This is a genomic window from Sphingopyxis lindanitolerans, assembly GCF_002993885.1.
GTDB classification, from domain to species: Bacteria; Pseudomonadota; Alphaproteobacteria; order Sphingomonadales; family Sphingomonadaceae; genus Sphingopyxis; species Sphingopyxis lindanitolerans.
The window spans coordinates 1776263-1830750 of sequence record NZ_CM009578.1 but is presented as its reverse complement, the minus strand read 5'-3'; the positions used below and the strand labels follow the sequence as shown (position 1 = coordinate 1830750).

Below are 54488 nucleotides of genomic sequence, written 5' to 3'. Positions count from 1 at the left end.
GTGCGGTAACACGCACTGGAGGACCGAACCGTTCAATGTTGAAAAATTGTCGGATGAGTTGTGTTTAGGGGTGAAAGGCCAATCAAACCGGGAAATAGCTGGTTCTCCGCGAAATCTATTGAGGTAGAGCGTCGGATGAATACCATGGGGGGTAGAGCACTGGATGGATGCGGGGGTCGCGAGATCTACCAATTCTAACCAAACTCCGAATACCCATGAGTAATATCCGGCAGACAGACGGCGGGTGCTAAGGTCCGTCGTCAAAAGGGAAACAGCCCTGACCTACAGCTAAGGTCCCCAAGTCACGTCTAAGTGGTAAAGCATGTGGGAATCCCAAAACAACCAGGAGGTTGGCTTAGAAGCAGCCATCCTTTAAAGAAAGCGTAACAGCTCACTGGTCTAAATAAGGGTTCCTGCGGCGAAAATGTAACGGGGCTCAAGACGTGCACCGAAGCTTAGGGTGTGTCGCAAGACACGCGGTAGCGGAGCGTTCCGTAGGCTGATGAAGCGATCTGGTAATGGGTCGTGGAGGTATCGGAAGTGCGAATGCTGACATGAGTAGCGATAAAGAGGGTGAGATGCCCTCTCGCCGAAATCCCAAGGGTTCCTGCTTAAAGCTAATCTGAGCAGGGTAAGCCGGCCCCTAAGACGAGCCCGAAGGGGGTAGTCGATGGGAACCACGTTAATATTCGTGGGCCTGGAGGTGTGTGACGGATCTCGTAAATTGTCTGACCTTATTGGATTGGTCAGGCTTTGAAGAGGTTCCAGGAAATAGCCCCTCCATTATAGACCGTACCCTAAACCGACACAGGTGGGATGGTAGAGTATACCAAGGCGCTTGAGAGAAGTCTCCTGAAGGAACTCGGCAAATTGCCTCCGTACCTTCGGAAGAAGGAGGCCCCACAATTGGGCAACCAGTTGTGGGGGGCACAGGCCAGGGGGTAGCGACTGTTTAGCAAAAACACAGGGCTCTGCTAAGTCGGCTTCAAGACGACGTATAGGGCCTGACGCCTGCCCGGTGCCTGAAGGTTAAGTGGAGGGGTGCAAGCTCCGAAATGAAGCCCAGGTAAACGGCGGCCGTAACTATAACGGTCCTAAGGTAGCGAAATTCCTTGTCGGGTAAGTTCCGACCTGCACGAATGGCGTAACGACTTCCCCACTGTCTCCAGGAGATGCTCAGCGAAATTGAATTCTCCGTGAAGATGCGGAGTACCCGCGGTTAGACGGAAAGACCCCGTGCACCTTTACTGCAGCTTCAGAGTGGCATTAGGAAAGAACTGTGTAGAATAGGTGGGAGGCTTTGAAGCACTGGCGCCAGCCGGTGTGGAGCCATAATGTGAAATACCACCCTGTTGTTTTCTGATGTCTAACCTCGATCCATGAAACTGGATCAGGGACCCTCTGTGGCGGGTAGTTTGACTGGGGCGGTCGCCTCCTAAAGAGTAACGGAGGCGCGCGATGGTAGGCTCAGGACGGTTGGAAACCGTCTGTTAGAGTGCAATGGCATAAGCCTGCCTGACTGCGAGACTGACGAGTCGAGCAGAGACGAAAGTCGGTCATAGTGATCCGGTGGTCCCGAGTGGAAGGGCCATCGCTCAACGGATAAAAGGTACGCCGGGGATAACAGGCTGATGATTCCCAAGAGCTCATATCGACGGAATCGTTTGGCACCTCGATGTCGGCTCATCACATCCTGGGGCTGGAGCAGGTCCCAAGGGTTTGGCTGTTCGCCAATTAAAGTGGTACGTGAGCTGGGTTCAGAACGTCGTGAGACAGTTTGGTCCCTATCTGCCGTGGGCGTCGAAATTTGAGAGGAGTTGACCCTAGTACGAGAGGACCGGGTTGAACATACCTCTGGTGTACCTGTCGTGGCGCCAGCCGCGCAGCAGGGTAGCTATGTATGGACGGGATAACCGCTGAAAGCATCTAAGCGGGAAGCCTCCCTCAAGATAAGATTTCTTAGAGCCGTGGAAGACCACCACGTTGATAGATCGGATGTAGAAGCGTGGTAACGCGTGGAGCTAACCGATACTAATTGCTCTATTCGCACTTAAGAGTCCCACCATCAACGACAAGCCTGATCGGTTTGTCCGCATGTGTGGATGATTGTAAAGCAGTCCATATTGCACGGGCATCGATTGAACCCCCTTTTGACCTACGCCGGCTTCATTGCTTGGTGACCATGGCGTCAGTGACCCACCCGATCCCATCTCGAACTCGGACGTGAAACCTGACAGCGCCGATGGTACTATGGCTCAAGCCCTGGAAGAGTAGGACGTCGCCAGGCATTGCAGCCGACGTAAGGTCGAAACGGAAACCCATTCACAAAGTTAAAGGCCGGCAGAAATGCCGGCCTTTTGCTGTTCCGGCGCTCCCGAAAGGAGTGCTGCATATCGGTTGACGCGGGATGGAGCAGCCCGGTAGCTCGTCAGGCTCATAACCTGAAGGTCGTAGGTTCAAATCCTACTCCCGCAACCAATAAAAGGCCCGCCTTTCCACTGGATCGGCGGGCTTTTTTGCGTCCGGCGCAGGTGTCGGGTTTAAGGATCGCCGCCAGCGCCCCTGCGCGCGCCGCCGCGATCAGGCGCGTTCGCCCCGCAATCCCGACCCGCTTTCCTGCCGCGCGATGGCGATCAGCTCGTCGATCGCGACATGGCGTTCGAGTTCGGCGGCGACCGCGTCGAGCGCGCTGTCCACCGCGGCGTCATGATCCTGCCCGCCGCCGACGGCGCCCAGTCGCGTAAGCAAGGCGCGGCGGAGGTCGGCGCTCGCCAGCAGACCATGGACATAGCTGCCCATCACGCGGCCGTCGGCGCTGATCGCGCCCTCCGGCTGCCCCGCGATCGCCGCGAAGGCGCGCGCGGTTCCGGCCCCCGTCGTTTCCCCCATATGTATTTCATAGCCGGTGATCGGGGCGCCGAGCGCGCTGCCCGTCACGGCGCGAAGGGTTTTCGTGGGTGCCAGGCGCGTTTCGACGTCGAGCAGGCCGAGACCGTCGGCGCACCCCGGCGCGCCCTCGATCCCTTCGGCGTCGGCAATCCGGCGGCCGAGCATCTGATAGCCGCCGCACAGCCCCAGCACATGTCCGCCGCGGCGGACATGGGCGCTTATGTCGACGTCCCATCCTTCGGCGCGCAGCGCGGCGAGGTCGGCGCGGGTCGCCTTCGACCCCGGCAGGACGATCAGCGCCGCTTCGGCGGGAATCGGCTGGCCCGGCGGCACCATCACCAGCCGCACGCCGGGTTCGAGCTTCAGCGGATCGAGATCGTCGAAATTGGCGATGCGCGGCAGGATCGGGCAAGCGACGATCATCGCGCCGTCGGGTGCCGCCGCCCTGCGATCGAGGACCACCGCATCCTCGCTCGGCAGATATTTGACCGCGTCGATCCAGGGAACCACCCCGAAACCGCGCCATCCGCTGCGCCGCTCGATTTCGCGATAGCCGTCGTCGAACAGCGCGGGATCGCCGCGAAACTTGTTGATCAGAAAGCCCCGGATCATCGCGGCATCGCCCGGATCGATGACCGCCTTCGTCCCGACGATCGACGCGATGACGCCGCCGCGGTCGATGTCGCCGACGAGCAGGACCGGGACGTTCGCCGCGCGCGCGAAGCCCATGTTGGCGATGTCGCCGCGGCGCAGGTTGATCTCGGCGGGCGATCCCGCGCCCTCGACGATCACCAGGTCGCATGCGGCGCGGAGCCGGGCATAGCTTTCCAGGACCTCGGCGAGCAGCGGCCCGCGCGCTTCGCGGAAATTCGCGGCGCCGAGCGTGCCGCGCACGCGGCCGTGGACGATGAGCTGCGAGGTGCGGTCGGCCTGCGGTTTCAGCAGCACCGGGTTCATGTCGCTGTGCGGTGCGACCCGGCAGGCGAGCGCCTGCAACGCCTGCGCGCGCCCGATTTCGCCGCCGTCGACGGTGACTGCGGCATTGTTCGACATATTCTGCGGCTTGAACGGGCGGACCGACAGGCCGCGATTGGTCAGCGCGCGGCAGAGGCCCGCGACAAGCACCGACTTGCCGACATCGGACCCGGTGCCTTGCAGCATCAACGCGCCCATGGCGGACTCAATCGCTTCCACGCACGCGGCCGAGCGTCGTCACCGTCGGCCAGTCGCCGCCGCTCTCGACGCGGGCATCGATGCCATAAACCGCGCGCAGCAAGCCGGGGGTCAGCACCTCGCCCGGACGTCCGTCGGCGACGATGCGGCCGCCATCGACGATCATCAGCCGGTCGCAATAGCGCGCCGCCATGGTCAGGTCGTGGAGCACCGCGATGACGAGCCCGCCGGCATCGGCTTCGCCGCGTAGCAGGGTCATCACGTCGATCTGGTGGCCGGGGTCGAGGCTGGCGAGCGGCTCGTCAGCGATCAGCGCCGGCGCCTCGACCGCGAGCGCGCGGGCGAAAAGGACGCGCGCGCGCTCGCCGCCCGACAATTCGGTCGCGATCCGGTCGCGCAGCGTCCGCACCGCGGCGCGGTCCATCGCGCGTTCGATCGCGGCGGCATCGGCATCGGTGAGGCGCGACATCGGGGCAAGGTGCGGCAGGCGGCCGAGCCCGACGAGCCGCTCGACGGTCAGCGGCCAGTGCAGCACCTGCCCTTGCGGCAGATAGGCGATGCGGCGGGCGAGGTCGGGACGCGGCATCGTCGCGGCGTCGGCGCCGTCGATCCGCACCGTCCCGGTCGCGGGGACAAGCGCGAGCATCGCGCGCGCGAGCGTCGACTTGCCCGCGCCATTGGGGCCGACGATGGCGGTCAGCGTCCCCGGCGCGAACGTCGCGTCGACATCGCGGACGACGGCGCGGCGGCCGAGCGCGACGCCGACCCGTTCGAGCGCGATCGTCACCACAGGCGTTTCTCCCGCATCAGGTGGATGAGGAAGACCGGCACGCCGAGGAAGGCGGTGACGACGCCGAGCTTCAGCTCATTGGTCGTCGGGATGATCCGCACGCCAAGGTCGGCAAGCGTCAGCAGCGCCGCGCCGCCGATGGCGGAGGGAAGGAGGATCGCCGACGGGCTGCGGTCGGTGAGCGGACGGATGAGGTGCGGGACGATGAGGCCGACGAAGCCGATCGCTCCCGACACCGCGACTGCGCCGCCGACCCCGATCGCGGTGCCGGCAAGCAGCCGCAGCCGCGTCCGCCCGATATCGACGCCGAGCGCCTGCGCCGCCTCCTCGCCGAGCGTCAGCGCGTCGAGCGCGCGGCCGTTCCACAGCAGCATCGCGGTGCCGAGGGCAACGCAGGGCAGCGCGATCCAGACATGCTGGAACGATCGGTTTTCGAGACTGCCGAGCAGCCAGCTCATGATCTCCATCGCCGCGAAGGGGTTGGGCGACAGGTTGAGCGCGAGGCTGGTCCCCGCGACCGCGAGCGTGCCCACCGCGATACCCGCGAGAATCAGCGTCAGCGGGCTTTCCGAACGCCCCGCCAGCGCGAAGAGCAGCACGAGCGACAGCAGCGCCGCGCCGATCGACAGCAAGGGCAGCGCGGCGGGGTGCGCCTGCGCAAAGCCGAAATAGAGCGCGGCGACTCCGCCGAGCGCGGCGGCGTTCGAGGTGCCGAGCACCGACGGCTCGGCGAGCGGGTTGCGCAGAAAGCCCTGCAGCGCCGCCCCCGCAAGGCCGAGGATCGCGCCGACCGCGAGCGCGAGCAACGTGCGCGGCAGGCGGAGGTCGAACAGGATGATCGCCGCGACGCGGTCGCCATGCCCGGTCGCGGCGGCGGCGAGCCGGGCGATCGAAAGGTCGACGGGGCCGAAGCGCAGCGAGGCGACCGCCGCGACGAGCGTCAGCGCCGCGAGCGCGGCGATCAGCATCCCGCGCCGCATCATCGACCGCCTCCGTCGATCCGTTCGATCTGGCGCGCGATGCTGCGCGCCGCGTCGGCATAAGCGGGGCTGCCGCAGACGGTCCACGCCTCCGGCACGCTGATGCGCGGAATATCGGCGAGAGCCGGGTGGTGGAGCATTTCGCTGCCCTGGTCGGTCACTGTGTTGGTCGCGCTTTCGACGATCAGGAAATCGGGCTTCGCGGCGACCATTTCCTCAAGACTGAGCTGCGCGAGGGGCGGCTTGCCGAGCGTCCTGGCGAGATTGACCAGCCCGACGCGCCCCATCATCTCGTCGATCAGCGTGCCGGTGCCGGTCATATAGCCGCGCCGCTGGTAATAGGCCGCGATGCGTCCGCGACCGGGCTTGCCAAGCCCGGCAAGCTGCTGCCGCATGCGCGCGATCAGCGCCGCGCCGCGGCGCGGATGGCCGACCGCCGCCGCGGTCTGGTGGATCGAGGCATAAATCTGGTCGAGGCTGTTCGCCGGGTCGAGGTCGAGCAGCGGATAATGCGGATCGGGCAGCGCGGCGAGCGCGCCGCTGCCGCTCGCCGGCATGCCGACGATCAGGTCGGGGTCGATCGCCAATATCTGCTCGGCCGAATGGCTGAGCCGCGGCAGGCCGCGCGCCCGCTCCGCTTCGGCCGACATTTGCGGATCGGCCGCGTTGATCGTCAGCCCGGCGATCTGGCCGCGATCGGCGAGCGCGAGGATGAGCTGGTCGGTGCACAGATTGGTCGAGACGATGCGCGCGGGCGTCGCGGGCGGCGCCCCCGGCGCGCGTGCGGGCGCAGCCGCCCACAGCGCGCCGGTGCCGACCAGCACCAGCGTCGCCGCGAGGGCCGCGCGCGCGCGCATCAACCGGGTGCCTTCATGGTCAGAAGCTCAACCGGACGCCGCCATAGGCGGCGCGGCCCGAGCCGACGAAGCTGAAGATCTCCTCATAATCCTCCCCCAGCAGATTCTCGACGCGACCAAAGACCGCGATGGTGTCGCTGACCTTGTAGTCGAGCGCCAGGTTCACCAGCACATAATCCTTCAACGATACGCTCACCGGCACATAATCGGTGCGGATATAGGCATTGTCGGTGGCCCGGCCGTTGTAGCGAAGCGTCAGCGTCGCGGCGAGGCGCTGGTCGGCGCTCGTCACCACGGTGTTGAAGCTCGCGATATGCTTCGGGCGCCGGACTTCGGCGACGCCGTTTTCGCGCGATTTGAGCCAGGTATAGGCGAGGTCGAAGCGAAGCTGCGCGATCGGCTGCGCGCTGGCGAAAGCCTCGATGCCGTGCTGCTTGCTGTCGGTGGAGCGGTTCGCGGGCGTGGCGGCGAAGGTCGGCGGCGGATAGTCGATGAAAATCTCGTCCGTCAGCTTCGAATCGAACCAGGTCGCGCCGACCGTCGCCCAATTATCCGCGCCGAAGCTCTGCTCGATCCCGGCCTCCCAGCCCTTCGACTTTTCGGGCTTCAGCCCCGGATTGCCGATATATTGGCCGTCGATATAGCCATAGAGGTCGAAATAGCCGGGGTTCTTGACCCCGGTGCCATAGGCGGCGCGGAACCGGGTGCCGGTCGGCAGGCGATAGCTGCCCTGCACGCGCCACGTCGTCGTGTCGTCGAAACGGTCATTGTCGTCGTGGCGCACCGACGCGCCGAACGAAAAGGCGTCGCCGATCAGCTCATATTGGCCGACAAGGCCGATATTGTCGGTGTGGCGCTTGCCCTGAAACGCGAAATTGGTGAGGTTCTGGAAGGTCTCGCGTTCAAGGTCGACCGCGGCGGTGAGCCGGTGGGTCAATGCTTCGGTGCCGAGCGACAGGCTGGAGGTGAAGCTGCCCTTATACCGGCGGCCCTTGTCGCCATAGTCGAAGCCATAGCTTGCATAGCCCTTGCGGACGGTGTCGGCGAACTGGCCCGAAAGCGTGTTGACCCAGCGCCCGTCGAGCGCCGTTACCTGCGCCGAGAGCAGGCCATAAAGCGCCTTGTTGGTATAGCGCACGCCGGGGCTGTCGACGATATAGCCGAACAGCGGGCTCGTCATGTCAAAGTCGCTGTTGTTGGTATCGGCGTCGATATGGCTGTAGCGCAGCACGCCGGTCAGCTTGACGGCGTCGCCGGGCGTCCAGTTGATCTTCGCGCTCGCGCCCGTGCTGTCCGATCCGACATCGCGGGTGCCGCCGCGCGCGGTCGGATAGCCGCTGGTGCCATAATAGGACCCCGACAGCGCATAATCGAAATCGCCCGATGCGCCCGCGGCGCGCGCGGCGCCGCCGATCGTGCCGAAGCTGCCGCCCTCGATCCGCGCGCGATAACCGGGCGCCTCGCGGCCCGACAGGGTGATATAGTTGATGACGCCGCCGATCGCGTCGGAGCCATAGAGCGACGATTGCTGGCCGCGCAGCACCTCGATCCGCGCGGCGGGGTCGGCGGTCAGCGCGGCGAAATCATATTCGCCCTGGAACGGGTCGGCGACCTCGATGCCGTCGATCAGGACGAGGACATGGTTCGATTCGCTGCCGCGGATGCGAATGTCGGTCTTGCCGCCGATCGCCCCGGCGCGGCTGACCGCGACCCCCGGAATATCGCGCAGCACGTCGGAGATGATGCGCGTCTGGCGGTCCTCGAGCGTCTGCGCGTCGATCACGGTGACCGACGCGCCGAGCTTGTCGGCCGCGATACCCTCGCCCGAGCGCGAGGCCGAGACGATGATCGCGTCCCCCGGCCGCTCGGCGACGGCGTTGGCGTCGACGGCCGTTTCGGCAAAGGCCGGTGTTGCCGCCGCCAGGGCGAGCATGGAAATGGAAATGGTCTTCAACATGGGAATCCCCCGCACGCCGTGAGCGAGGCTGGGGCCTGTCGAGCGCGGACGCGACCGACCGGTGCACGGGCCGCGGCGGGCGTAAGCGCCCGACCCCCGCACCAAGGCGGCCCCGGCCACCTGGTCGTCGCTCGACGGAATTCTCCGTGCCCTGGCCTTTCCCTGGACCGAGGCATAAGCGACCCACGCCGGCAGGTCTCCTGGCTCGCGGGTCATCGCTTGATGCACGCCTTCCCGGGATAGGCCCCAGTGGCTGCCCCGGACGGGTCCGGGGCGGTGCGTCGCGCTCGCCGCTTACAGTTGCAGGGACAGCCGCGGATTCGAAGGCTCGGCCTTCTCACCGCGTTCCCTTTTAAGCCCCTTGCGGGGCACCGGTGCGATCATGCGGGACATCGCCCCGCGCCGCCGCCCATAGCGCAGCGCGCGCATTTGGCAACCGGCTTTCGCGCGAAAGCGGATCAGGCGTCGGGCTTCCACGCGCGGTAAAAGATGTCGACCGCATCGTCGATCTCGGCGGCGAGCCGACTCAAGTCGCGGCCTTCGGACAGGCCCAGCACCGCGAACTGGTAGAGGCCCGATTGGCAGAGGCCGGTGAAATGCTGCACCGCGCGAAGCGGATTTCCCATGCGCAGCTCGCCGCGCGCCATCTTCTCGGCCGCCCATTCGGCGGCGCGCGCCTTGCCGCGGCGCGGGCCGCGGTCATAGAACGTCTTGGCGAGGTGCGGAAAACGCTCGGCCTCGCCGACGACGAGGCGGAAAAGCGACAGGATCGGCGTCGCGGTGAGCTTGGTCATCAGTAGGTTGCCGAAGCGGCGCAGCACCTCGGGAACCGGCTCGTCGAGCGGCAGGTCGACCGCGAGCGCGTCGCCATATTGTTCGACGATGTCGTCGACCACCGCTTCGAACAAATCCTCCTTCGACGGGAAATAGCTCCACAGCGTGGTTTTCGACCCGCCGACCTTGCTGGCGATCGACGACATCGTCGTCCCGGCATAGCCGTTCGTGAAAAACCCCTCGCGCGCCGCGTCGACGAACGCCTTGCGGCGCGCGGCGGCGGCGGCGTCGAGAGCAACCGTACTGTCTGGTATCATTTCGATTGACAACGCATCCTCCGAGGGCCAAGGACGCATGATACCAGCTAGTATCGTTGGAAGCCATGCCCCGCTCAATTTTTCTCTCCTCCCTGGCGTCCGGCGCGGCCCTCGGCTTGCTCGCGGGCTGCGCGAGCGTTCCCGACCTGGGCCCGAAGCCGATTCCAGCGCCCGCCGAATCGTTCGAATCGTCGGCGAGCTTCGCCGATTCCGCCGTCCTCGCTTCTACCGCCGCCTGGCCCGTCGAGGGCTGGTGGCAGGGCTTTGGCGACGTGCAGCTTGGCGCGCTGATCGCCGAGGGACTGAAGGGTTCGCCCGATATCCGCGTCGCCGCCGCGCGCGTCCGCGCCGCCGAGGGGATGGCGCAGCAGGCGGGCGCGGCGCTGTTGCCGCGCGTCGGTGCCGAGGGCAGCGCCGGCGGCGTCCAGCAAAGCCAGAATATGGGCATCCCGCCGACCTTCGTGCCCGACGGTATTCAGGACACCGGCCATGTCGCCACGACCTTCGGCTTCGATCTCGACCTGTGGGGCCGGAACCGCGCCGCGCTCGCCGCCGCGACCTCGGAGGCCGAGGCGGCGCGCGTCGATGCGGCGCAGGCGCGGCTGATGCTGACCACCGGAATCGCCTCGGCCTATGCCGACCTTGCGGGCTATTACCGGGCGCTCGCCGTCGCGCAGGATGCGGTTCGGGTGCGCGGCGCGAGCGCCGATATCTCGGGCAAGCGCGCTGCGGCAGGAATCGAGAATCAGTCGGCCGAGCGCCAGGCGGCAAGCCGCGCCGCCTCGGCGCGCGCCGACGTGACCGCGCTCGAAGAAGCGATCGCGACGACGCGCAACCGGCTCGCCGCGCTCGTCGGCGCCGGCCCCGATCGCGGCCTGTCGATCGTACCCCCGACGCTCGCGTCGCCCGGCATCGGCCTGCCGCCGCAGGCGGGGATCGACCTGATCGGCCGCCGCCCCGACATCGTCGCGGCGCGGCTGCGCGCCGATGCGGCGGCAAAGCGCATCGACGTCGCGCGCGCCGATTTCTATCCGAACATCAACCTGTCGGCGCTCGTCGGCCTCCAGTCGCTCGGGCTGTCGAACCTGTTCAAGGCGGGGTCCGACTATGGCAATGGCGGCGTTGCGATCAGCCTGCCGATCTTCGACGGTGGGCGATTGCAGGGCCGTTATCGCGGCGCTCGCGCCGATTTCGACACCGCCGTCGCCTATTACGACCGCACGCTGATCGCGGCGCTGCGCGACGTCGCCGACATCGTCGCCAGCCGCGCCGCGACGGCGCGCCAGCTTGCCGACCGGCAGGATGCGCTGAAGGCCGCGACCGACGCGGCGCAGCTTGCCGGCCTCCGCTATCGCGCCGGCCTCTCGAACCAGCTCGCGCAGCTCGTCGCCGAGGACAGCATGACCCAGCTCGCGCGTCAGGTCGCCGACCTCGAAGCGCGCAGGCTCTCGCTCGATATCGCGCTGATCCGCGCGCTCGGCGGCGGCTACCAGACCAAGACAGGAGAATGACGATGGCCGAAGATACGGCTGCGGCAAACATCGAGGCTCCCCCTGAAAATGGCGCCGCGATGGCGAAGCGCAGGAAGCTGCTGCGCCTTCTCGCCATCGCCGTCGTGTCGATCGCGGTGATCTGGGGCCTCTGGTATGTCCTGACCCAGGCGGGCCGCGTGTCGACCGACAACGCCTATGTCGGCGCCGATTCGGCGACGGTGACCGCGCTCGTCTCGGGCCCGGTCAAGGCGGTGCGGGTCAGCGGCACCCAAATGGTCAAAAAGGGCGACGTCCTCGTCATCCTCGACGAGACCGACCAGCGCATCGCGGTCGCCGATGCCGAAGCGGCGCTGCGCCAGGCGCGCCAGCATTATGGGCAATCGAGCGCGAACGCCGACGCGGCGCGGGCGCGTGTCAGCGCGCGCGGTGCCGAGATCGCGCAGGCGCGGGCGCGGCTGCGCGATGCCGATGCGCTGGTCGCCAAGGCGCGCGCCGAGCTGGCGCGGCGGGAAAGCATCGCGGGCACCGGCGCGGTGTCGGCCGAAGAGCTGACCGCGGCGCGCACGACGCTCGCCTCGGCAAGCGCGGCGCGCGATCTCGCGGCGGCGGGCATCGCTTCGGCCGAGGCGACGCGCGGATCGGCGAGCGGTGATCTTGGCGCCGCCGAAGCCGTCGTGCGCGGCACGACGATCGATACCGCCCCCGATGTCGCGGCGGCGCAGGCGCGGCTCGACAAGGCGCGGCTCGACCTCGAACGCACGGTCATCCGCGCGCCGGTCGATGGCGTGGTGACCAACCGGCAGGTGCAGGTCGGCCAGCGCATCGCCGCGGGGGCGCCGATCATGATCATCGTTCCCGTCGACACCGCCTATGTCGACGCCAATTTCAAGGAAAGCCAGTTCAAGCGCATCCGCATCGGCCAGCCGGTCGAACTGACCTCCGACTATTATGGCGGCGACGTCGTCTATCGCGGCAAGGTGATCGGCATCGCCGGGGGCACCGGCGCGGCCTTTTCGCTGATCCCCGCGCAGAATGCGACGGGCAATTGGGTCAAGGTCGTCCAGCGCCTGCCGGTGCGCATCGCGCTCGATCCCAAGGATCTGCGCGCGCACCCGCTGCGCGTCGGCCTGTCGATGGAAGCGACGATCGACACGCGCGGAAACGACTGATGTCCGGTTCCCCACGTTCGGCATTGCGAGAAGTCCCGGACTTGATCCGGGGCGCCGCGGCAATCCAGGGGCGGCGCGACACCGCTCTGGATGGCTTCGCTCCGCTCGCAATGACGAGGTTAGTTGGCGAAACGGAGGCCTGACATGGCCAGCATCGCCGCCACCATCAGCCCGGCCGAACCGCAACCGCTGACCGGCGCAAAGCTGATCGTCGCCGCCTTTGCGCTCGCGCTCGCGAACTTCGTCGTCGTGCTCGACTCGACGATCGCCAATGTCTCGGTTCCGCACATCGCGGGCGGGCTCGCGGTGTCGCCGACGCAGGGGACGTGGGTGATCACCAGCTATGCGGTCGCCGATGCGATCAGCGTGCCGCTCACCGGCTGGCTCGCGGCGCGGTTCGGGACGGTGCGCTGGTTCATCATCTCGATCATCGGTTTCGGCTTTTTTTCCTTCCTGTGCGGCATTTCGCGCACGCTCGACGCGCTGATCCTGTTTCGCGTCCTGCAGGGGCTGTCGGGCGGCCCGCTGATGCCGCTGTCGCAGATTTTGCTGCTGCGCATCTTTCCCAAGGAACGGGCGGGCATGGGGCTGGCGATCTGGGCGATGACGACCACGACCGCGCCGATTCTCGGCCCGATCCTCGGCGGACTGATCAGCGACAATTGGAGCTGGCCGTGGATCTTCTTCATCAACCTGCCCGTCGTCGCGCTCTGCGCGTTCGGCGTCGCGAGCATGCTCGGCACGTTCGAGACAAAGCGCGCCAAAGTGCGGATCGACGTCGTCGGCCTGGTCCTGCTCGTCGTGTCGGTCGGCGCTTTCCAGATCATGCTCGACACCGGCCGCGAACATGACTGGTTCGGATCGGCGTGGATCGTGATGCTCGCGATCGTCGCGGCGATCAGCTTCATCGCCTTCGTCATCTGGGAGCTGACCGACGCCAATCCGGTCGTCGACCTTCGCATCTTCCGTTTCCGGGGGTTCAGTTTCGCGACTCTCGCCATATCGATGGGCTTTGGCGCCTTTTTTGCGCAGGTCGTGCTGACGCCGCTCTGGCTGCAACAGGTCGTCGGCTATACCGCGACCGAGACGGGGTTCGTCGTCGCCTGGATCGGGGTGTTCGCGGTGCTGCTGTCGCCGGTCGCGGCGGGACTGATCGGCAAGGCGGACATCCGCATCTCGATCTGCGCGGGCATCATGTGGATGGCGTTCGTGTCGGTCCTGCGCGCCGGATGGAGCACCGAGGTCGATTATTGGTCGCTCGCGCTGCCGCACCTGCTGCAAGGCATGGGAATGCCCTTCTTCTTCGTCGGGCTGACCGCGCTGGCGCTGAGTTCGGTCCCGATGAAGGATCAGACCTCGGCCGCCGGACTGATGAGCTTCCTGCGGACGCTGAGCGGCGCGGTCGGCACCGCGATCGCGACGACCGCGTGGGACGACGCGAGCCGCGTTTCGCGATCCGAACTGGTATCGGCGCTCAACAATCCCGCGGCAGCCTTGTCCTCGATGGAAAGCGCGGGACTGACCGCCGACCAGGCGCGCGGCGTGCTCGACCGGCTGGTCGAGGCGCAGGCGGCGACCCTGGGGGTGTCCCACCTCTTCCTCGCCTCGGGGGTGATCTTCGTGATCGCCGCGATCGCGGTCTGGATCGCGCCGCGGCCGAAGCAGATTTCGATGGGCGGGTCGCACTAGCGTCCTGACCCTAACAGCGCGTTCGCTTATGCTCGCCCGGCTGGCCGGCAAAGCGCGTGTGCGGTTCGACGCCGAAGGCGATACCGGACATCGGCCGGTCTTGCCGATCTTGCCACCCGAATGCCAGCCTGGGCTTGGGCTGGCGCGCCGAACATGCTAGGCGCGCGCGCATGCTGACAATCAACGCTATCACTGTACGCCTTGGCGGGCGCGCCATCCTCGAACGCGCCACCGCAAGCTTGCCGGCGAAAAGCCGCGTCGGGCTGATCGGACGCAATGGCGCGGGCAAATCGACGCTGATGAAAGTGATGATCGGCCAGCTTGAGGCCGACGAGGGCAGCATCGACATGCCGCGCAAGACGCGGGTCGGCTATATCGCGCAGGAAGCGCCGAGCGGGACGGCAACGCCGTTCGACACCGTGCTCGCTGCCGACACCGAGCGTGCCGAATTGCTGATGGCATCGGAAGTCGAGCAGGACCCGGACAGGCTCGGCGACATCCACGAACGGCTGATCGCGATCGACGCCTATACCGCGCCCGCGCGCGCCGCGCGCATCCTCATCGGGCTCGGTTTCGACGAAGAGATGCAGGGCCAGCCGCTCGACAGTTTTTCGGGCGGGTGGAAGATGCGCGTCGCGCTGGCGGCCTTGCTGTTTTCGGAGCCCGATCTGCTGCTGCTCGACGAACCGTCGAACCACCTCGATCTCGAAGCCACGCTGTGGCTCGAAAATTTCCTGCGCGCCTATCCGGGGCAGCTTGTCGTCATCAGCCATGAACGCGACCTGCTCAACAATGTCGTCGACAATATTCTCCACCTCGAAGGCGGCAAGGTGACGCTCTACGCCGGCGGCTATGATGCGTTCGAGCGCCAGCGCGCCGAACGCGCGGCGCAGCTTGCCGCGGCGAAGGCCGCGCAGGATGCCCAGCGCGCGAAGCTGCAGGACTTTGTCGCGCGCAACAGCGCCCGCGCGTCGACCGCGAAGCAGGCGCAATCGCGCGCAAAACTGCTCGCCAAGATGCAGCCGATCGCCGCCCTTGCCGAGGACCAGACGCTCAGCTTCGATTTCCCGAGCCCCGACGAATTGAAGCCGCCGCTGATCACGCTCGACCTTGCGAGCGTCGGCTATGCCGACCGGCCGGTGCTCTCGCGCCTGAACCTGCGGATCGACCCCGACGACCGGATCGCGCTGCTCGGCCGCAACGGCAATGGCAAGACGACGCTCGCGCGGCTGCTCGCGGCGCAGCTCGCGCCGATGGCGGGCGCGATGGCGGCGTCGGGCAAGATGCGGGTCGGCTATTTCACCCAATATCAGGTCGAGGAACTCGACGGCAGCGACACCCCCCTCGCGCATATGACGCGCGTGATGGAGGGCAAGACGCAGGGCGCGGTCCGCGCGCAGCTCGGCCGGTTCGGCTTTTCGGGCAACAAGGCGACGACCCAGGTCGCCAAGCTGTCGGGCGGCGAGCGCGCGCGGCTGGCGCTGGCATTGATCACCCGCGACGCGCCGCACCTGCTGATCCTCGACGAGCCGACCAACCACCTCGACGTCGACGCGCGCGAGGCGCTGGTGCAGGCGCTGAACAGCTTCGACGGCGCGGTCGTGCTCGTCAGCCATGACCGCCACATGCTCGAACTTACCGCCGACCGGCTGGTTCTGGTCGATGACGGGACCGCGCGCGAATATGACGGCAGCATGGACGATTATGTCGATATGATCCTCGGCAAGGGGCCGACGAAGGAGCGGGTGTCGAAGGCCGACAAGAAGGAAGACCGCAAGGCCGCCGCTGCGGCGCGCGAGGCGGCGGCAAGGATTCGCAAGGACGTGTCGGACGCCGAAGCCGATCTCGCGAAATATGAGGTCATCTTGTCGGCGATCGACCGCGCGATGTTCGACCCGCAGGGCGCCGCGAACGAATATAAGGGCCTGACCATGAGCGAATTGTCGCAGCGCCGCGGCAAGATCGTCGCCGCGCAGGAAGCCGCCGAAGCGCGCTGGATCGCGGCGAGCGAAGCGCTGGAGGCGTTTGGAGCGGTGGCGGCCTGATAAACCCCTTCCCTGAAGGGAACTATATACATACGTGACCCATTGACATTGGGTCACAGTATCACCTATAAGAGTGGCACGGAAACGGAGCGTGTCACGTGATTAAGCAATTCGATAATCTCATGCAAATGATGGCGGCATTCCCTGACGAGCAGTCGGCGATTGACCATCTGACCGCTATTCGCTGGAAGGACGGCGCGTTCTGCCCTCACTGTGGCTCCGTGAAGGTCTATCACTTTTCCGACCAGCGCACTCACAAATGCGGCGATTGCCGCAAGCGGTTCAGCATCAAGGTCGGCACCATTTTTGAGGACAGCAAGATCGAGCTGCGCAAGTGGTTCATGGCAATTTGGCTGCTGACTTCATATAAGAAAGGCATTGCCAGCACCCAGCTCGCTAAAGATATTGGCGTTACCCAGAAAACCGCTTGGTTTATGACGCAGCGCCTTCGTCATGCTGCCGACACCCAGTCATTCCATCGCCCGTTGGACGGCGAAGTCGAGATTGACGAAACCTATGTGGGCGGAAAGGCGGCTAACCGTCATAAGGGCGACCCCAAAAACGGCCCCGGCACGTCAGGGAAAACGGCGGTCATTGGAGCGTTTGAGCGCGGCGGGGATACCATTGCAACAGTGATCGCTCGCACGGACACAGAGACTTTGGACGGATTTGCACACGCCGTTCTATCTCCGTCGGTTGCCCTCGTCTCAACCGACGAACACGCTGGATACCGCCACCTTGGCCGCAGCTTCCCGCACGGGGTGGTGCGCCATAGCGCGGGCGAATATGTAAACGGCGTGCATCACACCAACGGAATTGAAGGTTTTTGGGCGCTGCTAAAGCGTCAGATCACTGGCACTCACCACTATTTGTCGCCCAAGCATCTTAACCGCTATGTCAGCGAAATGACGTGGCGTTTCAATCGCAGAGGTTTCGGCGAAGGCGAGCGCGTCAACGCTTTGCTTAATCAGGTTTCTGGTCGTCTCACATATAAGGAATTAATTGCATGACCGGCGAGAAGCGCAATCCGCCATTTGGACTCGACATTCCATTTGACGAGGCGTTACTGCGATTTGCTCGCGTTGACCCAAAGGATCTGAATCCTGCGGCACCAGCACGATTCCAACAAATCGAAAGGATGCCCCCGTCAGTGCATACTTGGCAAAAGAACCTCTCCGCAACGGATGCGCAGCAGGAAACGTCGGGCGGCCTCGTGCCCTATCTGCGCCTCACCAGCGGTTCGCTAGCGGTCGGAGATTTCCAAACATGGTTCCGCAACGAGATGTTCGGGGCAGTGGCGTGGCAAGCGGGCCAGTTTGGCAAGAAGCCCGTCGAGGAGGCTTATGTCCCGTTCACCGTGATCGTGCAGGGACTCAACATCGGCACAATCGCCTTCCGCGTCACGCACGATGACACCCGCCAGAATAGCAACAACGCCCCCAACACGTGGCTGCATTGGCCCAGCCAGATGGAGAGCATTCTCCATAACAACGATTTCTCTGGGCGTCCGGTTGTCCTGACCCGCGACGACACAGGGTTGTTCACTCTCGAAATTCAGTGAACCAATTGCCCCGCCAGCGCCCACTCGACAGCCTTGCGGTATTCGAGCGCGGGGCTGGTAGGGCAAGTCTTAATTTTGCAGTCTGACACCACTTGCAAGCGGCTTTCTGCAACATCGATTAGGTCAAGCGTGCCGTTGCGGAATAGCTCGACATCCTCATTCAGTTCGATGCCGATCGCGTTGCGCCCTTCAAGGGCGGCTGCAACCAAGAAGCTCCCCGAGCCAAATGCGTTGTCGAGAATGACATCGCCCGGCTCGGTGTAGGTGCGGATCAAATAGCGGCCCAAGCCTACGGGCTTTTGGGTGGCGTGATAGACTGGCCCCTCGCTCTCGGCTGTCTTGTGATAGATCACGTCCGTTGGATAGCGCCCGCCTTCGCTCTTGATATGGGCGGGCCGGAACTCGCCATAGGAGCCGGTCAGTTGGTTCTTGCGGACACCCTTGTCGTAGGCAGCGCCGTCGCCCATCTGCGGCTGATATTTGGGTTGGCGCGGATAGAAAACGCACACATCCTCATGCTTGCGAAGCGGCTGCCTTTTAGCGTTCAGGAAGTTAGTCGGCTTGGATTTTTCCCAGACCAGCTTGTATTTGAACCACGCCTCATTTGAGAGCATCAGGCGTGCTGTAAACGGTCCTTGCGCGGTGAGCACCACCGCACCCTGCGGTGCCAGGATGCGCTCATACTGTTTCCAGAGGGCGTCCAGAGGAATGACGCTGTCCCAGCTATTCTGCGTGGTGCCGTATGGCAGATCGCAGAGTATCATATTGACGCTGGCGTTCGGAATCGCCTTCATGGCGGTGAGGCAATCAGCCTGAATGAGTGAAACTCTTGGCATAGCGTGTCTCCTTGACCCGCCTCTCAGCCTGTATGAATATGATTGTCAAATCGCTAACCCACTCTGAGGAATGGCGTTTTCCTCAAGCGGTTGGAAACTCAGACAAACATGGTGTGAGAATTATTTTCGTGGGTCACGTATGTATATAGTTCCCTTCCCTGAAGGGGGGGGGCGGTTGGCGTGCATTGACTCCTCCGCCCTAATTCCTCATATTAGTTTCAATTGAAACCATATGAGGGACTGACCATGGCCGACCTGTTCGACAATCCGCTGGGTCTCGACGGCTTCGAGTTCGTCGAATTTTCGGCGCCCGAAAAGGGCATGCTCGAACCGGTGTTTCAGGCGATGGGCTTTACCCGGATCGCGCATCACCGCTCGAAGGATGTCGCGCTGTGGCGCCAGGGCGGGATCAACCTGATCGCCAATTACGAGGCCAGATCGCCCGCGGCCTATTTCGCCGCCGAACATGGCCCATCGGCATGCGGCATGGGCTGGCGCGTCCGCGACGCGGCGAAGGCCTATGCCGAGGCGATCGCGCGCGGCGCCGAACCGGTCGACGTCAAGACCGGCCCGATGGAGCTGCGGCTTCCCGCGATCCGCGGCATCGGCGGCTCGATCATCTATCTGATCGACCGCTATGAAGGGAAAAATGGGGGCGGCGATCTGTCGATCTATGACATCGACTTCGTTTATGAGGATGGCGTCGACCGCAATCCGGTCGGCGCGGGACTCAAGATCATCGATCACCTGACCCACAATGTCTACGGCGGCCGGATGGCGCATTGGGCGGCTTTTTACGAGCGTATCGCGGGCTTCCGCGAGATCCGCTATTTCGACATCAAGGGCGAATATACCGGGCTGACGTCGAAGGCGATGACCGCCCCCGACGGCAAGATCCGCATCCCGCTCAACGAAGAAGGCGCGGGCGGCGGCGGCCAGATCGAGGAATATCTGCGCGCCTATAATGGCGAGGGTATCCAGCACATCGCCTTTGCCTGCGACGATCTTTACGATTCGTGGGATCGGCTGAAAGCGCTCGGCAATCCCTTCGCGCCGTCGCCGCCCGAAACCTATTACGAACTGCTCGCCGAACGCCTGCCCGGCCATGGCGAGCCGGTCGACGCCTTGAAGTCGCGCGGCATATTGCTCGACGGCTCGACCACCGAAGGCGACCCGCGGCTGCTGCTCCAGATCTTTGGGCAGACGGTGATCGGTCCTGTTTTCTTTGAATTCATCCAGCGCAAGAAGGACGAAGGCTTCGGCGAGGGCAATTTCACCGCGCTGTTCAAGTCGATGGAACTCGACCAGATTCGCCGCGGCGCGCTCGAGGTCGAAAAGGAGCCCGCCGAATGACGAGCCCGATCAAAAGCCCGGTCAAATTGGGCGGCGTCCACCACGCCGCCTATCGCTGCAAGGATGCGAAGGAAACGGTCGATTGGTACGAGGCCATGCTCGGCATGACCTACACCACCGCTTTTGCCGAGGATCATGTGCCGTCGACCGGCGAGTATGACCCCTATATGCACGTCTTTCTCGACGTGGGGAACGGCAACATATTGGCGTTTTTCGAACTGCCCAACCAGCCCGACATGGGGCGCGACACCAACACCCCGGCGTGGGTGCAGCATCTGGCGTTCAAGGTCGGCAGCTTTGACGAACTGGTCCAGGCGAAAGCGCATCTGGAGGCGAACGGCGTCGATGTCCTCGGCCCGACGCACCACGGCATTTTCAAGTCGATCTATTTCTTCGACCCCAATGGGCATCGCATCGAACTGGCCTGCGATATCGGGACGGCGGAGCAATATGCCGAACTCGCCCGCGTCGCGCCGTTGATGCTCGACGAATGGAGCCAGACCAAGAAAGCGCCGCGCCATGCGGACTGGCTGCACCAGGCAGCGAACGAGTAAAACGTCGCGGCATATAAGGGGTGTGCCCCCGCGAAGGCGGGGGTCCATCACCGGATGGTGCCATTTCGAATCGGCGGGAGATGGATCCCCGCCTTCGCGGGGACACGCTGGGTTTTCACGCCCAGTTACTTACCTCCGCTCCAGCCCCATGCTCGCCAGCGTCGCGCCGCTGCATTTGTCGGCTTCCTTCGCCTTGCCGTCGCCCGACAGCGCGCCGATGACGAGGAAACCCGCGACCACCGCGACGAGGAAGCCGCCCGCGACCCAGACCAGATATTTGTCGATGAACGCCTTGATCGGCGCCCCGAACAGCCGGAACAGGATGCCGACGAGCATGAAGGAAAAGGCCCGGCTCGCGACGCTCGCCCACAGAAAGGTCCAGAAATTCATGTGGATGAAGCCGGCGGTGATCGTCAGCAGCTTGAACGGGATCGGCGTCGCGCCCTTGATCAATATGATCTCGGCGCCATAATCGCGCAGGTAACAGGCGGCGGGCGGAAAGGCGTCGGTCAGCCCGAGCACCCCGAGCAGCCACAGCCCGACGCTTTCATAAAGAAAATAGCCGATCGAATAGCCGAGCATCCCGCCCGCGACCGACGCGAGCGTGCAGATCAGCGCATAACGCACCGCCTTCTTCGGATTGGCGAGGCACATCAGCCCGAGCAGCGGATGCGGCGGAATCGGGAAAAAGCTCGCCTCGACGAACGCCACCAGCGCCAGCCACAGCTCGGCGTGCGGATGCGCCGATTTCTCCATCGTCCAATTGTACATGCGCTGGATGAAGGACGGGCGGGCGGTGGTGGCGGTCATGCTGGTCCTTGGTTGGCGAGAGACGCAGCCACCCTATGCCGTTCGTGTCGAGCGAAGTCGAGACGGCTTAAAGCCCCTCTCCTTCAGGGGAGGGCGCAATCTCATCAATGCCGGAAATGCCGCATCCCGGTGAACAGCATCGCCAGTCCGGCTTCGTTCGCCGCCGCGATCACCTCGTCGTCGCGGATCGATCCGCCCGGCTGGATCACGCACGTCGCGCCCGCCTCGACCGCCGCGAGCAGCCCGTCGGCGAAGGGGAAGAAGGCGTCGCTCGCGACCGCGCTGCCGACGGTGCGCGGCTGCGCCCAGCCGTGCGTCTCGGCCGCCTCGCGCGCCTTCACCGCCGCGATGCGCGCGCTGTCGCGGCGGTTCATCTGCCCGGCGCCGATGCCCGCGGTCGATCCGCCCTTGGCATAGACGATGGCGTTCGATTTCACATGCTTGGCGATCGTCCAGGCGAACAGCGCGTCGGCGAGTTCCTCCTCGGTCGGCGCGCGCTCGGTGACGACTTTCAGGTCGGCGCGGGTGATGCGGCCATTGTCGCGGGCCTGCGCGAGCCAGCCACCCGCGATCGTCTTCATCACCAGTCCGCCGCGCGCCGGGTCGGGCAGTTCGCCGGTGAGCAGCAGGCGCAGATTCTTCTTCTTCGCGAACACCGCGCGCGCGTCGGCGTCGGCATCGGGGGCGCAGACGACTTCGGTGAAAATGCCGCTGATCGCTTCGGCGGTCGCGCCGTCGAGCGGCCGGTTGACCGCGATGATCCCGCCGAACGCCGAGACATCGTCGCATGCCAGCGCCGCGTCATAGGCCTCGGCGATCGTCGCCGCGCTCGCGACGCCGCACGGGTTGGCGTGCTTGACGATGACGCAGGTCGGGCCGGCTTCGCGAAATTCGGCGACCAGTTCGAGCGCAGCGTCGGCGTCGTTGATATTATTATAGCTGAGTTCCTTGCCCTGGACCTGCTGCGCCTGCGCGATGCCGCGCGATGCAGGACCGGCGGGCAGGTAGAGCGCGGCCTGCTGGTGCGGATTCTCGCCATAGCGCAGCTCGGTGGACAGCTTGGCGGTCAGCGGCAGTGTGTCGGGGAACAGCTTGCCCTGGTCGGCAAAGGCGAACCAGCTCGCGATCATCCCGTCATAGGTCGCGGTGTGGGCAAAGGCCGTCGCGGCGAGGCGCCTCCGCAAGGCGAGCGTCGTCGCGCCGCCGTTGGCGTCCATCTCCGCCATCACCGCGGCATAATCCTCGGGCTCGGTGACGATGTTTACGAAGGCGTGGTTCTTGGCCGCCGAGCGCACCATCGCGGGGCCGCCGATGTCGATATTCTCGATGATCTCGTCGCGCGCCGCGCCCTTCGCGACCGTGGCGGCGAAGGGGTAGAGGTTGACGACGACCAGGTCGATCGCGCCGATGCCGTGCGCCTCCATCGCGGCGACATGCGCGGCATCGTCGCGCACCGCGAGGATGCCGCCATGGACGGTCGGGTGCAGCGTCTTGACGCGGCCGTCCATCATCTCGGGAAAGCCGGTGAGGTCGGCGACGTCGAGAACGTCGTGCCCCGCCTCGCGCAGCGCCTTCGCGGTGCCGCCGGTCGACACCAGCTCGACGCCGTGGCGCGTGAGCGCGGCGGCAAGCTCGGCGAGGCCAGCCTTGTCGCTGACGGACAGAAGGGCGCGGCGGACGGGGACGAGATCGGTCATGGGGAGGGGGCCTCGGCTGGCGATGGAAGGAGTCGCCGCCGCCCTAGGCCGCTGATCGCCGTTGGGCAAGGTTTTGGAAGGGTCAGCCGAGGCGCGGAGAAGGAAATTCATGTGGAGGCGGCAGGGATCGCAGAGAGGGAGGCCAAGGTTCACGCGATGGCGTTTCACGTCTCATTCCATCGTCACCCTGAACTTGTTTCAGGGTCCATGGCCTGTCCTCGAATAGGGCGCCGCGCTTTACGAGAGCGCGGGCCATGGATGCTGAAACGAGTTCAGCATGACGGGGGAGGGGAAAGGGCGGCGATTTGCTTGATGCTGTCAGCCGATATGCTTGAAAATCCAGCCGATGCTGGCGCCGCCGGCCGGCGCGGTGCCGGTAACGACGAGCTGTTCGGTCGGGTGCGGGCGGCCGTCGCCGTCGACCCACAGGCTTTCCTCGATGTCGAGCGCGCCTTCGGAGGTGCGGAACTGCCACAGCGGTCCGCCCGCGATACGCAGCAACGCGCCCAGTCTGTCGGCGGTCAGGCTCGCCGACAGGTTGCGGCCCAGGTGAAAGCGCAGCGTGAAACGCTTGTCGCCCTTGCGGCGGCTGCGCGGGGCGGGGAGCAGCATGTCCTCGCCGCGCAGCTCGCGGCCGTTGGGGGCCAGGATCAGCAGGCGGCGGTGGATGAAGCCGTGGCGGCGGGCATAGCCGTCGTGGCTCATCTCGACGCGGCTGCCCTGCGGCGTCTCGCGCCGGTCGAGCTCGACCTCGGTGACCCCGCGGCCGAGCGCGCCGCTCGGCAGGATCGCGGTCGAGTTGCTGTCGGCAATGGTCAGCGTCGAATGGGCGGCGGTGGTGCGGAGACCGCGCGCCAGATCGGCGGGGATCGTCGCGCCGGTCAGCGCCGCGCCGCCGCAATTGACGACGATGCGCTCGTCGCCGTCCGACAGTTCGAACGCGAGGGTCGAGGCGCAGCCCGCTTCGGTCACTCGCGCGATCGGCGGCGGCGCGGCGTCGGCGAGCAGCACGACCTTGTTCGCGACGACCCGCTGATAGCCCCAGTCGCGGGCCTGTTTGAGCGGGCGGGTCCGCACGCCGCTCGCGGCGACGACATATTGGATATGCAGCGCGGACGTCGCGCCGCTGCCCTGCCAATTGCCCATGCCGCCGTCGCTGTGGGCGAGGCCGAGCAGCGCGGGAACGGCGCGCGCCAGCACCTCCTGCACGAAGGGCGGCACCTCGATGCGGCGCATGTCATAGACGCGCGCGAGCATCGCCAGCGCCATCACGGCGTCGAGCTGCGCCTGCGGCGAGCGCGCGATATTGCCGCCGTCGGCATAGAAGCTCGTCTCGATGACCTTGCGGAGGCCGGCTTCGCCGAAAATCTGGCGCGGCTCGCCGCCGGGCATCAACAGCGACGCGGCGACGATGCCGATCCACGCGACGAGCTGGCCGGTGCCGGGGCGCGTCTTGTCGGCGACGCGGTCGAGATGCCGCGCGGCGCGGGCGAGATGGTTGAGCACCGCCGAGCGATAGATAAGGTCGCTCGACGACAGGATCAGCGGCGCATGCGCGGCCCAGAACAGGATGCGCCAGCCGGTGTTGTCGGCTTTCCATGCGGGTTCGCCGACCATCTCGCCATGCGCGGCGAGCCACTGGCGGACGACCGCCTCGGCGATCGGGGCGCCGTCGGCGCGGGTGCCGGTCGCGGCAAGGTCGCGCAGCCAGGCGAAGCTGTGGAGATAGTCGGCAAAGGCCGGCGCGACGGTGAGCGCGGCGAAATCGAGCTTGCCGAGCGGCAGCTTCAGCCCGCGATGCAGGAAATGACCGGCGCGGATCGCGGTGCCCGCGCGCATGTCGCCGGGCACGGGATCGGCCGGCACGCCGAGCAGCTTCAGCGGAAAGCGCCCTTTCAGGCGAAAGGCGTGGAGCGGCGTGCGCCAGGTCAGGCGGGTGATCTGGTTGGCGAGGCGATCGCCGAGCGACAGCCCCTTGTCGGCGGGCAGGCGGATCAGCCGCTTGCCCGGCTCGATGCTGTCGTCGATCGGCGCGGCGTCGTCGCCCGGATCGGGAATCGGGCTGGATGGGGCAGAGATGGGCGGTCTCCCCTCCACCGATCAGGCGCCGCGCAGGCGCCGGATATTGTTGGCGTAAGCGTCGGGCCCGCCCTTGAAGGTCGCGGTCCCGGCGACGAGGACGTCGGCGCCCGCCGCGATGGCGAGCGGCGCGGTGCCTGCGTCGATGCCGCCATCGACTTCCAGCCGGATGTCGCGGCCCGATTTCTCGATCATCTTCCGCACTGCTTCGATCTTGCGAAGCTGGCTGGAGATGAAGCTCTGGCCGCCGAAACCCGGATTGACGCTCATGATCAGGACAAGGTCGATGTCGTCGATCAGATAGTCGAGCATCTTCGCCGGAGTCGCGGGGTTGAGCGAGACGCCCGCCTGCTTGCCGAGCGACTTGATGTGCTGGATGCTGCGGTGGATATGCGGCCCCGCCTCGGGATGGACGGTGATGATGTCGGCGCCCGCGGCGGCGAAAGCGTCGAGGAAGCCGTCCACCGGCGAAATCATCAGATGGACGTCAAAGGGCAGCGCCGAATGCGGGCGCAGCGCCTTCACGACCATCGGGCCGATCGTCAGATTCGGCACGAAATGGCCGTCCATCACGTCGATATGCACCCAGTCGGCCCCCGCCGCCTCGATCGCGCGCACTTCCTCGCCCAGCCGCGCGAAATCGGCGCTGAGGATCGAGGGGGCGATGCGGACGGAGGACGGGGCGGCGGTCATGGGGACCGGCCTTAACCATCTGTCGCGTGGGGGGCAAGCGGGGGCGGGGCGCTATCCACACCCATCTTGCATTAAAACCGCCGAGCCCCCGCGAAGGCGGGTGCCCCTCTCCACAAGGGTGCTATGGCTGAGCCTGCACACAGGCCGTGTTCCCCCGCCTTCGCGGGGGAACGCAGCCAGAGCAGGATGCCAGGGGACAAACGCCATCATCGCCGAATCATCACCGCCAGCGCCAGCCGCCCTCGGTCTTGGCGCGATAGAGCGGCAGCGGCGCGACGGCCGCCAGGATGACGAAGATGCTCATCACCGCCGGCCGACCCTGCAACAGCATCGAGACTCCGGCGATCAGCGCGACATGCGCCGCCAACAGGGCCCAGCCCTGCCATGCGACTGGCAGGCCCGAGCCATAGCCGCGATTCTTCGGGCGGAACCAGGGGCGGCCGTCGAATATCAGGTGCAGCATCTCAGCTTTCCTTTCCGGGCGGGCGGCCGCGTTTCGGCGCGTCCGACTGTTTCACGCTCACGCCGCGGCGGGCCAGCGCTTCGCGCAGCAGGATTTCGATCTCGGCATTGGCGCTGCGCAGTTCGACCGAGGCCAGCCGCTCGATCGCGGCGAAGAGTGCCGGATCGAGGCGGAGGGCAAAGGCTTTCTTGGCTGGCGCGGGCATCGGGCTAAACCTCACTTCCCGTTCGCATCGAGCGACGTCGAGATGTCGGGCGGCCGTGTGCCCCCATGGGACGTCTCGACGTCGCTCGACACGAACGGAATATCTGGATCAATAGAGCGAGCCGGCGTTGACGACGGGCTGGGTGTCGCGCTCGCCGCACAGGACGACCATCAGGTTCGACACCATCGCCGCCTTGCGCTCGTCGTCGAGTTCGACGACATTCTTCTCACTGAGTTGGGTCAGCGCCATCTCGACCATCGTCACCGCGCCTTCGACCAGCTTCTTGCGCGCCGCGATCACCGCTTCGGCCTGCTGGCGGCGGAGCATCGCGCCCGCGATTTCCTGCGCATAGGCCAAATGCGTCAGACCGCATTCGTCGACGGTGATGCCCGCGACGCTCAGCCGTTCGATCAGCGCCTTGCGCAGTTCGACTCCGACCTCGTCATGGTTGCCGCGCAGCGTGATTTCCTGATGCTCGATATCGTCATAGGGATAGCGCGATCCGATCGAGCGCACCGCGGCCTCCATCTGCGCCATCACGAATTCCTTGTAATCGTCGACGTCGAACAGCGCCTGCGCGGTGTCGGTGACGCGCCATACGACCTGCGCCGCCATTTCGATCGGATTGCCGCGCAGGTCGTTGACCTTGATCTTGTCCGAAATGACATTGTTCGCGCGCACCGCGATCTTCTTGCGCGACAGCCAGGGCAGAACCCAGCGCAGCCCGCTTTCGCGGTCGGTGCCCTTATAGGCGCCGAACAACTGGATCGCCGCCGCCTCGTTGGGATTGATCAGGTAGAAACCGCACAGGATGATCGTCCCGGCGACCGCGCTCACGACGACCAGCGCCCATGTCCAATTCCAATCGGCCCCGTCGCTCCCGATATTGGAGGCCCCCGCCCAGATGGCGACGCCAAGCAGCACCAGCCAGATGAGCAGCATCAGATAACCGCTCTGCGTGTTTGCGCGCGTCTCGCGACTGCGGTTCAGCGCGGGTGTTCCCGTATCGACCATCTTTCCCTCCGAATCATTCGATATAATGATGATATCATATTTATATCGTTTTGGAGGGACGTCAACCCACGCTGCGCGACACTTTCACCAACTTCCGCCCAAAACAAAGGGAGCCGAAGCTCCCTTTGTCCCATCGCCTCTATTCGGTCGGAAAACCGCGCTTTCTGAGCAAGGCCTTGACGTCGGGATCGCGCCCGCGGAAGGCGCGATAGGCTTCGGCGCGGTCGGTCTCGTTGCCCGTCATCAGCAATATGGTGCGGAACCTGTCGGCGACCTTGCGGTCCCATGGCCCGCCGGCCTCCTGGAACGCCGCCCAGGTGTCGGCGTCCATCGTTTCGGACCAGAGATAGCTATAATAGCCCGCCGAATAGGCGTCGCTGCTGAACAGGTGGCCGAATTGCGGCAGGCGGTGCCGCATGACGATTTCCTTCGGCATGCCGATTTCGGCAAGCGTCTCGCGCTCGAACTTGTCGATATCGGTCACCGGCACCTTGCGGTCGTGGAGCTTCATGTCGAGGATCGCGCTCGCCAGATATTCGACCGTCTCGAACCCCTGGTTGAACTTGTTCGAGGCGAGAATCTTGTCGACCAGCGCTTGCGGCATCGGCTCGCCGGTCTGATAGTGTGTCGCGAATTTCGACAGCACCTCGGGCGTCATCAGCCAATTCTCGTTCACCTGGCTCGGATATTCGACGAAGTCGCGCGGCACCCCGGCGAGCGCGGGGTAATAGACGTGCTGCAGCAGATAATGGATGCCGTGCCCGAATTCGTGAAACAGGGTGGTCGCATCGTCGAGGCTGACCAGCGTCGGCTCGCCCTTCGAGCCCTCGGTGAAATTATTGTTGTTCGACGCCAGAACATTGCGTTCGCCGCCGAGCCCCTGTTCGCTGCGATAGGTCGTCATCCACGCGCCCGAGCGCTTCCCGTCGCGCGCGAAATTGTCGAGATAGAGGACGCCGACATTGGCGTTCGTCTTGAGGTTGTAGACCTCGAACGTCTTCACCTTGGGATCGAAGACGGGGATCGTGCCGGTGTTTTCGCGGAAGCCGAGGTCATAGAGTTGCCCCGCCTCCCAGAACATCGCGTCGCGCAGCTTGTCGAGCTGGAGATAGGGTTTCACCTCGCTTTCATCGAGGTCGTATTTCGCCTTGCGGACCTTCTCCGCATAATAGCGATAGTCCCACGGCTCGATCGTGACCTTCGGTCCCTTGCCGGCCTTCGCCTCGGCGTCGGCGATCGCCTGCATGTCGGCGACCTCCTCATGGACGCGCGCGACCGCGGCGGGCCACACCTTCATCATCAGGCCCATGGCGTTTTCGGGGGTCTTCGCCATCGTGTCGGCCATGCGGTAGTTCGCGTGGGTCGCGAAACCGAGCAGCACCGCGCGCTCCTGGCGCAGTTTCAATATGTCGGCGATCGTCGCGTTGGTGTCGTTCGCGTCGCCATTGTCGCCGCGATTGACGAACGCGCGCCACACCTTCTCGCGCAGCGCGCGGTTCGCCGCGCTTTGCAGCACCGGCTGCGCCGACGAACGGGTGTTCTTGATCGCCCACTGGCCGGGCTTGCCCTGCGCTTCGGCGGCGTCGGCGAGCGAAGCGATGAAACCCGGCGCTAGCCCGTCGAGCTCGGTCTTGTCGGTCACATAGGTATAGAGCTTTTCGTCGCCGAGCAGCTTCGACGAAAAGGTCGAGAACAGGCCTTCGAGCTTCGCGTTCAAATCGACGAGCTTCGCCTTGTTCGCGGGCGACAGGTTCGCGCCGTCGCGCACCATCTCGTCATAGCTGCGCTCGACGATGCGGATCTGCTGGGCGTTGAGGCCGCTGGTCAGGCGCTTGTCATAGACCGCCTTGTGGCGGGCGAAAAGCTTGGGTTCGAGGAACAGCTCGGTATAGAATGTGGTGAGCTTGGGGCTCCATTCGGCGTCGATGTCCTCGACACGGTCGTTCGACTTGTTCGAGGTCTGGACGCCCCACAGCGCGAAGACCCGGTCCATCGTCTCGCCCGCGAGTTGCATCGGGACGTGGGTATTTTCGAATGTCGGTTCGGCGGGATTGTCGATCACCGCCTGCACCTCGGCCTTCACTTCGGCCATGCCCTTCTGGAAGGCGTCGGGGAAGAGTTCGGGGTCGAGCTTGTCCCACGGCGGCACCCCCTCATAGGGGCCGGTCCACGGCTGGAGCATCGGGTTCGCATCCGCGGTCGCGGCGGGCGTTGGGGCGGTTTCGGCGGCAATGGTCATCGGACTATAACCCATCAACATGGCGGTCGATGCAAGCAGGACCGACAAACGGACAAAAGGCTGCGCGCGGCGCGGCATCATCGTATCTCCCCGGAAGACTGGTTTCGAGCGAAACCATATGGAGCGGCCATAACCCGAGGTGGGCGCAAGGTGCAAGAGTGGGGCTTGTCAGCCCCCGAACCCCGGCTGCACGAGCCCCGGCACATCGACGCGGAAGGTGAAGAGTCCGCCCGCGTGCGGCTGGCGCGCGCGTTCTTCGTCGGTCAGAGTCTTGCCCGCGCTGGTGACGAAAGCGGTCCGCATGTCCGCCCCGCCGATCGCGATCATCGAGGGGCGCTGGACCGGCAGTTCGACGGTCTGGAGCAGCTCGCCCGCGGGCGACAGGCGCACGACGCGCCAGCCGTCCCACAGCGCCGACCAATAACATCCCTCGGCATCGACGGTGCCGCCGTCGGGGCGGCCCTTGCCCTGCTCGAACCGGTGGAACAGCCGCCCTTCGCCGAGCAGGCCGGTCGCAGGATCGACGGCATAGGCGTTGATCGCGTGGGTCGGCGTGTCGGCGTGATAGAAGGTGTCGCCATCGGGGCTGAAGGCGGCGCCGTTGCTGGTGAGCAGCCCGCCGATCATCGGTGTCAGCGATCCGTCGGGGTCGAGGCGGAAAAGCATGGCGCCCGGGTTGGATTTGTCGCTCGTCACGCTGCCGACCCAGAAACGGCCCGCGGCATCGACGCATCCGTCGTTGAAGCGCTGTTCGGGGATGCCCGCCAGCATCTGCGGACCAAAGGCACGCGGTTCCTCGCCCCAGGCGTCGGTCAGCGCGCAACCGTCCTTGAGCCCCATGACCAGCCCGCCGCCGGCGCGCGGCGCGACGCAGCCGACCGGGCAGCCGAGTTGCATCGTCTCGGTATCCCCCGTCGCCGGGTCGGTGCGGTGGATGCGCTGCGCGTCGATGTCGACCCAATAGAGGCGCGCTTCGGCGGCGTGCCAGCGCGGCGATTCGCCGAGCATCGCGCCGGCGTCGAGGAAAAGTTGGGCCATGGGTGAGGGCTTAGCGCGCGGCGCAGTCGCTGCCCAGCGGCCGCAAACCTATTCGTCTTCGTCGGCGCGTGATGGAGCTCGACTCGCCCGCCGCCACCCCGTTTTCCCTTCGTCACCCCGGACTTGATCCGGCGTCCATTCCCGCTGTGCCGAATTCATGGATCCCGGATCAAGTCCGGGATGACGAGGAAAGGTGGACAGCGATGAAGGAACTTCCTGCCGTAACGGCATTTCTGCTTGACGTGGACGTAAACGTAAGGTCCAGTGGCGGCGAAGGCCGTGCCGCGAGGCGCGACCGCTCGCGCGTCCGGCTCCCCGATTGCGTCCGGCCGCCGTCACGAAAGGAAGATGATGTCGCTCGATAATCTCTCGCGCTCGGCCTACACCGACGATCATGAGGCGTTTCGCGCCACGGTGCGCCAGTTCCTCGAAAAGGAAGTCGCGCCCCACCAGGCGCAATGGGCCGAGGACGGGATCGTTCCCAAGTCGATCTGGCCCAAGGCGGGCGAACTCGGCATGCTCTGCCCGACGGTTCCCGAAGCCTATGGCGGCCTCGGCCTCGATTTCGGCTATAATGCGATCGTCGATGAGGAAAGCGCCTATTACGGCCGCGTGACGACGGGCTTTTCGCTCCAGTCCGACATCGTCACCAGCTATATCGTCAAATATGGCAGCGAAGAGCAGAAGAAGCACTGGCTGCCCAAGATGGTCGCGGGCGAGGTGATCACCGCGATCGCGATGACCGAACCGGGCACTGGCAGCGATCTTCAGGGGATGCGCACGACCGCGAAGAAGGATGGCAATCACTATGTCATCAACGGGTCGAAAACCTATATCACCAACGGCCAGAACGCCGACCTGATCCTAGTGTGCGTCAAGACCGATACCGAGGTCCAGCCGGCGTGGAAGGGCGTGTCGATCGTGCTCGTCGAGGCCGATCGCGAAGGTTACAAGCGCGGCCGCAACCTCGACAAGATCGGGCAGGATGAGGCCGATACGTCGGAGATGTTCTTCGAGGACGTCCGTGTGCCGATCACCAACTGTCTTGGCGAAGAGGGGCAGGGCTTCATCTATCTGATGAGCGAGCTGCCGCAGGAACGGCTGTCGATCGCGGTGTCGGCGCAGGCGTCGGCGCAGCGCGCGTTCGACGACACGGTCGAATTCACCCGCGACCGCAAGGCGTTCGGCAAGCCGATCCTCGATTTCCAGAACACGCGCTTCGTCCTCGCCGACCTCAAGACCAAGCTGCAGGTCGGCTGGGCGCATCTCGACTGGGCGCTCGCCCGCCACCTGAAAAAGGAGCTGACCCCCGAAGAGGGCGCCGCGGCGAAGCTGTGGCACACCGAGCTTCAGTGGGAAATGATGGACAAATGCCTCCAGCTTCACGGCGGCGCAGGCTATATGAACGAATATCCGATCGCCCGTGCCTGGCGCGCGGCGCGCGTGACGCGCATCTTCGGCGGCACGAACGAGATCATGAAGGAACTGATCGGGCGGAAACTTTAAGCCCGTCGCCCCCGCGAAGGCGGGGGCCGCTGGCGTCCTAATTCGGCGTTGCCTGGCGCCTCCAACGGCCCCCGCCTTCGCGGGGGCGACGATTACTCGGAAAGGAACTCCCCATGGCTACTGCTTATATCGTCGATGCCGTCCGCACCGCTGGCGGCAAGCGCGGCGGCCGGCTCGCCGGCGTCCACCCCGTCGACCTCGGCGCCGCGGTGTTCGACGCGATTGCGGAGCGCAATGATTTCGACACCTCGAAGATCGACGACGTGATCACTGGCTGCGTGTCGCAGGGCGGCCAGCAGACGGGGGATCTGGGGCGCTATGCCGTCCTCGCCTCGAAACTGCCCGACAGCATCCCCGCGGTTACGATCGACCGCCAATGCGGTTCGTCGCAGCAGGCGATGCAATTCGCGGCGCAGGGCATTTTGTCGGGAACGCAGGACATCGTCCTCGCCAGCGGCATCGAAAGCATGTCGCGCGTGCCCATGGGCTCGACCGCGATGCTCTATATGAAGGAAGGCATGGGCAATTATAAGTCGCCGCGGCTCGAGGAAAAATATCCCGGCCTCATGTTCAGCCAGTTCGCGGGCGCCGAGATGATCGTCCAGAAGCACGGCTTCACCAAGGCCGACCTCGACGCCTTCGCGCTCGAAAGCCATCGCCGCGCCAAGGTGGCGACCGAGGCGGGCCGCTTCCAGAAGGAAATCGTCGGCATCGAGATCGAAACCCCCGAGGGCAAGGATATCCACCTTGTCGACGAGGGCATCCGCTTCGACGCGACGCTCGAAGGCATTGCGGGCGTCAAGCTGCTCCAGGAAGGCGGTTCGATCACCGCCGCTTCGGCGAGCCAGATTTGCGACGGCGCCTCGGCGGTGCTGATCTGCTCGGAACAGGCGCTGAAAGACCATGGCCTGACCCCGCGCGCGCGCATCCACCATGTGTCGGTGACCGCGGGCGATCCGGTCATCATGCTTGAGGAGCCGCTGTTCGCGACCGAACGCGCGCTGAAGAAGGCGGGGATGACGATCGGCGATATCGACGCCTATGAAGTCAACGAGGCGTTCGCGCCGGTGCCGCTCGCCTGGCTCAAATATCTCGGCGCCGACCCGGCGCGGATCAACGTCCATGGCGGCGCGATCGCGCTCGGCCACCCGCTCGGCGCTAGCGGCGCCAAGCTGATGGCGACCCTGCTCGGCGTGCTCGACGCGACCGGCGGCAAATATGGTCTCCAGACGATGTGCGAAGGCGGCGGCCAGGCCAACGTCACCATCGTCGAGCGGCTTTAAACTCTTCATGTGCTCCTGCGAAAGCAGGAGCCTAGGGCGGCCTTGCGCAGACGCTGCATATTGACGCCCTGGGTCCCGGCTTTCGCCGGAATACTCGCTTATATTTTGGAAAGGATGTCCGTATGAAACTCGATTCCACCGTATCCGCCGTCGTCACCGGCGGCGCTTCGGGCCTCGGCGCCGCGACCGCGCGCGCACTCGCTGCCAAGGGCGTCAAGGTCGCGATCTTCGACTTGCAGGAAGAAAAAGGCAAAGCCATTGCCGCCGAACTCGGCGGCGTCTTTTGCGAATGCAATGTCACCGACGACGCATCGGTCGACGCCGCTTTCGCCAAGGCGCGCGAAGCGATCGGGCAAGAGCGCATCCTCGTCAACTGCGCGGGCACCGGCAATGCGATCAAGACCGCGAGCCGCAGCAAGGAAGACGGCAGCATCAAGCATTTCCCGCTCGATGCCTTCAACTGGATCATCCAGATCAACCTCGTCGGCACTTTCCGCTGCATCGCCAAGTCGGCGGCGGGGATGATGACGCTCGATCCGATGGCCGACGGCGAGCGCGGCGCGATCGTCAACACCGCGTCGGTCGCGGCCGAGGACGGCCAGATCGGCCAAGCCGCCTATTCGGCGTCGAAGGGCGGCGTCGTCGGCATGACGCTCCCCATCGCGCGCGACCTGGGTAACGAGAATATCCGCGTCAACACCATCCTGCCCGGCATCTTCGACACCCCGCTGCTCGCCGGCGCGCCGCAGAATGTCCGCGACGCGCTCGGCGCCTCGGTGCTCAACCCGAAGCGCCTCGGCAACCCGGTCGAATATGCCAATCTGGCGATGTGCATGATCGAGAATGGCTATTTCAACGGCGAAGACGTCCGCCTCGACGGCGGCATCCGCATGGCGCCGCGCTGATATGGCGAAACCGGAAAGCTGGCGGCTCGATGCCGCCAGCTACCCCGTCCGCATCGAGTTGCAGACGCGCTTTCAGGACATGGACATCAACGGCCACCTCAACAATGTGGCCTTTGCCGCGCTGTTCGAGAGCGGCCGGGTGCTGCTGAACCGCGACGTCCGTCCGTTGAGCGAACGCCCGGCGAACGAGCGCACGATGGTCGCGGCGGTCGAAATCAACTATCTCGCCGAGGGTAATTTCCCCGATCCGGTCCAGATCGCGACCGGCATCGGCCGGCTCGGCACCTCGAGCTGGACGATCGTCCAGGCGATGTTCCAGAACGGCCACGCGATCGCGACCTGCGATACGGTCGTCGTCTGCCGAACCGACGGGCAGGCCAAGCCGCTGCGCGCGGAGATGGTCGCGGAGTTGGAAGCGAAACTGGCGCAGGCGGTATAGAGAAAAGCCGCGTGTCCCCGCGAAGGCGGGTGTCCATCACCCGCCTTCGCGGGGACACGCGGCTCATTCATATCAGCGTTACAGCTTCGTATCGGCTTCGGGCACCGAGCGGATCAGGTCGCGCGCGAAGCCGATCAGACCGATCTGGCGGCGGCGCTTCAGCCGCTCGGCGCGCAGGATCGCCATCACCTCGCCATAGCATTCCTCGACCGCGTCGTTGATCAGCACATAATCATAGCCGTCCCAGTGGCTGATCTCGTTCGCGGCGCGTTCCATGCGCGCGGCGATCACCTCGTCGCTGTCGGTGCCCCGCGACCGCAGGCGGCGCTCGAGTTCTTCCATCGTCGGCGGCAGCACGAAGACCCGCACGACGTCGGGCCCCGCTTCCTGATAGAGTTGCTGCGCGCCCTGCCAGTCGATGTCGAACAGCACGTCCTTGCCCGTGTCGAGCAATTCGTCGACCCGCGCGCGGGGCGTGCCGTAGCGGTGGCCAAAGACATGCGCCCATTCGAGAAACTCGCCGTCGGCCGCCATCTGCTTGAAGGTATCGACATCGACGAAATGATAATCGATGCCGTCGCGCTCGCCCGGGCGCGGCGGACGGGTCGTCGCCGAGATCGACAGCGCGATCTCGCCGTCGGCGGCGAGCATCTTTTTCGAGATGGTGGTTTTGCCTGCTCCCGAGGGCGAGGAGAGCACGAACAACACGCCGCGGCGGTTCAGGTGGACGCTTTCAGCCATGCGCGCTATTCGCGCGGGTAGGGGCAGCGGTCAAGCGGGAAGGGCGTATGGCGGGAATGTCACGAACGGGCTGGCTGGTCGCCATCGCGCTTCTCGCGCTGCTTGCCGCGATCCTGATCGCGATGGGGCGGCCGCCGATCTGTCCGTGCGGCACGGTGAGCCTGTGGCACGGCACCGTCCAGTCGAACCAGAACAGCCAGCAGATCTCGGACTGGTACAGCTTCAGCCACATCATCCACGGCTTCATCTTCTTGTGGCTGTCGCGGCTGCTGATACCGCGCGCGCCCTTATGGCCGGCGCTGGCGGTCGCGATCGGGATCGAGGGCGCGTGGGAGATATTGGAAAATTCGAGCATCATCATCGACCGCTATCGCGAAGTGACGATGGCCTATGGCTATTCGGGCGATTCGGTCCTGAACTCGGTCTCCGACGCGGCGTTCATGATGCTCGGCTTCCTCGCCGCGAGCCGGATGCGCTGGTGGACGACCGTCCTGATCGCGATCGCTTTCGAACTGTTCACCCTGTGGGCGATCCGCGACAATCTGACGCTCAACATTCTCATGCTGGTCTCGCCCATCGAGGCGGTGAAGCAATGGCAGGCGGATGGCTGATCGATTGAAACATTATCGCGGGGGAACACGGGTTTTCAATCGGGAATGATGACTCAGTGAATTGCTGCCCGTCCGTTGCTCGCAACCGGAATCGCTGGCGGCAGCGCTTCGCCCAGGCTTTCGCCGTCGGTCGCGGCGCCGTTCGCCTGTTCGGGATCGGACGCCTGCGCCGCTTCGGTCGCCTTGCGCGCCTCGGCGCGGTCGGCCCATCGCTTGGTGAGATAGGCGGCCGCGGCGGTCGCGGCGAGTACGGCATAGCGCTGCGGGAACAGGCGCCGCGCCGCGAACAGCGTGCCCGCGCCGATCATCGCGCCCGCGACGGGGTGGTTATTCTTCTGCCGCCCGATGGCGCTGCCGAGGACACCGCCGATGATCCGTCCCACCATCTTCATCTTCCTTCCTCCCCCATCAATCCCCGGACGGTGCCCGAGGTTCCGGTCAGCGACCCGCGCCGAGCATCGTGCGCGGATCGACCACCCGGTCGAAGGTCGCGCCATCGACATAGCCCAGCTCGAGCGCGGCGTCGCGCAGCGTCGACCCGGTCTCATGCGCGTGTTTCGCGATCTTCGCCGCCTTGTCATAGCCGATTTCGGGCGCGAGCGCGGTGACGAGCATCAGCGAGCGGTTCATCAATTCGTCGATCCGCGCGCGGTTCGGTTCGATCCCGACGACGCAATGCTCGGTAAAACCCGCCATGCCGATGGCGAGCAAATCGATCGAGCGCAGCACGTTCGATCCGATCAGCGGCTTGAAGACATTGAGTTCGAGGTGTCCCTGCAGGCCGCCGACGGTCACCGCCTGATGATTGCCGATCACCTGGGCTGCGACCATCGTCAGCATCTCGCACTGGGTCGGATTGACCTTGCCCGGCATGATCGAGCTGCCCGGCTCGTTCGCGGGCAGGTCGAGTTCGCCGAGCCCGGCGCGCGGGCCCGAGCCGAGCAGGCGGATGTCGTTGGCAATCTTGGTCAAGGCGACGGCGAGGCTGTTCAGCGCCCCCGAGAAGAAGACGAGACCATCGTTCGATCCGAGCGCCTCGAACTTGTTCGGCGCGGGTTCGAAGGCGATGCCGGTGCTTTTCGACAGCTCGGCCGCCATCGCGACGTCGAAGCCCGCGGGCGCGTTGAGCCCGGTGCCGACCGCTGTGCCGCCCTGCGCGAGCTGGCAGATATCGTGCGCGAGCGCGCCTTCGATCCGCGCGCGGGCGGCGGCGAGCTGGGCGACATATCCCGAAAACTCCTGGCCGAGCGTCAGCGGGGTCGCGTCCTGCAAATGGGTGCGGCCGATCTTGACGATATCGCCCCACGCTTCGGTCTTGGCGGCGAGCGCATCGGTGAGCTGAGCGAGCGCGGGGAGCAGCCGTGCCACCGTCTCCACCGCCACCGCGACGTGGAGCGCGGTCGGAAAGCTGTCGTTCGACGACTGGCCCATGTTGACATGATCGTTCGGATGGACGGGCGACTTGCCGCCGCGCTGGCCCGCCAGCGTCTCGTTCGCGACCCCGGCGATCACCTCGTTCGCATTCATGTTCGATTGGGTGCCGCTGCCCGTCTGCCAGATGGCGAGCGGAAACTGGTCGTCATATCGGCCCGCGGCGACCGCCGCCGCCGCTTCGGCGATCGCGTCCGCCAGCACGGGGTCGAGCCCGTGGGCGCGATTGACCTGGGCCGCTGCGCCCTTGATCCGCGCGAGCGCGTGGACGATCGGCACCGGCATCCGCTCGTGCGGCGGAAAGGCGAAATTGTGCCGGCTGCGTTCGGTCTGCGCGCCCCAATAGGAGGCTGCCGGAACCGCGATGTCGCCGATGCTGTCGCTTTCAACGCGCGTGCTCATACCAGAAGCATCCTCGTCACCAAAACGGCGCCCGCCCAGATTCCCGCGACCAGGCCGAGCAGCTGCCAATATCCGGTTTCGCCGACCCGGCGGCGCAGCCAGGCGGCCGCCAGCCACATGAGGGCGAGCGCGGGGGTCAGGATCAGGAGGCTGAAGCGCAACAGGCCGTCGGCGATCGGACCCCGCGCATAGCCGCCCTCATAATAGGCATAGCCCTCGACCCCCCACCAGAAAACGGCGGTGAGGACGAGCATCCCGGCGAGCGCCCAAAATTGCCAGAAGCGGCTGGGAGGCCAATTGGCTCCCATCGCTCAGCGTTTCTTGCCGAAATCCACCGTCACGACGTTGGACCCGTCTTCGCCAGTCGCCTCCGGGCGGTCGTTGTCGGCCTCGTCATGCGGTTCGGGATCGGCGACCTCATCGTCGCTGACCTGGAATTGCAATCCGAAATCGACCGAGGGATCGACGAAGGCGGTGATCGCCGCATAGGGAATCACGAGCATCGACGGCGTCTGGTTGAAAGACAGGCCGACGCTGAAATGATCCGCCTCGACCGTCAGATCCCAGAAGCGGTTCTGGAGGACGATCGTCATCTCGTCAGGGAATTTGGCGATCAGATGCGCGGGAATATCGACCCCCGGTGCCTGCGTCTTGAAGGTGATATAGAAATGATGGGCGCCGGGGAGGCTGTCGTGCCCTTCGAGCTGGCTCAGCACGCGGCCGACCACGGCGCGCAGCGCATCCTGCACGATTTCGTCGTAGGGAATCAGGCTGTCGTGGACATCGTCGCTCATGGCGGAGGGGGATGAACGCCGCGCGGGCGGCGGTCAAGAGGGGGCGAGCGGGGAGAGTCGCCTTGCAACACGAAAAATAGGCTCTATGGCGTCGGCCATGCGAACCGCCACCGTCCAGCGCACGACCAAGGAAACGGATATCGCGATCGCCGTCAATCTCGACGGCAGCGGCGATTATTCGGTGTCCACCGGCATCGGTTTCCTCGACCATATGGTCGAGCAATTGTCGCGTCATTCGCTGATCGACATCGCGATGACGGTGAAGGGCGATCTGCATATCGACCAGCATCACACGGTCGAGGACAGCGCGCTCGCGTTGGGCGAAGCGGTGGCAAAGGCGCTCGGCGACAAGCGCGGCATCGCGCGCTACGGCGAAGCCCATGCGCCGATGGATGAAACGCTGACTCGCTGCGTGCTCGATATTTCGGGTCGCCCGCATTGCGTTTATAAATCAACCTTCTCGCAGCCGCGGCTCGGCGAGATGGATACTGAGATGTTTCCGCACTGGTTCCATAGCTTTGCGCAGGCGGCGGGGATCACGCTGCACATCGAAACGCTGTACGGTGAGAACAACCATCATATTGCCGAAAGCATGTACAAGGCGCTAGCGCGCGCCTTGCGGCAGGGGGTCGAGATCGACCCGCGCAAGGGCGATACCATCCCGAGCACGAAGGGGGTGCTGTGAATCTCCCCTCCCGCTTGCGGGAGGGGTCGGGGGAGGGCCTGTTCCAGGTCGCCGCCACTAATCGAACATCCCCTCCCCTAACCCCTCCCGCAAGCGGGAGGGGGATTTGAGCGCTATTGCCCTGATCGACTATGGCGCGGGCAATCTTCGCTCGGTGCACAATGCGCTTGTCGCGGCGGGCGCGGACAATGTGGCCGTTACCGCCGATCCCGAAGCCGTCGCCAAGGCCGATCGCATCGTGCTGCCCGGTGTCGGGGCGTTTGCCGCGTGCATGAACGGGCTGTCCGCGATTCCGGGGTTGGTCGAGGCGATGGAGCGGCGGGTGCGCGGCGAGGGCGCGCCCTTCCTCGGCATTTGCGTCGGCATGCAATTGCTCGCCGACGCGGGCGAGGAACATGGGCGGCACGCCGGTCTGGGTTGGATCGGCGGCACGGTGCGCGCGTTCGCTCCGGCGCCGGGCCTGCGCATCCCGCACATGGGCTGGAACGATGTTGTCCCGGCCTTTGCGCATCCGGTGATCGCGGCGGGCGAGGCCTATTATCTTCACTCCTATCATTTCGCCGATACCGTCGATGTCGCGGCAACGAGTAGCCATGGCGCGACGTTCGTTGCCGCGGTGGCGAAGGACAATATCGTCGGCGTCCAATATCATCCCGAAAAAAGCCAGGCCTATGGCCTTGCGACCCTTGAAAGATTCCTTGCATGGCGGCCTTGACCATCTTCCCCGCGATCGACCTCAAGGGTGGGCAGGTGGTGCGGCTCGCCGAGGGCGATATGGCGCGCGCGACGGTCTATGGCGACGATCCGGTGGCGCAGGCGCGACTGTTCGCCGAGGCGGGGGCGACGCACCTCCATGTCGTCGATCTCGACGGTGCTTTCGCGGGGGCAAGCGTCAACGGCGCGGCGGTCGAAAGCATCATCGCGACCTTTTCGGGCAAGGTGCAGGTCGGCGGCGGCATCCGCGACCGCGCCGGGGTCGATCGCTGGCTGGCGCTCGGCGTCGAGCGCGTCATCATCGGCACCGCGGCGCTCAAAGACCCTGAATTCGTCAAAACCGCCGCGCGCGACCTTCCCGGACGGATCGTCGTCGGGGTCGACGCGCGCGACGGCATGGTCGCGACCGAGGGATGGGCCGATGTGTCCGACGTGCGGGTCGAGGATCTGGCGCGGCGCTTCGAGGATGCAGGCGTCGCGGCGCTGCTGTTCACCGATGTCGGGCGCGACGGGCTGCTGAAAGGCTGCAATGTCGAGGCAACGGTGGCGCTGGCGCGGGCGGTTAATATCCCGGTGATCGCCAGCGGCGGGGTCGCCGACATCGGCGATATCCACGCGCTGCGGCCGCACGTTGCGAGCGGCATCGAGGGGGTGATCACCGGGCGCGCGCTCTACGACGGGCGGCTCGACCTGGCCGAAGCGATCGCGGTCGCTGGTTCCCCTCCCGCTGGCGGGAGGGGTTAGGGGAGGGCATGTGATCATGACGCACTCCCGCAACAGACCCTCCCCCAACCCCTCCCGCCAGCGGGAGGGGAGCAGATGACCGTCCGCGTCCGCGTCATCCCCTGCCTCGACGTCGCCGACGGGCGCGTCGTCAAGGGCGTCAATTTCGTCGATCTGCGCGACGCCGGCGATCCGGTCGAGGCGGCGCGCGCCTATGACGCCGCGGGCGCCGACGAGCTTTGCTTCCTCGACATCAGCGCCAGCCATCAGGGGCGCAGCACCCTGCTCGACATGGTCAGCCGCACCGCCGCGGTCTGCTTCATGCCGCTCACCGTCGGCGGCGGGGTGCGCAGCGCCGAGGATGCGCGCGCGCTGCTGCTCGCGGGCGCCGACAAGGTCGCGGTGAACAGCGCGGCGGTGGCGCGGCCCGAACTGGTCGCCGACATCGCCGACCGTTTCGGCAGCCAGTGCGCGGTCGGCAGCATCGACGCGCGGCGGGTCGAAGATGGCCGGTGGGAGATTTTTACCCACGGCGGGCGCCAGGCGACCGGGATCGATGCGATCGCGCATGCGGTGCGGCTCGCCGAACTGGGCGCGGGCGAACTGCTCGTGACCAGCATGGACCGCGACGGGACCAAGGATGGTTACGACCTCGCGCTCGTCCGCGCGGTCGCCGATGCGGTGTCGGTGCCGGTCATCGCGAGCGGCGGGGTCGGCAATCTCGACCATCTCGTCGCCGGGGTGATCGACGGCGGCGCGAGCGCGGTGCTGGCAGCGAGCATCTTTCATTTCGGCGAAGCGACGATCGCCGAGGCGCATGCCCGGCTGGCCGCTGCGGGATTGCCGGTGCGCGCGCAATAGAGAAAGCCCCTGTTCCCCCGCGAAGGTGGCGGGCACAGCCCGAATTAAATCCCGTGAAGGGTAGCCATCGAAAAAGGCGGCTGCAATAAAGCCGCATGAAAAGCAAAATGCGCCGCAGCGCTCCCGACATCTTTCCCATTCTCGGTTTCCTCGTCGCGCTGGCGAGCCTCGGCGTGGCGCTCAATCCCTATTTCGCCGGACTGGTCCTCGCTGCGTCGGTGGTGACAGCGGTCCATCATGCCGAGGTCGTGGCGCACCGCGTCGGCGAGCCGTTCGGCACGCTGATCCTTGCGCTCGCGGTGACGGTGATCGAGGTCGGGCTGGTCCTGACGCTGATGCAGGCCGAGCCCGAAAAGGCGCAGACCTTGGCGCGCGATACGGTGTTCGCGGCGGTGATGGTGATCCTAAACCTCTTGATGGGTCTTTGCCTGCTCAGCGGCGCGATCCGCCACCATGAACAAAGATTTCAGCGCACCGGCATGGGCGCGGCGCTTGCGACGCTTACGGTGTTGACGGTGGTCACGCTGGTGCTGCCCAATTTCACCTCGAGCGTGCCGGGGCCTTTCTATTCGCAGACGCAACTGGGGTTCGTCGCGGCGGTGTCGCTGATCCTCTATGCGACGTTCGCGCTGGTGCAGACGGTGCGCCACCGCGACTATTTCCTGCCGCAGGGCGAGGCGCAGGACGAACCCGATGTGCACGCCGATCCGCCGAGCCTGCGGCGCACCTTCGCGTCGCTCGGCCTGCTGCTTGCCTGCCTGTTCGCGGTGGTGCTGCTCGCCAAAAGCCTGTCGCCGGCGATCGGCGCGGCACTGGCCTCGGCCGGCGCGCCGCCCGCGGTGCTCGGCGTGCTGATCGCGGCGTTGATCCTCGCGCCCGAGGGGGTCGCCGCGGTGCGCGCCGCGAAGGCTGACCGCTTGCAGACCAGCCTCAATCTCGCACTCGGTTCAGCGCTCGCGACGATCGGCCTCACCATTCCGGCGGTCGCCATCCTGTCTATTGTGGTCGACATGCCGATCAGCCTTGGACTCGACGCCAAGTCGACGGTTCTCCTGTTCCTGTCGTTGATCGTCGCGTCTCAGACGCTCGCGAACGGCCGCACCACGGTGCTGCAGGGCGCGATCCATCTGATGCTGTTCGCGGTCTATCTGTTCACGACCTTCGTGCCTTAGGTCTTTCGCACGAATACCGTTCCCGCCGAATAGCCCGCGCCGAACGAGCAGATCAGGCCGGTGTCGCCCGCCCGCATATCCTCGTGATGAAGGTGGAAGGCGATGATCGATCCGGCGCTCGAGGTATTGCCATAGGTGTCGAGCACGGTCGGGCTCTCGTCTTCGCTCGCCTCGTGGCCCAGCACGCGATGGGCGATCAGCCGGTTCATGTTGGTGTTCGCCTGATGGAGCCACAGCCGGCGCATGTCGGCGCCTTGCAGGCCGAGCTTTTCCATCTGCTCGACGATCATCGCCGCGACCATCGGCACGACTTCCTTGAAGACCTTGCGGCCCTCCTGGACGAAGAGCTTGTCGGTCTTCGGCGCCGACTGGTCGATCCCGCCGTGAGCGCGATTGAGGAAGCCGAAATTGTTGCGGATATTGTTCGAGAAGACGGTCTTTAATTTGGTGCCGAGAATGTCCCAATGCCCCGCGGGCGCCATATCCTTGGCCTCGACGAGGATCGCGGTCGCGACGTCGCCGAAGATGAAATGGCTGTCGCGGTCGCGCCAGTTGAGGTGGCCCGAGCAGATTTCGGGGTTCACGACGAGGACGCTTTTCGCGTGGCCCGCACGGATATAGTCGGCGGCGGTCTGGATGCCGAAGGTCGCCGACGAGCAGGCGACATTCATGTCGAAGCCGAAGCCGTCGATGCCGAGCGCGTCCTGGATCTCGACCGCCATCGCCGGATAGGCGCGCTGCATGTTCGACGCGGCGCACAGCACCGCATCGACATCACCCGCGTCGCGGCCGGCGCGGGCGAGCGCGTCATTTGCCGCCGCGACGCCGATCTCGGCAAGGATCGACAATTCGTCATTGCTCCGTTCGGGCAGGCGCGGGGCCATATGCGCGGGGTCGAGGATGCCCGCCTTGTCGACGACGAAACGCGAGCCGATGCCGCTCGCCTTTTCGATGAATTCGACGCTCGATTCGGTGAGCTCGGCGACTTCGCCCGCTGCGATAGCGGCGGCGTTTTCGCGATTATGCCGCGCGACATAGGCGTTGAAACTGGCGACCAGTTCGTCGTTGGTGATGCGCTCGGCGGGGGTGAAGAGGCCGGTCGCGGACAGGACCGGCTGGGGGATGTGCGACATGATGGACCCTCAGGCATCTTATGGTTTCAAGTCCCGCTGATTAGGCGCGCGCGTGGCGCCGCGCAACGGTTCGCAATCATAGTGAATGATCGCCGATATTGTGGTTAACCTACCGCTAACCCTTTTGGTGGCAGACTGTGCGATGCAGGCCTCCGGGGGGATGGCTCCCCGGGCGCCGTGCGGGAGCATGACGATGGCGACGCGATCGGGACCGGCCGGCGACCTGTCCATTTCGGAAATCAAGGAATTCGCGGGCTTTCCGGCGGCGACGCAGCGATACATCCGCCGCTCGCTCGACATCGGGCTCGAACGCGACGATGCGATCGCGCGCTGGTCGCGCGATATGGTCGAGGAAACCGCGATCCGCGTTCAGGCGCGGGTCTATCGCCGGATCGGCGAGATACGCGGGCATATTCCCGACGACAGCGGGCTCGACGCGCTCGAAGGCTTCATCGCGCCGCTCGTCGCGGTGTCGGCGTTCGACCTTGGGCAGGACCGGCTTCCGGGTTTCGCTTCCTATCGCTTCCTATACGAACGGCTGCTTGGCGCGCATGCCCGGCCGTGGCTGCCCGGCGCCTTTTGCGCGGCGGCGTCGCTGCCGCATCTCCACCCCGACAAGCGCAAGACCCTGCTCCAGTCGATCAGCGAAGCCGCCGCGACCGCGCCGGGCTGGTCGGCGCGCGAGCCGAGCTTCTTTCCCGAATGGATCGACAAGATCGACGAGACCAGGCCGGCGAATTGAGGCGCGATGGCATTCTTCGTCGCTACGCTCCTCGCAATGACGACTGACTACATCAACACCCGGTACAGCCCGAAGGCGCTGGTCAGGATCAGCACCACCCCGACGAGCACCAGCATCAGCTTGGGCGAGAAGCGCTTTGCCATGAAAGCGCCGAGCGGCGCCGCGAGCACGCCGCCGATGAGCAGGCCGAGTGTCGCGCCGGCGACGTCGGCAAAACCGATATTCCAGATGAAGGTCGCCGAAACCGCGAGCGTCAGGAAGAATTCGACGCTGTTCACCGTGCCGACGACCTTGCGCGGCTCGGCGCCCTGGACGAGCAGGTTCGAAGTCACGACTGGCCCCCAGCCGCCGCCGCCCGCGGCGTCGAGGAAGCCGCCGACGAGGCCGAGCGGCGCGATCACCGTGGGCTTCTGGAACTTGGGTGGATAAAGAAGGCCGCGCACGAGCAGCCAGACGCCTATCAGAACCAGATAGCCGAGCACGAAGGGCTTCACGATATCGGCGTGGAGCGAGGTCAGCACATAGGCGCCAAGCACGCCGCCGACGACGCCGGGAAGGAGCAGTTTCCAGAACAGCGGCCATTCGATATTGCGATGAAGCAGGTGGCTGATCCCCGACACGCCGGTCGTGAACACCTCGACGACATGGATGCGGGCCGACGCGGTCGCGGGCGGCACGCCCATCACCGCGACGAGCAGCGTGTTGCAGATCACCCCGAACGCCATGCCGAGCGCGCCGTCGACGAGCTGCGCGGCGAAGCCGATCAGGATGAAAGGCAGAAGCGCCGCGATGTCGATGGACGCAAGTTCGGTCATATATTCATCCCAACTGTTCTAATTGAGAACGGGCTGCCGCCTTTTGCGGGGATTCGCCAGCCCAATTTTTCTGCGGGCGATGAAGGGATTTGTTTCTGCGCCGAACCAAGGCTTCACCCGGCGGCGGCAGTGATATTCTCGGGCAGATATTCGCGCACATAGTCGATGAAGGCGCGCAGTTTCGGCATCACCTGCTTGCGGCTGGGATAATAGAGGAAAAGGCCGCTGGTCGCATCGGCATAGTCGGACAGCACCAGTTCGAGCTCGCCCGTCTCGACCATCTTCTTGGCCATCGGCTCGGCGAGCATCCCCATGGCGACCCCGGTGCGCATCGCGACCAGCGCCGCGATCCAGTCGTTGACGATGACCGGCCCCGAAACCGCGACCTCGACCTCGCGATTTCCTCGCGCGAAGGTCCAGGGCATCATGGCCCCGGTCGCGAGGCGAAAGCGGATGCAGCGATGATCCTTCAATTGTTCGGGGGTTTCAGGGCGGCCGAACCGGTCGAGATAGGCCGGCGACGCCGCCGCGACGAAGCGGAAAGGGCCGGTCAGACGGATTGCGATGACATCGGCATCGAGCGATTCGCCCATGCGCACGCCCGCGTCGAAGCCCCCGGCGCTCAGGTCGGCGAGGGCGTCGTCGGCGTAAATCTCCAGCTCGATCTCGGGATAGGCATCGACGAAGCCCGCGATGATCGGCTCGAACAACGGCTGCACCGCGCCGCGCATCAGATTGATGCGCAGCCGTCCCGCGGGCCGGTTGCCAAGGTTGCGCGCCGCTTCATAGGCGTCGGCCAGCCCGGTATAGGCGGGGGCGGCGCGTTCGAGGAACATCTCGCCCGCCTGGGTTAGCCCAACGCTGCGCGTGGTGCGCATGAACAGCGGCGCGCCGACGCGCGCCTCGAGCGCCTTGACCGTCTGGCTGATCGCCGAGGGCGAGACGCCGAGATCGGCCGCCGCGGCGGAAAAGCTCCGCCTTTCCGCGACGCGAAGAAACGCTTCGATCCCGTCGAGCGCCCCATGGGGGATTGTTAAATCCTGCTTCAAAGCACTTGCAGATTATAGAGGATTATATATGCGCGCAAGCGCGACTAGATAAGTTGCACAACGAAACGAAAGGAACCTCTCCCATGGCCAATCAGATCTCCTCTTTCCGCCGCTTTCCCGCTGCCTTCGCGATCGTCGCGGCTTCGGCGCTGGCTTTCACCGGCCTGATCGCCTCGACGTCGCCGGCCTATGCCCAGACGGGCAGCAGCGATTATCGCTGCTCGGCTCTCGCCGAACAGGCCTATACCGCCGCCAACGGCGTCGACAGCGACAAGCAGGCCAGCGCGAAGCGCTTCGTCGCAACCGGCAACAAGCTCTGCGAAGCCGGCAATGAACGCGCCGCCGCCAAGCAGTTCCGCGCCGCGCTCAAGCTTGCCGGCGTTGCCGAAGTCGAAACCGACAGCCGGATGGCATCGCGTTAATAGGCGCCTAGGCACCTGACACCCCTCTCCGGTCCGCCCTCTCCCTCTCCCGGCGGACCCTCAAACTGGGGCGGCACTCACAACGAGGCCGCCCCATTTTATTTTCCCGCTATCCGCGATCGGGCAGGCCGAGGCGGTCGCGCAGCCACCATAGGGGCAGATGCGGGCGCGCGAGCGCCTTGTCGATCGCATAGGGCCACCAGCCGGGGCCAAAGGGAATATAGATACGAATCGGCACGTCACGCCGCCGCGCCTCCGCCATCGTGCGGCGGCGCGGCAGCCCGCGCAATTGCTCGAGCTCGCACGGCGTCCCGGCGGCGACCAGCCGGTCGAGCGCGCGGCCGACGAGCCTCGGGTCGTGCGTTGCGACCGCCACGGGCGCGGTGCGGCCCGCCAGCCGTTCGATCAACGCCAGATAGGCGGCATCGATATCATCCGGATCGCCGTCGGGGTCGGCCCACTCGCCCTTGACGATGCGCAGTCGCGTCGGCGTGTCGCGAAGCCGCGCCGCGTCGCCAAGGCTGCGCCGCCAGCGCGCTGGCAGCGCGCAACCCGTCTGCGGAAAATCGGCGCGCAAGGCTTCGCTCGCCGCGATCGTCGCCTCGGCATCGGCGGGGCCATGGGAATCGAGCATCAGCACCGTCCCCGCCATCGTGGCGGCATCGGCGACCGCGCGCAGGTGGCCGGGATTGAAATCGAGCGGGGGCGCCTTGACCGACAGGTACGAACAGGCCCCCGTCGCCAGCAGGGCACGATAGGATTGGACGATCGTGTCGGGCGTGTCGCGGTCGCCTTGAAAATAGCCCACGGTCGCCGCGATTCCCTGTCGGCGCAGCCGATCGCACAGCGCGGCGGCGTCCGCCGGTCCGGGCGCGGGCAGCATATTGCCCAGCGCATGGGGAAGAGCATAGCGGCGCTCGCGCAGCCAGTTCCAGAACGACGAGGATGTCATCGCTTTCGTGATCGCAGCCGCTGCACGGCCCAGACGCACCCGTCGGAGACGAAGGCGACCATGCCCGCGACGGTGCAGGGATAGGTGCGCACGCGCACGCAGGCGTGATGGTCCTGCGTCCAGAACCGGGTGATCCATGTTTCGGTCTCGCCCAGCAGCTCGAAGCTTTGGAGCCCCTGTTCGGCGGCCCAGCGCAGCGCGTGGAGCATTAGCAAGGTGCCCGGCGAGCATTTGCCGAACCGGTCGTCGTGACCGATCTTGAACAGCCAATATCGCCCCGACCAGATCAGCGCGAGCTGCATCGCCACCGCTTCGCCGTCGATGCGCAGGAACGAGAGGCGAAAGTTTCCGCGCGCCGCCGCGGCGCGGAAAAAGCGACGGAAAAAGGTTTCGCGCAGGCGATCGACCGCGATCGCGCTTCCGGCTTCGCGCTTCCAGCTTCGCGCCTCGACGCCGACCGCTTCGTCGAAGAGAGCATCGAATTCGGCGAGCGACGGCGCCAGCGTTTCGTAGCGCACCTGTCCCAGCGCCGCGGCGCGGCGTGCGGCGCGCCGGAAATCGGACCGGCGCCCGGCGTTGAAGCGGCTTTCGGGATCGCGCCAGCCCGCGTCGAGCCGGATCATCGGACAGGGTGTGCCCGGTCGGATCGAGAGCCAGCCGTGGCCTGCCATCGCTGCGCGAAGCACGGCGAGCAGCGGCGATTCGACAGGAATGCGATCAAGCGAGAGCGGCCGATCGAGGGTGCGGAGCGCCAGCGTCAGCGCCGCCGCATCGTCCGCTTCTTCGCACAAAAGGTCTCCGGGTTCGAACAATTCGCACGATCCCGCCATGCGCCAGCGCGCCCGCCAGCCCGGCTCGCGGCAGAGCGGTAACAGCGCCGCGATCGCCGAATCGCGCAGGACGCAGAACAGGCGGCGCTGCTGGCCGACCAATAGTGGATCGAGCGCGGTCGCGAAGGCGTGCGTCTGCGTCGGCCAGCGCCCGCCGGCTTCGAGACGCTCCCATTCCGCCGCCAGCCAATCGGCATCGCCAGCTCCGGCGAGATCGACCATGCGCGCGGACGGGACGGACGCCGATGGCGCGTCGGTGACGGCGCCGGGATTGAATCGCGCGTGATACAAGCCACACCCCCGCCTGCCGCTTACGCCGAAAATGCTAATAAATTTCTGCGAAGCGCGGGGTTATCGTGCCCGTTTACCGGCGGCGGTAGCGAAAATACCAGATTTCATGCCCCTATTCAATTAAAATATTGTAAAATATAGATTTTATGGGGAATAATCCCAGTGGTAATCCAACCAGCAATCACCCAGCAATCACCGGATTCTAGGGCGTAAAAACCTCGTGCCCACGGCACAAAGGCTCGCGTCGATGGTGACACGCCTCGAAGAGGAGACCCGGATCGGCAAGGGCGGGACCCTGGCGGCGCAGCTGTCGCGGCTCGACCTGATCGTGCTCGACGAGCTCGGTTATCTGCCGTTCGCCCGCTCCGGAGGGCAGTTGCTGTTCCACCTCATCAGCAAGCTTTATGAGCGCACCAGCGTCATCATCACCACCAACCTCGCCTTCGGCGAGTGGCCCACCGTCTTCGGTGATCCCAAGATGACTACGGCGCTGCTCGACCGCGTCACCCACCACTGCGATATCATCGAGACGGGCAACGACAGCTGGCGCTTCAAAAACCGCAGCTGACCGCCACCTTCGGCGCCTTCAAAAATCTATCTTGCGCTGCGCGCGCCTCCGGTCGGGCTACGCCCGCCCTCCGCCGCACGCAGCGCAAGGCGACCCTCAACTAACCAGCATCATATCCGAAAAAGGGGTCCCTCTTCGGCTCTGACTCACTTTTGGTGCAAGTGCGTTGATAGTGGCGAGTTTCCCCGAAGGAGGACATCGCCATGCATGGGAGAGGTTTTCGCGAAGCCATTGCGCCAATAGGATTGGTGATCGACAAGGTCGAGTATGCCGCCAATCAGATACTGATCACCGGGCGATCCCGATTTCGAGTTTCGATCTGCCCGAACTGCTGCCGCCCATCTGCGCGTGTCCACAGTCGATATCACCGTACACTCGCCGATCTACCATCTCATGGCCGGCCGGTTCGGATTACTCTTGTCGCCCGGCGTTTTCGTTGCGCCACATCTCGGTGCGCCACGCGTATCTTCGTTGAACGCTTTCCTCCGGATGTGGCTGCAACATTTGCCCGGCGTACGGCCCGCCTGGATTCTATCGTACATCACCTTGGGCTGGCGCTGGGTGGGCGTCCGGCGGCCAGCTTGGCGCGCCGCCTTCTGATGCCGGTCAGCAAGGACACATTGCTTCGAACTGTGCGTCGGCGCTTCAAGGGCGCTCAGGTGAAGCCGACGATCATCGGCATCGACGACTGGGCGTGGAAGCGCGGACAGCGATATGGCACGATCGTCTGTGATCTGGAGCGCCGACAGATTATCGACCTCCTCCCCGATCGTGGCGTCGCCACCGTGGAAGCGTGGCTCAAGGCCCGGCCGGAGATCTGCATTATCTCGCGTGATCGCGGTGGCGGGTACCGCCATGCGGCCGCGCGGGCCTTGCCTGGCGCCCTGCAGATTGCCGATCGCTGGCATTTGATGGAGAATGCCAGCCAGGCGTTCCTCGACGCTGTCCGTAAATCTATGCGCGCCATTCGCCAGGCACTTCAATCCGCCGAACCCGATCCAGAACTCCTCACCTGCGCTGAGCGGCTTCAATACGAAGGCTTCAAGCGGCGTCAGGATGCCGATGATACGATCCGCTCGCTGCTTGGGAAAGGGGCGTCCATCAAGGCGGTTGTTCGCGCGACCGGCTATGCCCGCAAGACCGTACGCCAGGTCGCTCGTGGCGGACGATCCGATATGTTCCGCACCCGGCTTAGCTCTCTCGACCCGTGGCTCGGGACGCTCGATGCCGAATGGCGTTCCGGTTGCCGGAATGGTGCCGAACTCTGGCGGCGGCTCAAAATCATCGGCTTTAACGGAAGCCTGCGTGTCGTTGCAGAATGGGCGACGCGGCGGAGGCGCAACGAGGCAGCTCCGAACAACGTGTCGCGCGTCATTCCATCAGCCCGTGTGATTGCCCGGCTTATGACGATGGCCCGCGATCAACTCTCGAAATCAGAAGCCACGCTTATCGCGACGATTGAAGCCGCCGTGCCGGCGCTCGTCGTCGTTCGAAATCTTGCCGACCGATTCCACCGGATCATCAGGCAACAGAAAGACTTCGAGCTCGCCACATGGATCGACGAAGCCCGGAAAACTCCGCTTCGTTCGTTTGCGAATGGCTTGAGCGACGACTGGAATGCCGTGAAGGCCGCTATCGTGGAGCCCTGGTCCAACGGGCAAACGGAAGGACAGATCACGAAGTTGAAGCTCGTCAAACGCCAGATGTATGGACGCGCCAAGCTCGATTTGCTGCGGGCGAGGCTGATGCCACCTCGCGATCATCCCTCTGTATTGCACCAAAAGTGAGTCAGAGCCCCTTTTGAACGCCGTTTGACATCGCTGGCTTTCCTCCCCGGTCCTGACGAGATCGCGCGGTCGAGCAGCGCCGTAGTCATCTTGGGATCACCGAAGATGATGGGCCAGTCTGCTAACGCGGGGTTTGTAGTGATGTGCACACTGAAGCGCTCATAGGCCTTGCTGATCAGAGGGAGCAGCGCCCTCCCTTCGTCTGAAGGGCGGATATCCAAGCTTATCGAGCAGCATCAGGTCGAGCCGTAACAACTGCTTTGCCAAGGTCCCGATCTTGCCGGCCCAGGTCCCTCTTAGCGGCGTGTTGCCATTTCTGATGTGGCGGATGCTGCGTTTCCGGCGCGGACAAGTCTGCCGGCAAATCAGGATCGAGCGCTTTGCGGGGTTGCGATCAAACTTCATTTTCCGATCAATCAGCCCGACTCAAGGGGCGAATTGAAAAGCAAACTGGGAGAAAACGTTATTATATTGACAATTATGACCACTTGGGGGATTTATGCCTGAATGCTGGCGCAGACCAGTTGAAACTATGCGGGTTTCGGGGCTGGCTTGAGCTAGTCGACGGGAGGATGGAAAATCATATATTTTTGAAGATTTTAGCCGGGTGTGCGGCGCCTACCGCTTAGCCGCTGGGCACGCTGCATGTCTGCGCCTCAAAGATCACAGCCCGCAAAAATAAGGATGCGCGCCGAGACGCGCGAATGGGAAGGGAGAGACTGAAGTGATTAATCGATCAAACCAGCTTGCCACAGTGTCCGCGTTGGCAATGGCGGGCATCATGCTCGGTGTATCGACGTCTGCCAGCGCGGCTGACACTATCGAGGGAAGCGAGGCGCCAGCAAGCCGTGATGCCTCGGCCAACACCGATGGAAGTTCGACGGGGCTAAACGAAATTATTGTGACAGCTCAGAAGCGGTCCCAGAATCTCCAAGATGTTCCTGCAGTAATTAACGCGCTCGACGCGGGCATGATCGAGGATCGCCAGATTGGCGGTCTTGAAGAGCTTCAGGGGGCGGTTGCGGGCCTCAAGTTCGACCCTGTTTCCGGCAACTCCAACATTTCCATTCGCGGCGTCGGCACCACCTTCACGACCGGCGCGGGCGAAAATTCGGTCTCCTTGCATCTCGACGGCGTCTATCTTTCGAGCCCTCAGGGCGCTGGCCTCGGCCAGTTCGACCTTGGCGGGATCGAAGTGCTGCGTGGCCCGCAAGGGACACTTTACGGCAAGAATTCCACGGCGGGTATCGTCAACTTCATATCGGCGGCGCCTACCCGCGAGTTCGAAGCGGGCGTTACGGCGGGCTACGGGAATTATGACGACCTCAAAGGCTCGGCTTATGTCAGCGGCCCGCTTAGCGACGGAGTGCGCGCGCGGCTCTACATCGAAGGTGGCCAACGCGATGGCTATGTCAAGAATCTCCAGACCGGCCAGGATCTCGACGATCTGCGCTACATCGGTGGCCGTTTCGGTATCGACGCCGACGTGTCGCCCGGGTGGGATATGGAAGCGCGCCTGACCTACCGGCGCGAAGCCAGCAACGGCCCGGTGCGTCAGCCCTATGACCTCAACCGCCTGTCCTTGCCGATCCAGGATACGATCGTCACCCCTCGCCGGTTGAACTCACCGCTCATTTTTGACGGCAATCGGTCCATCGCGCTGGCATCGCTGAAAAACACGTTCGATCTCGGCGGCAACGTAAATCTTGTCTCGATCACCGGCGCTTCTCGCCTGCGCGTCAATTACAATTCGCTGGACTCGTTGGCGCAAGGAAATCCGAATGACCCGATCTTTGCAAATCTGACCATTCCGATCGCCCAGGGTGTCCGGGTTTCGACCTTCTCACAGGAATTCAACCTCAAGGGCGACAGTGGGCCGGTGGACTGGCTGGTGGGGGCCTTTTACTATAATGAAATCAACCGAACGACCGGCTCAGTTACCCTCGACGGACGGCTGCTTGGCAGCCCGTCCGCACTCATCCGTGTGTCCAACGGCCGCTCGAAGCGCGAAAGCGCCTCCATATTCGCAGATGCCACGATCAGCGTGAGCGACGCTACCCGGCTGTTTGGTGGCGTCCGGGGTCTTTACGAGCGGTCGCAAAATGATCTGTTGGTGACGTTCCAGCTTCCCGGCGGCACGGTCGTTCAGACCGATTGCAGTCCGGGCGCACCGCTTCAGCGCGTGACCGACTGGTCGGCTACGGGACGCATAGGCCTGCAGCATGATCTGTCGGACGATGTCATGGCCTATGGGCAGTTGTCGCGTGGGTACAAGTCCGGCGGCTTTTCCAACAGTACCTGCGGCAATCAGTATAAACCGGAAACGGTCAACGCCATCGAGACGGGACTCAAGACGCGGTTTCTTGACAGGCGTGCGACGCTTAACCTCTCGGCCTTCTACTATGATTACAAGAATATCTCGGTCGAGCAGTCGACGATATTCGGGACCAATGTCGTAGGCGCTCCGAAAAGCGAGATCTACGGGCTGGACATCGACGGGCGGCTGCAGGTCAATGATATGCTGAGCTTCGATGGCAACGCGAGCTTCGTACACAGCGAATATAAGCGCTTCCTGTCGACGGGTGGCGCGATCTTTGGCGAGCCCGATGGTACCGATTTGGCGGGACGGGCTCTCAACAAGGCTCCGGGTGCGTCCGGTACGATCGGCACGCAACTCGAATTTCCCGTCGGCTCGGGCAAGATCACGCTTCGCGGCGAGGCCTATTTCACAAGCGGATACCGCCTCCGCGAATATAATGATCCCTCGCTGCGGCAGAATGCATATGAACTGTATAATGCATTCGTGACGTACGAACCCAATGAATTGGTCACCGTGCGTGGCTTTGTCCGGAACATCACCAAGACAAATTATATCCAGGGGACTGTGGTGCAGCTCAATGGGGTCACGGGGGTCTATAATCCGCCACGCACCTATGGTGTGGAACTGGCACTGAAAA

At 65.0% G+C, this 54488-nt stretch carries 48 protein-coding genes, 1 tRNA gene, 2 rRNA genes, 2 pseudogenes and 1 riboswitch (2 of these 54 running past the window's edge); of the genes and pseudogenes, 26 read left to right on the top strand and 27 right to left on the bottom strand.

All coding sequences use genetic code 11. The features are described 5' to 3' along the window. The 3 genes from CVO77_RS08835 to CVO77_RS08825 form a co-directional block, all read left to right on the top strand. Positions 1 to 2054, top strand: a 23S ribosomal RNA gene (locus CVO77_RS08835) (it extends 738 nt beyond the left edge of the window). A gap of 118 nt (positions 2055 to 2172) precedes the next feature. After that, positions 2173 to 2287 (top strand): 5S ribosomal RNA (gene rrf, locus CVO77_RS08830). Positions 2288 to 2401: 114 nt separating this feature from the next. After that, positions 2402 to 2478: transfer RNA gene (locus CVO77_RS08825), tRNA-Met, on the top strand. A gap of 102 nt (positions 2479 to 2580) precedes the next feature. Here CVO77_RS08825 and CVO77_RS08820 read toward each other — a convergent pair. The 6 genes from CVO77_RS08820 to CVO77_RS08795 all read right to left on the bottom strand — a co-directional run bounded on the left by CVO77_RS08820 (position 2581) and on the right by CVO77_RS08795 (position 9737). After that, on the bottom strand, positions 2581 to 4062 hold the full coding sequence (locus CVO77_RS08820; RefSeq protein ID WP_105998714.1) for a cobyric acid synthase: 1482 nt from the start codon (positions 4060 to 4062) through the stop codon (positions 2581 to 2583). Between the two features lie 7 nt (positions 4063 to 4069). Next, positions 4070 to 4852 carry an ABC transporter ATP-binding protein gene (locus CVO77_RS08815; RefSeq protein WP_105998713.1) on the bottom strand — a complete coding sequence of 261 codons (783 nt, stop codon included), beginning with the start codon at positions 4850 to 4852 and terminating at the stop codon, positions 4070 to 4072. Beyond that, entirely contained in the window at positions 4846 to 5832 is a 987-nt protein-coding gene (locus tag CVO77_RS08810) for a FecCD family ABC transporter permease (protein WP_106000744.1), read from the bottom strand. Before CVO77_RS08810 ends, CVO77_RS08815 begins: the two co-directional genes overlap by 7 nt. Next, on the bottom strand, positions 5832 to 6689 hold the full coding sequence (locus tag CVO77_RS08805) for an ABC transporter substrate-binding protein (RefSeq protein WP_105998712.1): 858 nt from the start codon (positions 6687 to 6689) through the stop codon (positions 5832 to 5834). Before CVO77_RS08805 ends, CVO77_RS08810 begins: the two co-directional genes overlap by 1 nt. A gap of 19 nt (positions 6690 to 6708) precedes the next feature. Continuing rightward, the gene (locus CVO77_RS08800) at positions 6709 to 8646 is read right to left on the bottom strand and encodes a TonB-dependent receptor plug domain-containing protein (protein WP_242446155.1); all 1938 of its coding nucleotides are present in this window, start codon (positions 8644 to 8646) and stop codon (positions 6709 to 6711) included. 173 nt (positions 8647 to 8819) lie between these two features. Further along, a riboswitch (cobalamin riboswitch) is annotated at positions 8820 to 9036 on the bottom strand. A 68-nt stretch (positions 9037 to 9104) separates the two neighbouring features. After that, positions 9105 to 9737 carry a TetR/AcrR family transcriptional regulator gene (locus tag CVO77_RS08795; RefSeq protein ID WP_105998711.1) on the bottom strand — a complete coding sequence of 211 codons (633 nt, stop codon included), beginning with the start codon at positions 9735 to 9737 and terminating at the stop codon, positions 9105 to 9107. A 65-nt stretch (positions 9738 to 9802) separates the two neighbouring features. On the opposite strand from CVO77_RS08795, the gene CVO77_RS08790 reads away from it, so the two are divergent. The 6 genes from CVO77_RS08790 to CVO77_RS08765 all read left to right on the top strand — a co-directional run bounded on the left by CVO77_RS08790 (position 9803) and on the right by CVO77_RS08765 (position 17694). Further along, entirely contained in the window at positions 9803 to 11248 is a 1446-nt protein-coding gene (locus tag CVO77_RS08790) for an efflux transporter outer membrane subunit (protein WP_105998710.1), read from the top strand. A gap of 2 nt (positions 11249 to 11250) precedes the next feature. Continuing rightward, on the top strand, positions 11251 to 12399 hold the full coding sequence (locus CVO77_RS08785; protein WP_105998709.1) for an HlyD family secretion protein: 1149 nt from the start codon (positions 11251 to 11253) through the stop codon (positions 12397 to 12399). 144 nt (positions 12400 to 12543) lie between these two features. Then, positions 12544 to 14088 (top strand): DHA2 family efflux MFS transporter permease subunit, encoded by a 1545-nt coding sequence (locus tag CVO77_RS08780; RefSeq protein ID WP_105998708.1) that lies wholly within the window; start codon positions 12544 to 12546, stop codon positions 14086 to 14088. 170 nt (positions 14089 to 14258) lie between these two features. Continuing rightward, a complete protein-coding gene (locus CVO77_RS08775; RefSeq protein WP_105998707.1) occupies positions 14259 to 16133 on the top strand; it encodes an ABC-F family ATP-binding cassette domain-containing protein in 1875 nt (624 codons plus the stop codon). Between the two features lie 98 nt (positions 16134 to 16231). After that, the gene (locus CVO77_RS08770; RefSeq protein ID WP_105998706.1) at positions 16232 to 17143 is read left to right on the top strand and encodes an IS1595 family transposase; all 912 of its coding nucleotides are present in this window, start codon (positions 16232 to 16234) and stop codon (positions 17141 to 17143) included. After that, on the top strand, positions 17140 to 17694 hold the full coding sequence (locus tag CVO77_RS08765) for a hypothetical protein (RefSeq protein WP_146130839.1): 555 nt from the start codon (positions 17140 to 17142) through the stop codon (positions 17692 to 17694). Before CVO77_RS08770 ends, CVO77_RS08765 begins: the two co-directional genes overlap by 4 nt. Here the strand turns inward: CVO77_RS08765 and CVO77_RS08760 are convergent. After that, entirely contained in the window at positions 17688 to 18488 is an 801-nt protein-coding gene (locus CVO77_RS08760; RefSeq protein WP_197709677.1) for a DNA-methyltransferase, read from the bottom strand. The two genes, CVO77_RS08765 and CVO77_RS08760, sit on opposite strands and share 7 nt — an antisense overlap. A 288-nt stretch (positions 18489 to 18776) precedes the next feature. Between CVO77_RS08760 and hppD the strand changes: the two genes are divergently transcribed. Together hppD and CVO77_RS08750 are read left to right on the top strand one after the other, a co-directional pair. Further along, a complete protein-coding gene (hppD, locus tag CVO77_RS08755) occupies positions 18777 to 19883 on the top strand; it encodes a 4-hydroxyphenylpyruvate dioxygenase (protein WP_105998703.1) in 1107 nt (368 codons plus the stop codon). Then, a complete protein-coding gene (locus tag CVO77_RS08750) occupies positions 19880 to 20437 on the top strand; it encodes a VOC family protein (protein WP_192878890.1) in 558 nt (185 codons plus the stop codon). Before hppD ends, CVO77_RS08750 begins: the two co-directional genes overlap by 4 nt. 129 nt (positions 20438 to 20566) lie before the next feature. Here the strand turns inward: CVO77_RS08750 and CVO77_RS08745 are convergent, their stop codons facing one another. The 9 genes from CVO77_RS08745 to CVO77_RS08705 all read right to left on the bottom strand — a co-directional run bounded on the left by CVO77_RS08745 (position 20567) and on the right by CVO77_RS08705 (position 30675). Next, positions 20567 to 21247 carry a YqaA family protein gene (locus tag CVO77_RS08745; protein WP_105998702.1) on the bottom strand — a complete coding sequence of 227 codons (681 nt, stop codon included), beginning with the start codon at positions 21245 to 21247 and terminating at the stop codon, positions 20567 to 20569. Between the two features lie 104 nt (positions 21248 to 21351). Next, complete coding sequence (purH, locus tag CVO77_RS08740) at positions 21352 to 22944, bottom strand: bifunctional phosphoribosylaminoimidazolecarboxamide formyltransferase/IMP cyclohydrolase (RefSeq protein ID WP_105998701.1); 1593 nt, start codon at positions 22942 to 22944, stop codon at positions 21352 to 21354. A 318-nt stretch (positions 22945 to 23262) separates the two neighbouring features. Beyond that, the gene (locus CVO77_RS08735) at positions 23263 to 25041 is read right to left on the bottom strand and encodes a heparinase II/III family protein (RefSeq protein ID WP_242446154.1); all 1779 of its coding nucleotides are present in this window, start codon (positions 25039 to 25041) and stop codon (positions 23263 to 23265) included. A gap of 3 nt (positions 25042 to 25044) precedes the next feature. Beyond that, a complete protein-coding gene (gene rpe, locus CVO77_RS08730; RefSeq protein ID WP_105998700.1) occupies positions 25045 to 25716 on the bottom strand; it encodes a ribulose-phosphate 3-epimerase in 672 nt (223 codons plus the stop codon). A 220-nt stretch (positions 25717 to 25936) separates the two neighbouring features. Beyond that, on the bottom strand, positions 25937 to 26179 hold the full coding sequence (locus CVO77_RS08725; protein WP_105998699.1) for a hypothetical protein: 243 nt from the start codon (positions 26177 to 26179) through the stop codon (positions 25937 to 25939). Between the two features lies 1 nt (position 26180). Next, positions 26181 to 26384: a type II toxin-antitoxin system antitoxin gene (locus tag CVO77_RS08720; RefSeq protein ID WP_105998698.1), complete on the bottom strand. Its 204-nt coding sequence runs from the start codon at positions 26382 to 26384 to the stop codon at positions 26181 to 26183. A gap of 108 nt (positions 26385 to 26492) precedes the next feature. Next, positions 26493 to 27398: an SPFH domain-containing protein gene (locus CVO77_RS08715; protein ID WP_105998697.1), complete on the bottom strand. Its 906-nt coding sequence runs from the start codon at positions 27396 to 27398 to the stop codon at positions 26493 to 26495. Between the two features lie 139 nt (positions 27399 to 27537). Then, on the bottom strand, positions 27538 to 29718 hold the full coding sequence (locus CVO77_RS08710) for a M3 family metallopeptidase (protein ID WP_242446153.1): 2181 nt from the start codon (positions 29716 to 29718) through the stop codon (positions 27538 to 27540). Between the two features lie 87 nt (positions 29719 to 29805). Further along, positions 29806 to 30675, bottom strand: coding sequence for an SMP-30/gluconolactonase/LRE family protein (locus CVO77_RS08705; protein WP_105998696.1), 870 nt, complete (start codon positions 30673 to 30675; stop codon positions 29806 to 29808). A gap of 351 nt (positions 30676 to 31026) precedes the next feature. Between CVO77_RS08705 and CVO77_RS08695 the strand changes: the two genes are divergently transcribed. The 4 genes from CVO77_RS08695 to CVO77_RS08680 all read left to right on the top strand — a co-directional run bounded on the left by CVO77_RS08695 (position 31027) and on the right by CVO77_RS08680 (position 34808). Further along, on the top strand, positions 31027 to 32181 hold the full coding sequence (locus tag CVO77_RS08695; protein ID WP_106000739.1) for an acyl-CoA dehydrogenase family protein: 1155 nt from the start codon (positions 31027 to 31029) through the stop codon (positions 32179 to 32181). Between the two features lie 113 nt (positions 32182 to 32294). After that, positions 32295 to 33464: an acetyl-CoA C-acetyltransferase gene (locus tag CVO77_RS08690; RefSeq protein ID WP_105998694.1), complete on the top strand. Its 1170-nt coding sequence runs from the start codon at positions 32295 to 32297 to the stop codon at positions 33462 to 33464. A gap of 122 nt (positions 33465 to 33586) precedes the next feature. After that, complete coding sequence (locus tag CVO77_RS08685) at positions 33587 to 34369, top strand: SDR family NAD(P)-dependent oxidoreductase (RefSeq protein WP_105998693.1); 783 nt, start codon at positions 33587 to 33589, stop codon at positions 34367 to 34369. Position 34370: 1 nt separating this feature from the next. After that, positions 34371 to 34808 (top strand): acyl-CoA thioesterase, encoded by a 438-nt coding sequence (locus CVO77_RS08680; protein ID WP_105998692.1) that lies wholly within the window; start codon positions 34371 to 34373, stop codon positions 34806 to 34808. Positions 34809 to 34886: 78 nt separating this feature from the next. On the opposite strand, the gene gmk is transcribed toward CVO77_RS08680, so the two are convergent. Then, on the bottom strand, positions 34887 to 35549 hold the full coding sequence (gmk, locus tag CVO77_RS08675; protein ID WP_105998691.1) for a guanylate kinase: 663 nt from the start codon (positions 35547 to 35549) through the stop codon (positions 34887 to 34889). A gap of 56 nt (positions 35550 to 35605) precedes the next feature. Here gmk and CVO77_RS08670 point away from each other — a divergent pair, with 56 nt between their 5' ends. Beyond that, positions 35606 to 36160, top strand: coding sequence for a DUF2585 domain-containing protein (locus CVO77_RS08670; protein WP_106000738.1), 555 nt, complete (start codon positions 35606 to 35608; stop codon positions 36158 to 36160). 53 nt (positions 36161 to 36213) lie between these two features. Here CVO77_RS08670 and CVO77_RS08665 read toward each other — a convergent pair whose 3' ends face one another. From CVO77_RS08665 to CVO77_RS08650, 4 genes are read right to left on the bottom strand one after another with little or no spacing between them, the layout of a single operon-like run. Next, complete coding sequence (locus CVO77_RS08665) at positions 36214 to 36552, bottom strand: hypothetical protein (RefSeq protein ID WP_105998690.1); 339 nt, start codon at positions 36550 to 36552, stop codon at positions 36214 to 36216. Positions 36553 to 36598: 46 nt separating this feature from the next. Then, positions 36599 to 37993 carry a class II fumarate hydratase gene (gene fumC, locus CVO77_RS08660; RefSeq protein WP_105998689.1) on the bottom strand — a complete coding sequence of 465 codons (1395 nt, stop codon included), beginning with the start codon at positions 37991 to 37993 and terminating at the stop codon, positions 36599 to 36601. Next, complete coding sequence (locus tag CVO77_RS08655) at positions 37990 to 38301, bottom strand: hypothetical protein (RefSeq protein WP_105998688.1); 312 nt, start codon at positions 38299 to 38301, stop codon at positions 37990 to 37992. Before CVO77_RS08655 ends, fumC begins: the two co-directional genes overlap by 4 nt. 3 nt (positions 38302 to 38304) lie before the next feature. Next, positions 38305 to 38787, bottom strand: coding sequence for an SspB family protein (locus CVO77_RS08650; RefSeq protein WP_105998687.1), 483 nt, complete (start codon positions 38785 to 38787; stop codon positions 38305 to 38307). A gap of 97 nt (positions 38788 to 38884) precedes the next feature. Between CVO77_RS08650 and hisB the strand changes: the two genes are divergently transcribed. From hisB to CVO77_RS08625, 5 genes are all read left to right on the top strand, one after another. After that, positions 38885 to 39472 carry an imidazoleglycerol-phosphate dehydratase HisB gene (gene hisB / locus CVO77_RS08645; protein WP_106000737.1) on the top strand — a complete coding sequence of 196 codons (588 nt, stop codon included), beginning with the start codon at positions 38885 to 38887 and terminating at the stop codon, positions 39470 to 39472. 106 nt (positions 39473 to 39578) lie between these two features. Further along, a complete protein-coding gene (gene hisH / locus CVO77_RS08640; protein ID WP_105998686.1) occupies positions 39579 to 40187 on the top strand; it encodes an imidazole glycerol phosphate synthase subunit HisH in 609 nt (202 codons plus the stop codon). Then, the gene (gene hisA, locus CVO77_RS08635; RefSeq protein ID WP_105998685.1) at positions 40175 to 40930 is read left to right on the top strand and encodes a 1-(5-phosphoribosyl)-5-[(5-phosphoribosylamino)methylideneamino]imidazole-4-carboxamide isomerase; all 756 of its coding nucleotides are present in this window, start codon (positions 40175 to 40177) and stop codon (positions 40928 to 40930) included. Before hisH ends, hisA begins: the two co-directional genes overlap by 13 nt. Positions 40931 to 41005: 75 nt before the next feature. Then, a complete protein-coding gene (gene hisF, locus CVO77_RS08630; protein ID WP_105998684.1) occupies positions 41006 to 41770 on the top strand; it encodes an imidazole glycerol phosphate synthase subunit HisF in 765 nt (254 codons plus the stop codon). A 95-nt stretch (positions 41771 to 41865) separates the two neighbouring features. Further along, positions 41866 to 42942 carry a calcium:cation antiporter gene (locus tag CVO77_RS08625; protein WP_105998683.1) on the top strand — a complete coding sequence of 359 codons (1077 nt, stop codon included), beginning with the start codon at positions 41866 to 41868 and terminating at the stop codon, positions 42940 to 42942. Here the strand turns inward: CVO77_RS08625 and CVO77_RS08620 are convergent. Then, positions 42939 to 44075: a beta-ketoacyl-ACP synthase III gene (locus tag CVO77_RS08620; RefSeq protein WP_105998682.1), complete on the bottom strand. Its 1137-nt coding sequence runs from the start codon at positions 44073 to 44075 to the stop codon at positions 42939 to 42941. The two genes, CVO77_RS08625 and CVO77_RS08620, sit on opposite strands and share 4 nt — an antisense overlap. Before the next feature lie 193 nt (positions 44076 to 44268). On the opposite strand from CVO77_RS08620, the gene CVO77_RS08615 reads away from it, so the two are divergent. Next, entirely contained in the window at positions 44269 to 44817 is a 549-nt protein-coding gene (locus CVO77_RS08615) for a hypothetical protein (RefSeq protein ID WP_106000736.1), read from the top strand. A 47-nt stretch (positions 44818 to 44864) separates the two neighbouring features. Here CVO77_RS08615 and CVO77_RS08610 read toward each other — a convergent pair whose 3' ends face one another. Continuing rightward, a complete protein-coding gene (locus CVO77_RS08610) occupies positions 44865 to 45632 on the bottom strand; it encodes a sulfite exporter TauE/SafE family protein (RefSeq protein WP_105998681.1) in 768 nt (255 codons plus the stop codon). 113 nt (positions 45633 to 45745) lie between these two features. Continuing rightward, a complete protein-coding gene (locus tag CVO77_RS08605; protein WP_105998680.1) occupies positions 45746 to 46681 on the bottom strand; it encodes a LysR family transcriptional regulator in 936 nt (311 codons plus the stop codon). Positions 46682 to 46764: 83 nt separating this feature from the next. On the opposite strand from CVO77_RS08605, the gene CVO77_RS08600 reads away from it, so the two are divergent. Continuing rightward, positions 46765 to 47103 (top strand): hypothetical protein, encoded by a 339-nt coding sequence (locus CVO77_RS08600; protein ID WP_105998679.1) that lies wholly within the window; start codon positions 46765 to 46767, stop codon positions 47101 to 47103. A 109-nt stretch (positions 47104 to 47212) separates the two neighbouring features. Here CVO77_RS08600 and CVO77_RS08595 read toward each other — a convergent pair whose 3' ends face one another. Together CVO77_RS08595 and CVO77_RS08590 are read right to left on the bottom strand one after the other, a co-directional pair. Beyond that, the gene (locus tag CVO77_RS08595) at positions 47213 to 48055 is read right to left on the bottom strand and encodes a proline dehydrogenase (RefSeq protein ID WP_105998678.1); all 843 of its coding nucleotides are present in this window, start codon (positions 48053 to 48055) and stop codon (positions 47213 to 47215) included. Next, positions 48052 to 49176, bottom strand: a complete 1125-nt coding sequence (locus CVO77_RS08590) for a GNAT family N-acetyltransferase (RefSeq protein WP_242446152.1) — start codon at positions 49174 to 49176, stop codon at positions 48052 to 48054. The genes CVO77_RS08595 and CVO77_RS08590 overlap by 4 nt, the downstream gene beginning before the upstream one ends. A gap of 247 nt (positions 49177 to 49423) precedes the next feature. Here CVO77_RS08590 and CVO77_RS08585 point away from each other — a divergent pair. Both CVO77_RS08585 and CVO77_RS08580 read left to right on the top strand, forming a co-directional pair. Beyond that, positions 49424 to 49744: pseudogene (locus CVO77_RS08585) on the top strand (ATP-binding protein); the annotation flags it as partial. Positions 49745 to 49947: 203 nt separating this feature from the next. Next, positions 49948 to 51531 carry an ISL3 family transposase gene (locus CVO77_RS08580; protein WP_105998671.1) on the top strand — a complete coding sequence of 528 codons (1584 nt, stop codon included), beginning with the start codon at positions 49948 to 49950 and terminating at the stop codon, positions 51529 to 51531. A 65-nt stretch (positions 51532 to 51596) separates the two neighbouring features. Here CVO77_RS08580 and CVO77_RS21610 read toward each other — a convergent pair. After that, positions 51597 to 51813, bottom strand: a pseudogene (locus CVO77_RS21610) (ATP-binding protein); the annotation flags it as partial. 442 nt (positions 51814 to 52255) lie between these two features. Here CVO77_RS21610 and CVO77_RS08570 point away from each other — a divergent pair. Continuing rightward, on the top strand, positions 52256 to 54488 hold the 5' portion of the coding sequence (locus tag CVO77_RS08570) for a TonB-dependent receptor (RefSeq protein WP_146130837.1). 8 nt of this gene lie beyond the right edge of the window; only the first 2233 of its 2241 coding nucleotides appear in the window; its start codon is at positions 52256 to 52258; its stop codon lies beyond the right edge, outside the window.

What these genes read in the sequence shown, in the direction of transcription:
- CVO77_RS08780 (WP_105998708.1), top strand. Translation starts at nt 12,544, where the DNA reads ATGGCCAGCATCGCCGCCACCATCAGCCCGGCCGAACCGCAACCGCTG.
- CVO77_RS08685 (WP_105998693.1), top strand. Translation starts at nt 33,587, where the DNA reads ATGAAACTCGATTCCACCGTATCCGCCGTCGTCACCGGCGGCGCTTCG.
- CVO77_RS08610 (WP_105998681.1), bottom strand. Translation starts at nt 45,632, where the DNA reads ATGACCGAACTTGCGTCCATCGACATCGCGGCGCTTCTGCCTTTCATC.
- CVO77_RS08725 (WP_105998699.1), bottom strand. Translation starts at nt 26,179, where the DNA reads ATGCTGCACCTGATATTCGACGGCCGCCCCTGGTTCCGCCCGAAGAAT.
- CVO77_RS08750 (WP_192878890.1), top strand. Translation starts at nt 19,880, where the DNA reads ATGACGAGCCCGATCAAAAGCCCGGTCAAATTGGGCGGCGTCCACCAC.
- CVO77_RS08705 (WP_105998696.1), bottom strand. Translation starts at nt 30,675, where the DNA reads ATGGCCCAACTTTTCCTCGACGCCGGCGCGATGCTCGGCGAATCGCCG.
- hisB (WP_106000737.1), top strand. Translation starts at nt 38,885, where the DNA reads ATGCGAACCGCCACCGTCCAGCGCACGACCAAGGAAACGGATATCGCG.
- CVO77_RS08690 (WP_105998694.1), top strand. Translation starts at nt 32,295, where the DNA reads ATGGCTACTGCTTATATCGTCGATGCCGTCCGCACCGCTGGCGGCAAG.
- CVO77_RS08805 (WP_105998712.1), bottom strand. Translation starts at nt 6,689, where the DNA reads ATGCGCGCGCGCGCGGCCCTCGCGGCGACGCTGGTGCTGGTCGGCACC.
- CVO77_RS08695 (WP_106000739.1), top strand. Translation starts at nt 31,027, where the DNA reads ATGTCGCTCGATAATCTCTCGCGCTCGGCCTACACCGACGATCATGAG.
- purH (WP_105998701.1), bottom strand. Translation starts at nt 22,944, where the DNA reads ATGACCGATCTCGTCCCCGTCCGCCGCGCCCTTCTGTCCGTCAGCGAC.
- fumC (WP_105998689.1), bottom strand. Translation starts at nt 37,993, where the DNA reads ATGAGCACGCGCGTTGAAAGCGACAGCATCGGCGACATCGCGGTTCCG.
- CVO77_RS08775 (WP_105998707.1), top strand. Translation starts at nt 14,259, where the DNA reads ATGCTGACAATCAACGCTATCACTGTACGCCTTGGCGGGCGCGCCATC.
- gmk (WP_105998691.1), bottom strand. Translation starts at nt 35,549, where the DNA reads ATGGCTGAAAGCGTCCACCTGAACCGCCGCGGCGTGTTGTTCGTGCTC.
- CVO77_RS08820 (WP_105998714.1), bottom strand. Translation starts at nt 4,062, where the DNA reads ATGGGCGCGTTGATGCTGCAAGGCACCGGGTCCGATGTCGGCAAGTCG.
- CVO77_RS08760 (WP_197709677.1), bottom strand. Translation starts at nt 18,488, where the DNA reads ATGAAGGCGATTCCGAACGCCAGCGTCAATATGATACTCTGCGATCTG.
- hisA (WP_105998685.1), top strand. Translation starts at nt 40,175, where the DNA reads ATGGCGGCCTTGACCATCTTCCCCGCGATCGACCTCAAGGGTGGGCAG.
- CVO77_RS08765 (WP_146130839.1), top strand. Translation starts at nt 17,140, where the DNA reads ATGACCGGCGAGAAGCGCAATCCGCCATTTGGACTCGACATTCCATTT.
- CVO77_RS08670 (WP_106000738.1), top strand. Translation starts at nt 35,606, where the DNA reads ATGTCACGAACGGGCTGGCTGGTCGCCATCGCGCTTCTCGCGCTGCTT.
- CVO77_RS08720 (WP_105998698.1), bottom strand. Translation starts at nt 26,384, where the DNA reads ATGCCCGCGCCAGCCAAGAAAGCCTTTGCCCTCCGCCTCGATCCGGCA.
- CVO77_RS08810 (WP_106000744.1), bottom strand. Translation starts at nt 5,832, where the DNA reads ATGCGGCGCGGGATGCTGATCGCCGCGCTCGCGGCGCTGACGCTCGTC.
- rpe (WP_105998700.1), bottom strand. Translation starts at nt 25,716, where the DNA reads ATGACCGCCGCCCCGTCCTCCGTCCGCATCGCCCCCTCGATCCTCAGC.
- hppD (WP_105998703.1), top strand. Translation starts at nt 18,777, where the DNA reads ATGGCCGACCTGTTCGACAATCCGCTGGGTCTCGACGGCTTCGAGTTC.
- CVO77_RS08650 (WP_105998687.1), bottom strand. Translation starts at nt 38,787, where the DNA reads ATGAGCGACGATGTCCACGACAGCCTGATTCCCTACGACGAAATCGTG.
- hisF (WP_105998684.1), top strand. Translation starts at nt 41,006, where the DNA reads ATGACCGTCCGCGTCCGCGTCATCCCCTGCCTCGACGTCGCCGACGGG.
- CVO77_RS08715 (WP_105998697.1), bottom strand. Translation starts at nt 27,398, where the DNA reads ATGGTCGATACGGGAACACCCGCGCTGAACCGCAGTCGCGAGACGCGC.
- CVO77_RS08790 (WP_105998710.1), top strand. Translation starts at nt 9,803, where the DNA reads ATGCCCCGCTCAATTTTTCTCTCCTCCCTGGCGTCCGGCGCGGCCCTC.
- CVO77_RS08745 (WP_105998702.1), bottom strand. Translation starts at nt 21,247, where the DNA reads ATGACCGCCACCACCGCCCGCCCGTCCTTCATCCAGCGCATGTACAAT.
- CVO77_RS08625 (WP_105998683.1), top strand. Translation starts at nt 41,866, where the DNA reads ATGAAAAGCAAAATGCGCCGCAGCGCTCCCGACATCTTTCCCATTCTC.
- CVO77_RS08600 (WP_105998679.1), top strand. Translation starts at nt 46,765, where the DNA reads ATGGCCAATCAGATCTCCTCTTTCCGCCGCTTTCCCGCTGCCTTCGCG.
- CVO77_RS08580 (WP_105998671.1), top strand. Translation starts at nt 49,948, where the DNA reads ATGCATGGGAGAGGTTTTCGCGAAGCCATTGCGCCAATAGGATTGGTG.
- CVO77_RS08665 (WP_105998690.1), bottom strand. Translation starts at nt 36,552, where the DNA reads ATGAAGATGGTGGGACGGATCATCGGCGGTGTCCTCGGCAGCGCCATC.
- CVO77_RS08710 (WP_242446153.1), bottom strand. Translation starts at nt 29,718, where the DNA reads ATGATGCCGCGCCGCGCGCAGCCTTTTGTCCGTTTGTCGGTCCTGCTT.
- CVO77_RS08800 (WP_242446155.1), bottom strand. Translation starts at nt 8,646, where the DNA reads ATGTTGAAGACCATTTCCATTTCCATGCTCGCCCTGGCGGCGGCAACA.
- CVO77_RS08785 (WP_105998709.1), top strand. Translation starts at nt 11,251, where the DNA reads ATGGCCGAAGATACGGCTGCGGCAAACATCGAGGCTCCCCCTGAAAAT.
- CVO77_RS08620 (WP_105998682.1), bottom strand. Translation starts at nt 44,075, where the DNA reads ATGTCGCACATCCCCCAGCCGGTCCTGTCCGCGACCGGCCTCTTCACC.
- CVO77_RS08655 (WP_105998688.1), bottom strand. Translation starts at nt 38,301, where the DNA reads ATGGGAGCCAATTGGCCTCCCAGCCGCTTCTGGCAATTTTGGGCGCTC.
- CVO77_RS08595 (WP_105998678.1), bottom strand. Translation starts at nt 48,055, where the DNA reads ATGACATCCTCGTCGTTCTGGAACTGGCTGCGCGAGCGCCGCTATGCT.
- CVO77_RS08795 (WP_105998711.1), bottom strand. Translation starts at nt 9,737, where the DNA reads ATGATACCAGACAGTACGGTTGCTCTCGACGCCGCCGCCGCCGCGCGC.
- CVO77_RS08680 (WP_105998692.1), top strand. Translation starts at nt 34,371, where the DNA reads ATGGCGAAACCGGAAAGCTGGCGGCTCGATGCCGCCAGCTACCCCGTC.
- CVO77_RS08615 (WP_106000736.1), top strand. Translation starts at nt 44,269, where the DNA reads ATGGCGACGCGATCGGGACCGGCCGGCGACCTGTCCATTTCGGAAATC.